57 protein-coding genes and 2 pseudogenes are annotated in these 57671 nt (G+C 42.9%); 16 read left to right on the top strand and 43 right to left on the bottom strand.

Annotated features, from left to right (window positions below; genetic code table 11):
* Nucleotides 1-238 precede the first annotated feature (238 nt).
* From FFM80_RS04690 to FFM80_RS04680, 3 genes are all read right to left on the bottom strand, one after another.
* A complete protein-coding gene (locus tag FFM80_RS04690) occupies nucleotides 239-505 on the bottom strand; it encodes a helix-turn-helix domain-containing protein (RefSeq protein WP_137634449.1) in 267 nt (88 codons plus the stop codon).
* The gene (locus FFM80_RS04685; RefSeq protein WP_137639745.1) at nucleotides 495-854 is read right to left on the bottom strand and encodes a type II toxin-antitoxin system RelE/ParE family toxin; all 360 of its coding nucleotides are present in this window, start codon (nucleotides 852-854) and stop codon (nucleotides 495-497) included. Before FFM80_RS04685 ends, FFM80_RS04690 begins: the two co-directional genes overlap by 11 nt.
* A gap of 325 nt (nucleotides 855-1179) precedes the next feature.
* Nucleotides 1180-1638: a hypothetical protein gene (locus FFM80_RS04680; RefSeq protein WP_137639744.1), complete on the bottom strand. Its 459-nt coding sequence runs from the start codon at nucleotides 1636-1638 to the stop codon at nucleotides 1180-1182.
* A gap of 105 nt (nucleotides 1639-1743) precedes the next feature.
* Between FFM80_RS04680 and FFM80_RS04675 the strand changes: the two genes are divergently transcribed.
* Complete coding sequence (locus FFM80_RS04675) at nucleotides 1744-2178, top strand: MarR family winged helix-turn-helix transcriptional regulator (RefSeq protein ID WP_137639743.1); 435 nt, start codon at nucleotides 1744-1746, stop codon at nucleotides 2176-2178.
* A gap of 86 nt (nucleotides 2179-2264) precedes the next feature.
* Here FFM80_RS04675 and FFM80_RS04670 read toward each other — a convergent pair whose 3' ends face one another.
* The 3 genes from FFM80_RS04670 to FFM80_RS04660 all read right to left on the bottom strand — a co-directional run bounded on the left by FFM80_RS04670 (nucleotide 2265) and on the right by FFM80_RS04660 (nucleotide 4485).
* Nucleotides 2265-3395, bottom strand: coding sequence for a GGDEF domain-containing protein (locus FFM80_RS04670; RefSeq protein WP_137639742.1), 1131 nt, complete (start codon nucleotides 3393-3395; stop codon nucleotides 2265-2267).
* Nucleotides 3396-3796: 401 nt separating this feature from the next.
* The gene (locus tag FFM80_RS04665; RefSeq protein WP_137639741.1) at nucleotides 3797-4018 is read right to left on the bottom strand and encodes a helix-turn-helix domain-containing protein; all 222 of its coding nucleotides are present in this window, start codon (nucleotides 4016-4018) and stop codon (nucleotides 3797-3799) included.
* Complete coding sequence (locus FFM80_RS04660; RefSeq protein ID WP_137639740.1) at nucleotides 4015-4485, bottom strand: DUF2975 domain-containing protein; 471 nt, start codon at nucleotides 4483-4485, stop codon at nucleotides 4015-4017. Before FFM80_RS04660 ends, FFM80_RS04665 begins: the two co-directional genes overlap by 4 nt.
* Nucleotides 4486-4731: 246 nt before the next feature.
* Here FFM80_RS04660 and FFM80_RS04655 point away from each other — a divergent pair, with 246 nt between their 5' ends.
* On the top strand, nucleotides 4732-5274 hold the full coding sequence (locus FFM80_RS04655) for a TetR/AcrR family transcriptional regulator (RefSeq protein ID WP_137639739.1): 543 nt from the start codon (nucleotides 4732-4734) through the stop codon (nucleotides 5272-5274).
* 43 nt (nucleotides 5275-5317) lie between these two features.
* Here the strand turns inward: FFM80_RS04655 and FFM80_RS04650 are convergent, their stop codons facing one another.
* Entirely contained in the window at nucleotides 5318-5713 is a 396-nt protein-coding gene (locus tag FFM80_RS04650; RefSeq protein WP_137639738.1) for an iron-sulfur cluster biosynthesis family protein, read from the bottom strand.
* Between the two features lie 169 nt (nucleotides 5714-5882).
* The gene (locus FFM80_RS04645) at nucleotides 5883-9341 is read right to left on the bottom strand and encodes a MucBP domain-containing protein (protein ID WP_171001035.1); all 3459 of its coding nucleotides are present in this window, start codon (nucleotides 9339-9341) and stop codon (nucleotides 5883-5885) included.
* A 467-nt stretch (nucleotides 9342-9808) separates the two neighbouring features.
* Between FFM80_RS04645 and FFM80_RS04640 the strand changes: the two genes are divergently transcribed.
* Both FFM80_RS04640 and FFM80_RS04635 read left to right on the top strand, forming a co-directional pair.
* Nucleotides 9809-10087 carry a type II toxin-antitoxin system RelB/DinJ family antitoxin gene (locus FFM80_RS04640; protein ID WP_137639736.1) on the top strand — a complete coding sequence of 93 codons (279 nt, stop codon included), beginning with the start codon at nucleotides 9809-9811 and terminating at the stop codon, nucleotides 10085-10087.
* A 3-nt stretch (nucleotides 10088-10090) separates the two neighbouring features.
* A pseudogene (locus tag FFM80_RS04635) lies at nucleotides 10091-10344 on the top strand (Txe/YoeB family addiction module toxin).
* Between the two features lie 179 nt (nucleotides 10345-10523).
* Here FFM80_RS04635 and FFM80_RS04630 read toward each other — a convergent pair.
* The 5 genes from FFM80_RS04630 to FFM80_RS04610 all read right to left on the bottom strand — a co-directional run bounded on the left by FFM80_RS04630 (nucleotide 10524) and on the right by FFM80_RS04610 (nucleotide 14967).
* Entirely contained in the window at nucleotides 10524-11609 is a 1086-nt protein-coding gene (locus FFM80_RS04630) for a hypothetical protein (protein ID WP_137639735.1), read from the bottom strand.
* Between the two features lies 1 nt (nucleotide 11610).
* Nucleotides 11611-12684, bottom strand: coding sequence for a hypothetical protein (locus tag FFM80_RS04625; protein ID WP_137639734.1), 1074 nt, complete (start codon nucleotides 12682-12684; stop codon nucleotides 11611-11613).
* A 1-nt stretch (nucleotide 12685) separates the two neighbouring features.
* Nucleotides 12686-13579 (bottom strand): ATP-binding cassette domain-containing protein, encoded by an 894-nt coding sequence (locus tag FFM80_RS04620; protein ID WP_137639733.1) that lies wholly within the window; start codon nucleotides 13577-13579, stop codon nucleotides 12686-12688.
* Nucleotides 13563-13952 carry a GntR family transcriptional regulator gene (locus FFM80_RS04615; protein ID WP_137639732.1) on the bottom strand — a complete coding sequence of 130 codons (390 nt, stop codon included), beginning with the start codon at nucleotides 13950-13952 and terminating at the stop codon, nucleotides 13563-13565. The genes FFM80_RS04620 and FFM80_RS04615 overlap by 17 nt, the downstream gene beginning before the upstream one ends.
* A 259-nt stretch (nucleotides 13953-14211) precedes the next feature.
* Nucleotides 14212-14967 carry an SDR family NAD(P)-dependent oxidoreductase gene (locus FFM80_RS04610; protein ID WP_137639731.1) on the bottom strand — a complete coding sequence of 252 codons (756 nt, stop codon included), beginning with the start codon at nucleotides 14965-14967 and terminating at the stop codon, nucleotides 14212-14214.
* A gap of 134 nt (nucleotides 14968-15101) precedes the next feature.
* Between FFM80_RS04610 and FFM80_RS04605 the strand changes: the two genes are divergently transcribed.
* Complete coding sequence (locus FFM80_RS04605) at nucleotides 15102-15836, top strand: IclR family transcriptional regulator (protein ID WP_171001034.1); 735 nt, start codon at nucleotides 15102-15104, stop codon at nucleotides 15834-15836.
* Between the two features lie 57 nt (nucleotides 15837-15893).
* Here the strand turns inward: FFM80_RS04605 and rsgA are convergent, their stop codons facing one another.
* The 6 genes from rsgA to FFM80_RS04575 all read right to left on the bottom strand — a co-directional run bounded on the left by rsgA (nucleotide 15894) and on the right by FFM80_RS04575 (nucleotide 22810).
* Entirely contained in the window at nucleotides 15894-16979 is a 1086-nt protein-coding gene (rsgA, locus tag FFM80_RS04600) for a ribosome small subunit-dependent GTPase A (RefSeq protein WP_137639729.1), read from the bottom strand.
* Between the two features lie 257 nt (nucleotides 16980-17236).
* Nucleotides 17237-17785 (bottom strand): energy-coupled thiamine transporter ThiT, encoded by a 549-nt coding sequence (thiT, locus tag FFM80_RS04595; RefSeq protein ID WP_137639728.1) that lies wholly within the window; start codon nucleotides 17783-17785, stop codon nucleotides 17237-17239.
* A 121-nt stretch (nucleotides 17786-17906) separates the two neighbouring features.
* A complete protein-coding gene (locus tag FFM80_RS04590; protein ID WP_137639727.1) occupies nucleotides 17907-20243 on the bottom strand; it encodes a cation-translocating P-type ATPase in 2337 nt (778 codons plus the stop codon).
* Nucleotides 20244-20411: 168 nt separating this feature from the next.
* Nucleotides 20412-20822 (bottom strand): hypothetical protein, encoded by a 411-nt coding sequence (locus FFM80_RS04585; protein WP_137639726.1) that lies wholly within the window; start codon nucleotides 20820-20822, stop codon nucleotides 20412-20414.
* Between the two features lie 512 nt (nucleotides 20823-21334).
* Nucleotides 21335-22009, bottom strand: coding sequence for a Vat family streptogramin A O-acetyltransferase (locus FFM80_RS04580; protein ID WP_137639725.1), 675 nt, complete (start codon nucleotides 22007-22009; stop codon nucleotides 21335-21337).
* A gap of 57 nt (nucleotides 22010-22066) precedes the next feature.
* The gene (locus FFM80_RS04575; protein ID WP_137639724.1) at nucleotides 22067-22810 is read right to left on the bottom strand and encodes an SDR family oxidoreductase; all 744 of its coding nucleotides are present in this window, start codon (nucleotides 22808-22810) and stop codon (nucleotides 22067-22069) included.
* 121 nt (nucleotides 22811-22931) lie between these two features.
* Between FFM80_RS04575 and FFM80_RS04570 the strand changes: the two genes are divergently transcribed.
* Nucleotides 22932-23831 carry a LysR family transcriptional regulator gene (locus tag FFM80_RS04570; RefSeq protein ID WP_137639723.1) on the top strand — a complete coding sequence of 300 codons (900 nt, stop codon included), beginning with the start codon at nucleotides 22932-22934 and terminating at the stop codon, nucleotides 23829-23831.
* A gap of 81 nt (nucleotides 23832-23912) precedes the next feature.
* On the top strand, nucleotides 23913-24215 hold the full coding sequence (locus tag FFM80_RS04565; RefSeq protein WP_137639722.1) for a bacteriocin immunity family protein: 303 nt from the start codon (nucleotides 23913-23915) through the stop codon (nucleotides 24213-24215).
* 53 nt (nucleotides 24216-24268) lie between these two features.
* Here the strand turns inward: FFM80_RS04565 and FFM80_RS04560 are convergent, their stop codons facing one another.
* Nucleotides 24269-24658: a YxeA family protein gene (locus tag FFM80_RS04560; protein ID WP_171001033.1), complete on the bottom strand. Its 390-nt coding sequence runs from the start codon at nucleotides 24656-24658 to the stop codon at nucleotides 24269-24271.
* Between the two features lie 196 nt (nucleotides 24659-24854).
* Here FFM80_RS04560 and FFM80_RS04555 point away from each other — a divergent pair, with 196 nt between their 5' ends.
* The 3 genes from FFM80_RS04555 to FFM80_RS04545 all read left to right on the top strand — a co-directional run bounded on the left by FFM80_RS04555 (nucleotide 24855) and on the right by FFM80_RS04545 (nucleotide 26387).
* Nucleotides 24855-25331 carry a GNAT family N-acetyltransferase gene (locus FFM80_RS04555; RefSeq protein ID WP_137639720.1) on the top strand — a complete coding sequence of 159 codons (477 nt, stop codon included), beginning with the start codon at nucleotides 24855-24857 and terminating at the stop codon, nucleotides 25329-25331.
* 20 nt (nucleotides 25332-25351) lie between these two features.
* Nucleotides 25352-25861: an isochorismatase family protein gene (locus FFM80_RS04550; protein WP_137639719.1), complete on the top strand. Its 510-nt coding sequence runs from the start codon at nucleotides 25352-25354 to the stop codon at nucleotides 25859-25861.
* 97 nt (nucleotides 25862-25958) lie between these two features.
* Nucleotides 25959-26387 carry a flavodoxin family protein gene (locus FFM80_RS04545; protein WP_137639718.1) on the top strand — a complete coding sequence of 143 codons (429 nt, stop codon included), beginning with the start codon at nucleotides 25959-25961 and terminating at the stop codon, nucleotides 26385-26387.
* Between the two features lie 147 nt (nucleotides 26388-26534).
* Here FFM80_RS04545 and FFM80_RS04540 read toward each other — a convergent pair whose 3' ends face one another.
* Both FFM80_RS04540 and FFM80_RS04535 read right to left on the bottom strand, forming a co-directional pair.
* A complete protein-coding gene (locus FFM80_RS04540) occupies nucleotides 26535-29891 on the bottom strand; it encodes a mucin-binding protein (RefSeq protein ID WP_137639717.1) in 3357 nt (1118 codons plus the stop codon).
* 99 nt (nucleotides 29892-29990) lie between these two features.
* On the bottom strand, nucleotides 29991-31151 hold the full coding sequence (locus FFM80_RS04535; protein ID WP_223877295.1) for an MFS transporter: 1161 nt from the start codon (nucleotides 31149-31151) through the stop codon (nucleotides 29991-29993).
* Nucleotides 31152-31323: 172 nt separating this feature from the next.
* On the opposite strand from FFM80_RS04535, the gene FFM80_RS04530 reads away from it, so the two are divergent.
* Nucleotides 31324-31677, top strand: a complete 354-nt coding sequence (locus FFM80_RS04530) for a winged helix-turn-helix transcriptional regulator (RefSeq protein ID WP_137639715.1) — start codon at nucleotides 31324-31326, stop codon at nucleotides 31675-31677.
* Nucleotides 31678-31724: 47 nt separating this feature from the next.
* Here FFM80_RS04530 and FFM80_RS04525 read toward each other — a convergent pair whose 3' ends face one another.
* The 12 genes from FFM80_RS04525 to FFM80_RS04470 all read right to left on the bottom strand — a co-directional run bounded on the left by FFM80_RS04525 (nucleotide 31725) and on the right by FFM80_RS04470 (nucleotide 42019).
* Nucleotides 31725-32153 (bottom strand): GNAT family N-acetyltransferase, encoded by a 429-nt coding sequence (locus FFM80_RS04525; protein ID WP_137639714.1) that lies wholly within the window; start codon nucleotides 32151-32153, stop codon nucleotides 31725-31727.
* A gap of 106 nt (nucleotides 32154-32259) precedes the next feature.
* The gene (locus FFM80_RS04520; RefSeq protein WP_137639713.1) at nucleotides 32260-33630 is read right to left on the bottom strand and encodes an MFS transporter; all 1371 of its coding nucleotides are present in this window, start codon (nucleotides 33628-33630) and stop codon (nucleotides 32260-32262) included.
* 136 nt (nucleotides 33631-33766) lie between these two features.
* Nucleotides 33767-34054: an ArsR/SmtB family transcription factor gene (locus FFM80_RS04515; protein ID WP_137639712.1), complete on the bottom strand. Its 288-nt coding sequence runs from the start codon at nucleotides 34052-34054 to the stop codon at nucleotides 33767-33769.
* A gap of 233 nt (nucleotides 34055-34287) precedes the next feature.
* On the bottom strand, nucleotides 34288-35664 hold the full coding sequence (locus FFM80_RS04510; RefSeq protein WP_137639711.1) for a hypothetical protein: 1377 nt from the start codon (nucleotides 35662-35664) through the stop codon (nucleotides 34288-34290).
* Complete coding sequence (locus FFM80_RS04505; RefSeq protein ID WP_137639710.1) at nucleotides 35661-36383, bottom strand: ABC transporter ATP-binding protein; 723 nt, start codon at nucleotides 36381-36383, stop codon at nucleotides 35661-35663. Before FFM80_RS04505 ends, FFM80_RS04510 begins: the two co-directional genes overlap by 4 nt.
* A gap of 94 nt (nucleotides 36384-36477) precedes the next feature.
* A complete protein-coding gene (locus FFM80_RS04500) occupies nucleotides 36478-37020 on the bottom strand; it encodes a helix-turn-helix transcriptional regulator (RefSeq protein ID WP_137639709.1) in 543 nt (180 codons plus the stop codon).
* 259 nt (nucleotides 37021-37279) lie between these two features.
* Complete coding sequence (locus FFM80_RS04495; protein ID WP_137639708.1) at nucleotides 37280-38071, bottom strand: hypothetical protein; 792 nt, start codon at nucleotides 38069-38071, stop codon at nucleotides 37280-37282.
* 147 nt (nucleotides 38072-38218) lie between these two features.
* Nucleotides 38219-38626 (bottom strand): protein-export chaperone SecB, encoded by a 408-nt coding sequence (locus tag FFM80_RS04490; RefSeq protein ID WP_137639707.1) that lies wholly within the window; start codon nucleotides 38624-38626, stop codon nucleotides 38219-38221.
* Nucleotides 38626-39201: a transcriptional regulator gene (locus tag FFM80_RS04485; RefSeq protein WP_137639706.1), complete on the bottom strand. Its 576-nt coding sequence runs from the start codon at nucleotides 39199-39201 to the stop codon at nucleotides 38626-38628. Before FFM80_RS04485 ends, FFM80_RS04490 begins: the two co-directional genes overlap by 1 nt.
* 23 nt (nucleotides 39202-39224) lie before the next feature.
* The gene (locus FFM80_RS04480) at nucleotides 39225-39581 is read right to left on the bottom strand and encodes a hypothetical protein (RefSeq protein ID WP_137639705.1); all 357 of its coding nucleotides are present in this window, start codon (nucleotides 39579-39581) and stop codon (nucleotides 39225-39227) included.
* A 199-nt stretch (nucleotides 39582-39780) separates the two neighbouring features.
* A complete protein-coding gene (locus FFM80_RS04475; RefSeq protein WP_137639704.1) occupies nucleotides 39781-40305 on the bottom strand; it encodes a hypothetical protein in 525 nt (174 codons plus the stop codon).
* 1 nt (nucleotide 40306) lies between these two features.
* Entirely contained in the window at nucleotides 40307-42019 is a 1713-nt protein-coding gene (locus FFM80_RS04470) for an MFS transporter (RefSeq protein WP_137639703.1), read from the bottom strand.
* A 93-nt stretch (nucleotides 42020-42112) separates the two neighbouring features.
* Here FFM80_RS04470 and FFM80_RS04465 point away from each other — a divergent pair, with 93 nt between their 5' ends.
* The gene (locus tag FFM80_RS04465) at nucleotides 42113-42652 is read left to right on the top strand and encodes a TetR/AcrR family transcriptional regulator (RefSeq protein ID WP_137639702.1); all 540 of its coding nucleotides are present in this window, start codon (nucleotides 42113-42115) and stop codon (nucleotides 42650-42652) included.
* 165 nt (nucleotides 42653-42817) lie between these two features.
* Here FFM80_RS04465 and FFM80_RS04460 read toward each other — a convergent pair whose 3' ends face one another.
* The 3 genes from FFM80_RS04460 to FFM80_RS04450 all read right to left on the bottom strand — a co-directional run bounded on the left by FFM80_RS04460 (nucleotide 42818) and on the right by FFM80_RS04450 (nucleotide 44302).
* Nucleotides 42818-43204, bottom strand: coding sequence for a type II toxin-antitoxin system death-on-curing family toxin (locus tag FFM80_RS04460; protein WP_171001032.1), 387 nt, complete (start codon nucleotides 43202-43204; stop codon nucleotides 42818-42820).
* Between the two features lie 2 nt (nucleotides 43205-43206).
* A complete protein-coding gene (locus tag FFM80_RS04455; RefSeq protein WP_137639700.1) occupies nucleotides 43207-43479 on the bottom strand; it encodes an AbrB/MazE/SpoVT family DNA-binding domain-containing protein in 273 nt (90 codons plus the stop codon).
* 466 nt (nucleotides 43480-43945) lie between these two features.
* On the bottom strand, nucleotides 43946-44302 hold the full coding sequence (locus FFM80_RS04450; protein ID WP_137639699.1) for a bacteriocin immunity protein: 357 nt from the start codon (nucleotides 44300-44302) through the stop codon (nucleotides 43946-43948).
* A gap of 658 nt (nucleotides 44303-44960) precedes the next feature.
* On the opposite strand from FFM80_RS04450, the gene FFM80_RS14460 reads away from it, so the two are divergent.
* The 4 genes from FFM80_RS14460 to FFM80_RS04435 all read left to right on the top strand — a co-directional run bounded on the left by FFM80_RS14460 (nucleotide 44961) and on the right by FFM80_RS04435 (nucleotide 47159).
* The gene (locus tag FFM80_RS14460; RefSeq protein ID WP_171001031.1) at nucleotides 44961-45122 is read left to right on the top strand and encodes a hypothetical protein; all 162 of its coding nucleotides are present in this window, start codon (nucleotides 44961-44963) and stop codon (nucleotides 45120-45122) included.
* A 256-nt stretch (nucleotides 45123-45378) separates the two neighbouring features.
* Complete coding sequence (locus FFM80_RS04445; protein ID WP_223877298.1) at nucleotides 45379-45729, top strand: iron chaperone; 351 nt, start codon at nucleotides 45379-45381, stop codon at nucleotides 45727-45729.
* 97 nt (nucleotides 45730-45826) lie between these two features.
* Nucleotides 45827-46771 carry an NADP-dependent oxidoreductase gene (locus FFM80_RS04440; protein WP_137639697.1) on the top strand — a complete coding sequence of 315 codons (945 nt, stop codon included), beginning with the start codon at nucleotides 45827-45829 and terminating at the stop codon, nucleotides 46769-46771.
* A 139-nt stretch (nucleotides 46772-46910) separates the two neighbouring features.
* The gene (locus tag FFM80_RS04435) at nucleotides 46911-47159 is read left to right on the top strand and encodes a hypothetical protein (protein ID WP_137639696.1); all 249 of its coding nucleotides are present in this window, start codon (nucleotides 46911-46913) and stop codon (nucleotides 47157-47159) included.
* A gap of 58 nt (nucleotides 47160-47217) precedes the next feature.
* On the opposite strand, the gene FFM80_RS04430 is transcribed toward FFM80_RS04435, so the two are convergent.
* From FFM80_RS04430 to FFM80_RS04405, 6 genes and pseudogenes are all read right to left on the bottom strand, one after another.
* Nucleotides 47218-48288, bottom strand: a complete 1071-nt coding sequence (locus tag FFM80_RS04430; RefSeq protein WP_137639695.1) for a GDSL-type esterase/lipase family protein — start codon at nucleotides 48286-48288, stop codon at nucleotides 47218-47220.
* Nucleotides 48289-48405: 117 nt separating this feature from the next.
* On the bottom strand, nucleotides 48406-49248 hold the full coding sequence (locus FFM80_RS04425; RefSeq protein ID WP_137639694.1) for an alpha/beta hydrolase: 843 nt from the start codon (nucleotides 49246-49248) through the stop codon (nucleotides 48406-48408).
* 21 nt (nucleotides 49249-49269) lie between these two features.
* Nucleotides 49270-49842, bottom strand: coding sequence for a sugar O-acetyltransferase (locus FFM80_RS04420; protein WP_137639693.1), 573 nt, complete (start codon nucleotides 49840-49842; stop codon nucleotides 49270-49272).
* A gap of 388 nt (nucleotides 49843-50230) precedes the next feature.
* A complete protein-coding gene (locus tag FFM80_RS04415) occupies nucleotides 50231-54865 on the bottom strand; it encodes a BspA family leucine-rich repeat surface protein (protein ID WP_137639692.1) in 4635 nt (1544 codons plus the stop codon).
* A gap of 433 nt (nucleotides 54866-55298) precedes the next feature.
* Nucleotides 55299-57560 (bottom strand): BspA family leucine-rich repeat surface protein, encoded by a 2262-nt coding sequence (locus tag FFM80_RS04410; protein ID WP_223877294.1) that lies wholly within the window; start codon nucleotides 57558-57560, stop codon nucleotides 55299-55301.
* A 26-nt stretch (nucleotides 57561-57586) separates the two neighbouring features.
* A pseudogene (locus FFM80_RS04405) lies at nucleotides 57587-57671 on the bottom strand (IS5-like element ISLpl3 family transposase); the annotation flags it as partial.

Below are 57671 nucleotides of genomic sequence, written 5' to 3'. Positions count from 1 at the left end.
GGGGCTGTGACATAAGCCCCTTTACTGTACATTATTAACTTTCAACCTTTAGATAAAGTGCACAATTTTTGGAATTTCTAGTTTGAAATCACCTTTCTCAAGTGATACACCAAACCCAACTTTTTCATTTTTTCTCCTATTTCTAAAATCATTCATCGTTCATAGGTTCCACGTGACTATAGTATGGCAGCAATACGAATGCAGGGTCAGCTGTGAGATGGTCCAAAAATAAAGATTTTTATTCAAAGCTAACTTTTACACGCTTGCCTAATGCATGTGCAATTTGTGCGTACTTGCTGAACGACACATTGTCACCACGTTCAATTCTGGCAATAGTAGATTGCGTTGTCGAAGCTCGTTCCGCCAGCTCGGCCTGAGTTAAGCCTGCTAATTCACGAGCGTGATAAAGGGCAATAGCCGTATCAAGCAACTCTCCCTCATCACGGTAGGCTGCAGCAAACTCAGAATTTTTTAGTTCTTCTGTAATCAGACTATCAACTTTCATTGTTATCATGCCATTCCTTTCTGAGTTCCTTTGCATGTTCTATTTCGCGAATGGGCGTCTTCTGCGTTTTCTTCGTAAAACCATGGGTGATCAGATACTCACCCCGCACAATATGGAAATATAAAGCTCGTTGGATATTTGAACCTACCTTACTCCTAACTTCATATAGATTGACATCGATCTTTTTAACCCATTTCAGTCTTTGAGCTACTAATAGACCGTTGCCCTCTATTTTAGAAAGTGTTTGTAATAGCTTAGCTCTATCCTTGACAGGCAAAGATTTTACCCACTCTACAAATTCATCATGTCCGTTAGGTCGCACATATGTCTGAAATTCTATCTTTTCCATAATTGTATTATATCATATATTGACTTTTTAATTCAAAATGGGAATTATTGATCTTTTGGACATATCTGATCAATACTGAATACTGACAGGCATGTTCTGAGATCAGTACAACAAAATAATAAAAACTATTTACCCGGATTAGTCATCAACAATCCGTGGGTAGTATTATATTGTATAGAGTAGACACGGATATGACACGCCTCTGTACGTTTAAGTTTAGGCACTTTAAGTATACAAATATGAAGTGATTCATGTCTATTTTTGTATAGTATTAACTTTCAACTTTTAGTTTTTTTATTATCGTCCAAGTATCCGGCCAGACGACTTAATCTGGCATCACCTGTGCTAAAATTTTCCGGACCAACGGCATGATAAAAATATTCCGGACGAAATAAGCCATCGTCAGAGTACCGAAGAACCCTAAAATAAATTGCGTTATGGTCATATGAAACAGCGTCCCATTCATCATTAAGGCGCGCGTACTCATTGTAAAACACATCACCAGTAGCATCGTCCAACCACGCATGGCATTCGCCTTCAAAAGTATCATCGTTTGATCGACCATGTTGCGAGTTCGCCATTTGATCAATAATTGGGTCAACGTACTGACCACCACAAAATTGAACACAAACGCAAAGCCAATTGTCGGCAGTAGTGCCAAGCCAAATACGCGCCACATGCCTTGATTAATTCCCATCTTAGTTGCCATCCCTAGCCAGCTCATACTGCTGGCCATACCAATACACATTAGTAGGGTAAAAAGCACCCGTTTTTTAAAAGTCATCTTAGCCTCCATATAGTTGATAAAGCAACTATTGTAGTTTAACTAAATATAGTTTATTTGTCAACTATATGCTATGATAGTTTTAACTAAAGGAGGACCGTTATTTTGGACATTACTAAACTCGGCAAATTTATCGGCGCTTTGCATCGGCGCTTTCAAATTGCGATGACGCATGACCTAACACTCCCGGAAATCAACGCTAGTAACGCGAACTTTCTTCTTTTCATCGGTGAATACGCCCCAGTCACAGCTAAACAAATTGCGACTGAACTGGCAATTAATAAAGGCCTGGTTAGTCGTGAGATGACGCGTCTAGAAAAGGCTGGTTATATCACCAGAACCCCTGACGATACCGATCACCGCACCACCTGGATCAAGACGACACCAGCCGGAGACCAAGCGTGTACAACGATTCGGCAGATCAAACAAGCGCTCTGGGACCAAGTCCTCGGTGATACTAGCGAGACCGACCTCGCGACTATCTATACCCACTTAGCCGCTTGGAGTGAGCAAGCCAAACGCTTCGATCAATCTAAATAAGTTGTCACTAAAAAAGTAACCACCGGAAATTAATCCAGCAGTTACTTTTTTTGAAACAATCACTATTTTAACGAACTGACGTCTCCTCAGATACTGGTAATCCGCATCCGGCCATTCCGCTTAGAATTGTACAAGTTATGATCGACCCGATTATAAAAGTCAATTGGCGACCCATCCGCAACCGTTACTGCTGACACACCCACTGAAATTGAAATGGCAATCTGTCGGGCACCGAATTGAATCGTTTGATGATTGATCGCACTAAAAATCTGGGTCACAATCGTTTGCGTTTGGGCGACCATATAACCAGGAAACAGGATGTTGAACTCCTCACCCCCGGTTCGATACAGTTTAACTTTGGTATCGTTAGCGTCCAATACCGTTTGTACGGTCAATGCCACTTGCTGTAAGACCCGATCGCCGGCAAGATGCCCATACGTATCATTGACCAACTTGAAGTGGTCAATATCAAACATCATCATTGATAAGGGCCGTTGATGCTGCGTACTGTCCTTGAACAGGTACTGACTGGCTCCCGTGTAGGCCGCAAAGTTCTCCGTCTGGGTCAACGCATCATGACTAGCAAAATTGGCTAGTCTTAACCGAGTTTGACTATCTTGTGAGAGCATCGTGACGTAAATGTACAGCAAGCCTTCAAAAATAATCAAATAGAGCCACTCTTGACCATAAATGGCCCATGAGAAGTTAAACTTAATTTTCATCCATAACCATAGTATCCCGCCAAACGGTACCCCGACGAGCATATAAATCAGCGGTGCCAATCGATGATCTTGGAACTTTACCCGAATGATGTTTAAAATCGTAAAGAAAACCGCCAACGTCAGCGCATGTCCCCACGATTCCCAATAGCCGATTGAGTGGTCAAATAGCATATAGACCAACAGAATTGGGAAGAAAAAGTAGTATGGAATGTGAATATTCAAAAAATAAGCACAGAAAATAATCGCAATCAGTTCAAAGTTCATAAACTGCCATGAGTAGTTTTTACCCACAATAATCAACTGAATTGAAAAGACAAAGACCACCATATAGATGACACCGTACCACGCATTCAATCGATCTTCATCAAACGAGATATGTCGTGAACGCAACCATGATGTGAGCCAATTAAATGACACCCAATAAAGCGTTAATACCCCTAAAGTAAAGAAAACACTGGTTAAAAATGGCGCAACGTGCCAATTAGACCAAGTCATTGATCAACCTTCTTTATTACTTAGTTTGTTAGTTTTCCAGACCAAACGCCTGGTAATTTAATTTGAATTTACGGTTACTCATTAGCTATTTAAACCGATAAAAAGCCGGATCTTGTTCAAAAACTAACCAGTAATACTCTTATTAGTAAAAGGCTATTGCCCTAAAATGTCAAGGCTGAGTTAGGATTAAATCACCTGAATTGTGTATATGCCTTAATTATTACCCATAAATTAACGAATTACCACAGTTTATCAGGGGTAAAAACAGCTTGGTCAACCCTCATAATTGATCAAAAGTCTGATTCAGCGCTTAAAATGACTGAACCAGACTTTTATCTGACTAGCTGGCAACCGCCTTAAAAGCCTAGTTACCAGTCACTGTTCAATTGCGTTAATTTAGCCTAGCTGGCACTGTTAGTTCGTTTTGCTGTATAAACCAAAATATCCCCCGGCTGACAATCCAACACCTGACAAATAGCTGCTAAGGTTGAAAACCGTACGGCCTTGGCTTTATCATTCTTCAAAATAGACAAATTGGCCATCGTAATGCCAACAGCTTGCGACAACTCAGTCAAACTCATCTTACGCTTCGCTAACATCACATCTAAGTTTACAGTAATCATATCGTCAACTCGTTTTCATGTTTAAGCTGCACGGCATTCGCTAATAACTGGGCTAAGATGCTGGCAAAAATACCAATGATTAACGCGATTCCCGTCAAAATAATGGCCATTAGTAAAATACCCGGCGCATCGGTAGCCTGAGTAATCACATAGAATAGTGGCCAAGTGACCACAAAAATTGCCGTTACACCATACGCACACCTTTTAATCCAAGTTAGGGCTGTGACGGAAGCCACCGAAAAGACCGCTTGTTGTTCAATCAGTCGTAGCAAATGCCAAGACTGCCCAATGGCCACTAAAACTAACCCCAATAAAACATACAAGCCGACCCCAAGTGGATAGCCCCACCCTTGTAAATACTTATTTCCCATCTGAATCATCACGGGAACGACAAAAATTGCCGCCAACAAGATGGCTAGACTAATGACGACTAACGCCAATTTTAAGAGACTTGTTCGTTTTTTCATTTCTTGTGCACCTCACCTTTTGACTTAATTATACGCAATTATTATCGATAAACAATAAATACTTATTAACTTTCGATAAAGATCAAGTTAAAAGATGATTTAGGTTACCAACGAAACCTACCGTCTTCGGACATTAAGTTAAGTGGCTAGAACTTAGCTACTTTCAGTTACAAAAACAATATAAAGTAACTTTCAGTCAAAACTATGTTAAACTAACCTTAACTAAACGAAAGGACGACGACAACGATGACCCAATCTACTCGTGATAGAATTATTCAAACCGCGGCCGACTTGATCGACCAAACTGGTAGCAGCGATATTACTTTGGCCCAGATTGCCAAAGAACTCGGCATGACGCATGCTGCCCTGTATAAACACTTTAAAAACAAGCAAGCCCTCTGGGAAGCCGTCACGATGACTTGGTTTAACCAAACAATTCTGACTCAGGTTCAGCCTAAACCTGCTGCCACCCCGACTGAACAACTACACACTTGGCTCTGGGACTTGGTCAACGCCAAGAAACAAGCCTTTAACACGAACCCACCGATGTTTGCCTTGAACACCCGCTATGTGGATAACAATCCGCTGGTCTTACGGGCTGTCTTGCAACCGGCCTATCAAACGATTAACACTATTATGGGTTATCCCGCAACGGATACTCAGACTGCTGAAGCCATCTTATCGGCGTTTGCGACATTCATGTTACCAAGCTTTAGCACCACTTGGAACTTGCCTGACTATCAGCAACGCTTTGAAGCCATCTGGCAACTGATAGCCGCTAGTGTTTAAAAAAAGACTGACAAACAGGCGTTTGTCAGTCTTTTTTTTGGAATTAACAGGTTAAATTATCGGCTGGAACGCCTTGTTCAAACGCCGCTAGAATTTCAGCGCCGTGGGCTAATTGAACGGCATTATCTAAAATATGCGCATTGTCTTTAAGTGAAATCCGGCCTTGTTGATAATCCATTACCAGCCCATCCGTGAAGAAAATCAAGTCATAAGTTGACGTCCATAACTTCAAGTTGGCCGTATTGGCTAAAGGTACTGAATATTCTGGATCTGGCTGGTCAACTGCGGCAATCGTAAACTTGGTGCCAATTGAGCAAGCGCCACCATGTAGCGAGTATTTACCACCGCCGTCATCAGCGAATAAGATTAGGTTTTGCGTCGTAAATTGCTTCTGTTGTAATAAGGTGACCAGACGATCACTCATTTTAATTGGGGTCATTTAAAAATCTCCTTTGTTGTTTAATTCCATTTATATATCTACGCCTATATAATACACCGATATTAGGTAAGTAGCACTTTTTAGCCTCGCCAATTGCCCTCCCGATGAGCGATTGCAAAAAGCGTGTTAGCTGGTCAAATTGACCATGCTAACACGCTTTTACGATCATTTAGTTATGACGGCGCCGCTTCAAGCCAGCTAAGCCTAGCAAACTACCTAAAATCGCTAAACCCCATGCCGGTGACGTCTTAATTTCATCAGTCTGTGGTAAAGTTGCGGCGGCGTGTGGCGTTGCAGCTGGTGTTTTACCAGTTGACGCCGGTTGCAACTTGACTTTTCCCACCTGAGCCTTAGCCGTTGGCGTAATCCTAGCAGCTAAAGCTTCCGTTGTTGGCTGCCCAGACGTAACCGGCTGCTTAGCAGTTGGCTTAGTTCCAGGTTTGCCTGGCTCTGGTTGCTGAAGATCAACATCATCGCCGTCACCCGGATTAATCTGATCCCCAACTCCCGTATCAGTCGCTGGTTCATAGACATAGGTAACGTCAAAGTCATCAGTGCCTAAAGTCCCACTGGCATTAGTCGGTTGCGCAATCAATTGATAACCACTAATTGTTGCCGCGGCCGTGGTATACGCATCACCCGGCTTACCCGTAAATAGCTTATCGGCCGCCAGTTGTGTCCCATCTTCCGTCACATAATGCACCGTTACCGTTGTCACTTGATCTGGAGTAACGACTGGTGGGGTCACCGCATTCACTCGATAAACAAAGGTCATTTCAATTGGCGTTTCACCGTAGACACCGCTAGTTTGAGCACGCGTTGCCAAGTACGTATAGCCGTCAATATCAGGTACCGTCAATTGATAAGTTGACCCAACTTGACCCGTTAACACGGTGTCAGCTTGTAACGTTTGGCCAGCTTCATCTTGATAATGAACGGTCACGGTTGAGTGCGCTTGGTCATAGATAAAGGTGACTTCGATGGGCGTCTCACCATAAGTGCCAGTCGCATTACCTTGCGTACTTTGATACCGATAGCCTGATAAAGTTGGCGCTGTGACTTGATAGGACGAGCCAACTTGACCGGTTAGTACCGTGTCAGCTTGTAATGATTTACCGGCAGCATCCTGATAGTGCACGGTCACGGTTGACTTAGCCACGGTATAGATAAACGTGACTTCCGCTGGGGTGTCCCCATAAGTGCCGTTAGCGTTACCTTGGGTTGATTGATACTTATAACCAAGTAGCGTTGGCGCCTTAAGTTGATAATCAGTCCCAATCTGACCAGTAATGGTGGCATCCGGCTGAATCGGCTGCCCATCAGTCGTTTGATAATGTACTAAAACTGACGAATAAGCCGCTTGATAGACAAAGGTAACGGTTAACGGCGTCTCACCATACGTCCCAGTCGTCGCACCTTGCGTCGTCTGATACGTGTAACCTAGAATTTCTGGATAATTAACATTAAAGTCAGTACCCACTTGACCCGTTAAGACTTCATCTGCCCGAATCGACCGACCCTGCAAATCAACATAATGCGCCGTTACCGTTGAGTAAGCTTCTTTATAAATAAAGACGATGGTTGTCGGCGTTTCCCAATATGTTCCAGTCGCATTACCTTGTGTGGAATCATAGGTGTAACCGAGAATTGTGGGATAATCAATCGCATAGTCCGTTCCAATCTGGCCGGTAACGGTCGTTGAAGCTTGAATCGTATCACCAGCTGCATTTTGATAATGCACGGTGATAACTGAATAAGCGGCATTGTAAATGAAAGTAACTTCCGTTGGTTGGTCACCATACGTCCCAGTCGCCTCGCCTTGTGTAGACGCATACGTGTAGCCAAGAATACTTGGATGATCAATGGCGAAGTCCGTCCCAATCTGGCCAGTAACGGTGGCATCTGGCTTGATAGTCTGACCACTGGCATTTTGATAATGCACGGTCACGGTTGAATAAGCCATCTTATAAACAAAGTTCACAGTCTGTTCAACATCAGAAAAGGCGCCCGTAATAATCGTGGGTTGGTCACCTAGTTGATAGCCAGTGAACGTTTTAGCCGTGGCCGTGTAATTTTCACCAATCAGACCTGATAACGTCTCGGATGGCGCTAACGCGTTACCTTGTTCATCGACATAATTGACCGTGACGTCTTTGGCGTAGTTTGCAACAATATAGGGAATAAACAACTGAGCCACGTTATTGCCACTTTCATCTAAGAACACTGCCATCATGTAATAAGTGTATGGATTTTGAATAACAGTATAACCAGGCAAACTAGCCGGACCTGGCATAATCTGGTTTTTCATCACTTGAAAAGACAATTGATCACCAGTTAACGTTGCTTCCCCACCATTGTAATAAAGTTTTAACGTTGGATTAGGTTGATTTTCCGGAATAATGTAGACCGCCAAGCCGTTGACTGGAGCATCCAGATGGAAGGTCACACCCTTAGGCGGTTTCACTGGACTCACCAAAGTATATTTCCCGGTAACTGGAATATAAGCTGCTGGCTTCTCAACAACTTGCTTACCATAGTAAAAGTATTTTGTATACTGGGCCGCATTTAGTGATGAAAAATCATCAATCTCATTATTAGAGAGATTTAAATCAACTAATTTAGTTAAATTCGCTAATGGGGTCACGTCCGAAACACGTTGACCGACTAATTGAAGATACGTTAAGTTTTTTAAAGCCGCTAGTGGCGAAATATCCGTGATATCGCCCCGGAATGGCACCGTTGTATTCAGATTATTTAATAAATCTAAATAGGTTAAATTAGTCGCGTATTGTAATCCCGCTAGTGAAAACGAACTTTTACCATCAATGTAAAACGAATAAGCTTGCATATCTAAACGAGTCAATAAGGCTAAATCTGATTGCTGAATATCAGCCACACTAGCCCATGTCTTACCATACTCGCCGTTATTCAGAGCATTCAAGATGGCTGTTTGTAAGGTTTTATTCGGCATCCATTGATCAATTGTCTCAGCGGCTGCTTTAGTTACTGGTTGGGCCAAAGCCCGCATCCGCATTGGTGTGACGGCCTTGATTTGATTAATATTATTGGTAGTCGCTGAATTGTTAGCGCTATCATCTTGTTTAACTGATTCAGGATCAGCCGCCGCTGATGTGACAGTGCTAGCTGTTGACTGATCCGCAGCTGGTTGCGCCGAACCGACCTCACTTGAATCTGATTGTTCGGTTTCTGTTGGGTGTGCAGATGACTGTGATTGATTACTATTGGCTTCGCTCGCGGTATCCGATGACACGGCTGAGGTCGCTGACGTATCCGACTGTGCATTAGTTTCACTGGTAGCCGAAGAAGCGTCACTACCAGCAGTCGATTGCGTCTCAACAGTCGGCGTACTTGTTGAGGCAGGCTGATCCACGCTCGATGTTGCTGCCGTAGTAGATTTTTCTTTAAGCGGGACCGTCTTCGTCGCTGCTGGCGTAGCCGTTACCTGTTCGGCTGATGAATCATTTGTGGCTGGTGTACTCGTTTCAGTATCCGCGTGACCAACTAAGTCATTTCCGGCGCCGAGAACTAAAAATGAAGTTGCAATTCCCGCCACTAGCCACTTTTTACCTTTTTTATACATCTTAAAGTGTTGCTTTATGTTACTCACAATGAATCCCCCTAGCATCTTTTTTAACTATTGAACGTCCAAAAATCTAACTAGCCTGAAATTAATGCGTCCCTCAATCACATTGTTAAAGGTTTAAAAATTACCCATAACCACCAAAAAAGTCTAAATAAACGTATAAAGATCAACTTTCAAAGTACTGCGAATAGTTATCTGACAACTATTTGCAGCAATCGAGCAGGTCCTGTAATAAACGTTATATAAAGAATATCCGTCCATGATTATTAAGCACTTATACTATACTTATATCTTACCATAAATATATTGTTTTAAAAGCATAATATCCTTAATCGCATAAGAATTTAGGGGGGCCATAAGCTAGTTGCCAGCTAATGAATCGTCCTATAAAAAAGTGACTATGACCGCTATTTCTTGGTTATTTAGATGCAGGAGGCTCTGATTAGTATAGGACGTACATGTTTCGTTACTATTCTAATGAGGTGAACATTATGTTAAATTCTGAAAAAAAGAAAGTCTCAATTTCTGTCAAAACTAGCCCTGCGGATAAGGAACAAGCTGCAAAAATATTCGATAACCTTGGCCTTAACCTTTCGACTGCGATTAATATCTTCATTAAAAAGAGTATTGTTGAAGGTGGCTTACCGTTTGAGGTTAAAGATCCATTTTATAGTAAAACCAATCAAACAGAACTTAACCGACGTTTTAAAAAAGTGAATAGCAACCAAGATCTTCATGCTCATCACCTTTTAGAAAACAGTGAGGAATAGCCAATGCCAATTGAATTTCTAGATGAAGCTTGGACTGAATACATCGATTGGCAAAACGAAGATCGCAAGACTTTAAAAAGAATCAACAATTTAATTAAGTCAATCCAACGAGACGGATTAAGAAATGGTATAGGAAAGCCCGAACGATTAAGTATCAAGACGGCTGGTCAAGAAGAATCAATAGTAAAGATCGATTAGTTTATGCAGTTAAGGACAAGCGTTTAATCATGGTTGCCTGCAAAAACCATTATGAATAAAGCGAACGGCTATAGTTTCTTAACCGATCTACCCAGACTCAGATAATCACGTTTCGTTTTTGTCAAATACTTCATCTATAGCTATTTAAGGCAGAAAAAGAGCCCAAGGGATTAAAGTAATTGCACTTCATTCCCTTGGGCTCTCAATTTAGCCTTAATTTTAGTTCACTAATTAACCACTAGCGTAACATCGCAACCATTTGCCAAAGTCGTTGACTCCATTTAGGCCGATAAATCCATGCAATCAGTCCAACAACTCCCAGGATCCAGCTAATGGCAAAGCTAATCAGGCCATGTTCTGCGGCTAGCAACCCATTAATAACTTGACTGACCAGCAAGCCAACCGGCAAGCTCAATAATAAGATTACCGGCAGTCGTAGTGCAGCGACTAAAATGACTTGTTGGCGTTGTTCATTAGAATAACGATGACTCAACCAGCGCGCCACGACCCAAGCAGCCAGACCTAATAGGACCACTAGGCTATCCCCTAAGACCCAGTTTCGTGATAAGAAGTTAGCGCCATAGTGCGTTCCGGATTGCCGATAGACCGCTAACGGTAACCACCAATCCAGATACATTGCAAAGAGAAACGCAAAGACAATCACCCCGTTATTAATCGTTAGGCGGAGCAACCCGGCTACTAACAGTAACATTACCGCCATCAAGACATCATTGGTTAAATCGCGCAACCAAAAAGACCACTTAAAATACGCAAAATAGCGCTGTGGAATACTGCCAGCCAAGATGGCTAAGTTGGCTAAACTCCCGATAATCACCCCTAGGGCTGTGGTGCTCCCATAGAGCAGCGTCTGCTGCTGATAGATCTGGGTACGCCGATAACCGACCCCTTGTAAGAATTCATTTAAATAGCGTCGACGCGTCGACCAGATCATGGCAATACCCGCAATCATGGCAATAACAAAGTAATATGCATTAACACCCGTGCCGAACATGCCACGAATTGAATTGGTCTTTTTAGTCGGTGTTTGACGATATAATTGAAGCAATGATTGCTGATAGTCACGATAAAAAGCTTTTTTTGAAGCATACCGCCGACCATCGCCGTCGATATACTGATGACTCGCACGCTGGTAATGCAATTCATGATCAATCGTCATTTGCCGAAATTCCGGTGAATTTTGGCTATGCCACATTTGAGTCCCACTTAACCCTTGGAACACGCCAGCGCCGACTAAAACCACCAGCAACCCTAGTAAAAGTGGCCAATGTTGACGAAAAACTAATTTTGATAATGATTTAGGCAACTTAGCACACCCCTTTCAAACGTCGAACTTGATTGTAATGCCAGCCCAAAATAACCATTAGTGCTAAAATAATACCCACCAATTCGTACCACGGCGCTGATGAATTGAACAGATTTAATGATTGAATAAAGACGTCACCAATAATTGACCCAACCCCAATGGCAAAGCTAGCACAATATAGGCTCGTTGCTAGTAGTCGCTGCGTCGGTCCTGCCGTCTCATCAGCTGTCCATTGTCGCGACTGCCACCAGATCAAAAGTAGCCCCAATATCGTTGCGAAGCCAACCATTAAACTAGCCAGATAATAATGTTCATAGAACCAGCCACCGGGAATCGGCGCGTCCGGTCCTATCAAGAAACTGAGATAACCAGAATTGACAAACATGCCATTAAAGAAACGCCAATTGAGTAACCCCAGCACACCAGCTAACCAAAATTGTGGCGTTACTTGACCAATCAGCCAGCCCAATACTAAGAGACCAGCGCCAATCATCACAACTGACACGCTATTACCGAATAGGCCGCTAAGCGAGCGATACCGTTGATACTTTTCTGGAATGACGCCGATAATCCAACCCCAATGGATTAATTGGGCCACCGCAACTGTTCCCACCAGCCAAACTAATTGCCGTAATTGGACTAAAAATAACTGCGTCCGGGTCGCGCCAAGGCTGAGTAAAAACTCAGTATAGTGCGTCCGGCGCCCCCAAAAGGCAAAGAATAGGCCAGCCAATATGAGGACACTGTAATAGCCAATCGTAGGGTCTCGATCAAAAGCCTTATCATTCATACCCTTGATCTTAAACTGATTTTTCGAAAAAAATTGATTTTGATAATCGTTATAAGCGGCCAGACTAGACGCTGCTCTACCATGCACCCGATATTCTTTAGGATGTTGACGATAATCCTTGGCTTGAATCAATTGTTCTCTACGCGTCATTATCACGGCTGAATTCTGCCTTTGCGTTGTTTGCATCGCCGTGACCCAGCCGATGAGGATTAACGCAATCATCAGCCAGCGGACCCACGACTTACTTTGCGACCGCCATAATCGATTTACAGTTTGATTACTCATCCTAATCCCCCACCATCACTGACCGCGGATCGCCTAACTTCACTCGAAAGACATCGGTAATTGTCAACGGACATGCTGTCATCATCACCGGGTGCGCCGCTTTCAAAGCGGCATCGATGGCGTCGGTGTAATGATCAAAGTACACTTCTAAGACACGACCATAGACTTTAACCAGTTGACCATCCGTCTTCACCACGGCAGGTACCGTCTTAGATGGAAAGACTAATTGGAACTTACGGGCTTGTTCACGCAAGTCCTCCAAGTCATAATTAGCAACGAGCTGGTGATCTTTTAAGAACAAGACTTGGTCACACAACCCGTCTAATTCGGCTAAATTATGCGATGAAATTAAAAAACTCGTCTGACGTTCAGCCACTTCACTAACAATCCGAGCCACAATTCGTTCCCGAACTAAAATATCAAGCCCATCGAATGGTTCATCTAAAATCACGTAAGGGGTCCCACTAACTAAAGCTAGTAAAATTTGAAATAACATCCGTTGGCCTTTTGACAGCTGCCGATACCGACTCGTCCCGGCTAAGTTTTCAGCCGTTAATAAGTGCTGAAACCGGTCCTGATCAAACGCGGAATAACCCAACGCATAGACGGCGGCAATTTGAGCCAACGTTTGATTGCTGAAAAAGTTATTTTGTGTATCGATATAGAAGAGCTGTTGCCGTTGTTGTGGGGCCTGTTTCACATCTTGACCATCGATTACCAGCGTCCCTGCCGTTGGTAAATAGTGATCCGCCATCGTGCGAAATAACGTCGTTTTCCCCGCGCCATTTCGTCCCACCAAACCGATAATCCGGCCTGGCTGCCAATCAAAGCTAACCTTGTCAATAATCAATTGACGATTAATTTGCTTGCTTAATCCTTTAACTTGAATACTCATCTGATTTTCCCCCTGTTTGATAAGCTTTTTTGACCCAACCTTTGACCTGACTTTCCGTAACCCCCAAGAACTGTGCTTCGGTTAATAAATCTTGTATTTTCGTTTGCACATCATCAATCGCGATGGGATTAACCTGCGTTGTCGTTGGTTGATTCACAAACGTTCCCCGTCCTTTCACCGTATAAACGGCCTGTTGACTTTCTAATAACTGATAAGTTTTACTGACGGTATTCGGATTCAAATGCATTTCCGCCGCCATGGCACGAATCGATGGCAATTTATCTCCCGGTTGTAAACTGCCCTGAACGATCTGTTGCTTAATCTGCATCACTAATTGCTCATAATACGGCGCACCATTCGTTGCAAAAGCCATTTTGTCACCTCGTTTCAGGTTGTGTATCACGTGTACTGGTTCAACTAGTACACTAACATCTTTTTCATCAGCTGACAACCCAGTGACCACAAAAAAGTTGCTTGATTGCCGTCAAGGCTAACCAAACAACTTTTTTCAACCCTCTATTTTTAAGCTTCGACCGTGGCCGTTAACTTCTCAGTCGCGACTCGAACAACAACTTCCTAATTATCAAGACTAAGCTAAAAAAGACGCACATTTTTTAACTCTCAAGCTCTTTTTACTGTACTGGTTGGCCACTATACAGTCCAAAACCAGCTGTGACCGGAATCGTCTGACCCGTAATTGGATCAGACGCTGGGGTTGCTAGAAAATACATCGTCCGTGCAATATCGTCCGGTTTAACCAACTTTTTCAATGGACTCGCCGCAATAAATTGATCAATCACAGTCTGCGGATTAGCTTGGAACATCGGTGTATTCGTTGGCCCGGGCGCCACATTATTTACTCGAATGTGATACTGTGCATAATCCAACGCCATTGATTTGACCAAATTAATCACCGCACCTTTAGCAGCGCTATAAGCTGCCATCTGATAATCTCCCATTAAGCCGGAGATCGATGCCGTATTGACGATTGTCCCGGACTTCTGCGCAATCATCCCCGGCACAAAGGCTTTAGCCATCAAAAAGATTGACTTAACATCAATTGCCATAATGCGGTCCCAATCCTTTTCAGCTACTTCATGCAGCTGACCGCCAGTAAAGATCCCGGCATTATTAATCACGCTATCGACCTGGCCAAACTTGTCGACCACGGCCGCCTGCAACTGATTAACAGAGTCTGCATCCGCAACATTGGTTGGAACAAATAAGAGTCGTTCGGCTGGATAGTCCTTGGCCAAATCAGCTTCAACCTTTTTTCCTAGCTCGGCATTATAGTCAGCCATGGCAACTTGCCAACCATTTTTCAAAAATAATTTAGTGGCACTCAGTCCCATTCCGGACACGCCACCGGTAATAACCACTGTCTTCATTAGTGTGACACCCCTTAAGCTCGTTTTGATACCTGATTCGGTATGCGGCTACCATACTGCCAATCCATGATCAGTGACAAAATAGCTCGAAAAGTTTCATTATTTGAAATATAATGAGGCTTGGAGGAATTTTAATGTCACAATACTTATCGAGCACCTTAGCGAAAGGCCTGCAAATTCTGGACTACTTGACTCAACATGACTCAGCCTCACTCCAGACGATTGCGACCGACTTAAACTTGAATAAGACCACCGCATTTCGGCTATTAGCCAGCTTGGTTGAACTCAATTACGTCAAAAAGGTGGCTAGACGCTATGTTCTAGCCACTCAAAACCAGTTACTAACCCAACTTAATCGGCCAGTACTCAATTGGATTGCCGTCCCAATTGCCCAACAAATCACCCAAAAATATCATGTGACGGCCTATATCGGCATTTTAGATGGCTCCGACGTGGTTATTACTCAAGTCATCGACGATCAGCACTCATTGGCCGAATACCATAAGATTGGCTTGGCGGCCCCAATCAACGAAAGCGCCCTCGGTAAATGTATTGCGGCTTACCTACCGAGTGCTAAGCGGGATCACTTATTGACCCAACTGACGAGTCAGCCAACGAAATATACTTTGCACGACCGAATCGCCCTGGCCCAAAATTTTCAGGTCATTCGAACACAAGGCTATTCATTAGATGATGAAGAAAGCAGCTTCGGCATTCGCTGTCTGGCCGTTCCAATCCGCCAAAATGAGCAAGTCATTGCATCATTAGGTATCGCTGGGCCAATTGCCCAATTACCCCGACATCAGTTAAAACCATTGGCCAACGCGTTAACCCGTTGTAGCCAAACGATTGCCAGTCAGTTAGCTTAACGCAAAAAACGCGCCAGCCAGTCGCATTTACGATTGGTTGGCGCATCTTTTAGTCATTTATTTATTTTTAAACGCTCGCGTTGCAGCTTTCATCGCGGCCTTACTGCCAAACAAGCGGTTAATCTTTTCATTTTCCCGTTGGCGCGCATTCATCCCACTATAGGCCATTTCAGCTTGTAATTTCTGATAACTCTTGAACCGTTTCACATCCAAAGTACCGGCCGCAATTGCGGCTTGCACCGCACAGCCAGGTTCACTCTGATGGGAACAGTTCCGAAACTTACATTGTTGTGCCAAAGCGGTAATGTCTTCAAACGTCTTCGACAGATCACCAGTATACAGTTGTAATTCGCGCATGCCCGGTGTGTCGATGACAACGCCACCAGTGGGCAAAACTAGTAGCTGGCGCGCCGTTGTGGCATGCCGACCTTTGTCATCATCGGCCCGAATCGTCTTTGTTGCTAGCAGCGTCTTACCGAGTAAATGGTTAATCAAGGTCGACTTACCAACCCCCGATGAACCGACAAATGCAATTGTTTTACCCCTGTCGATATAAGTTCGCAGTTCAGCAAAACCCGCTTCGGTCGCTGAAGAACAAGTGATCACGTCGACACCCATGCTAACTTCAGCCAAAGCCGCTAACTTATCAGGAAGATCATCACATAAATCCGCCTTAGTCAGCACAATTACTGGCATGGCGCCACTGTCCCAAGCCATCGTTAGATAACGTTCAATTCGCCGAACGTTGAAGTCCGCGTTTAACGACATGCAGATAAAGATCGTATCTAAGTTAGCGGCAATCAGTTGACCGGTCTGCCCATTACTGGCAGTGGCCCGAGCGAGGACACTTTGACGTGGCAACACGACTTGGATGACGCTCTGTTCATCAGCCGTACTGGTTGGCGTGATTAAGACCCAATCTCCAACCGCCGGAAAGCTCGTCACATCTTCGACGGTATGACTGAACTTACCCGCAACTTGCACCGTGCGTTCACCTTGAGTTGTCACTACCCGGTATTGTTCCCGGTGTTGTGCCGTCACCCGGGCTAAAACTAATTCTGGCTGGGCTTTAGCAGCCGTTTCAAAATGAGGTGTTACCCCATAATCTTTTAAATCAATGGTCAATTTTAATAATCCTTTCATTCATACCGGTACCCTAAATCAGGCGACAAAAAAAGACGCCGTAAGTTAGCTACTCACTGCACCTCAAAAAGACCGTTTACGGGTGGCAGTTTGTCGCGTTAAGTCATCAAGTCATTAGGGTACACGAAAATAAGGTGGGACATATCCCCACTTTTACATCGTTACTCAAAAACTTAACAACTAACCGACATACTGCAACCCTCCTTAAATTAATTGCTATTAGTCTAGCATGATAACCGTTACCTTGTCAATCAGGACTAGCGCAGCAACAAGCGTGGCACCCGGGTAACCAATACCAACACCACGACAATCGCCAAAATGGTATCCGGAATCACATATAAGCTATTATAGGTGAGCGAATACAACCACACTGGCTGCCCTTTAGGCACATACGCCGTGTAGAATACAATCCCAGCTAACGTATGAAATAATAGCCGGCTCACACCAGCTAAACTACCAGCTAAGATCACCGTGCCAACCAGCCGACGTTGGTGGTGTTGGCCAGCCATCGCTAACACCGGTTCAGAGAATAGACCGGCCAGTCCGATTGACCCAAAAGCAAAGACATAGTCAAACAGGACTTGCAGCGGTGCCACAAAAAAACCACCAAACATGAACGTCACCGCGCCCGTAATCAACCCGCAGAGCAGTCCCGCCCACACCCCATTTTTAAGCGCAATCCACAGAATTGGCACCATCACTAATGAAATCGAACCGCCCTGAGGTGCTCGAAAAATAATTAAATAACTTAGAATGATTGCTAAAGCCGCCCCAATCGCGGTTTCAGTCAGCTGTTGCAGTTTCACGTATTGTGCGCCTCCGTTTAAAAGTTAATAGCTCAATTATAGCGGATTATGAAGCGCATTCAAACTCAAAATCGACGGTCACCGTCATCCAATGATGACACCAACCGTCGAATTAAGTTAGTTATTTCCAACGAATCTTACTCAAGACTCGTTTACCTAAGCCATTCTGTAACCCAATAAAGACCGGATAAGCACTCAGCATTAACGGTAAATAAATCATCGCCAAATGCCAATCTAGCAAGTTAACCAATGAGAAAATCTTACCTGCAAACAAGAAGCAGACCACAAATAAGCTGGCCATCGCCGCTACTAACCCAATCTTAAAGCGGTTCAACGGCCGCGCTGCAATCAGCAAGGCATTCAGACTGATAATCCCAGTCATTAGCACATTCAAGGTGGACGTCACTGTGAAGTCTAACTGAAATTCAGTCCCCAGCATGTCAATCACGAGAATATACCCGACCACACAAATCGCCGCCGGAACCGCAATCTCCATCACTTGCTTCATGAAACGCCCGGTAATCCGGGTATAGTCCGGTTGTAATGCCAGAAAGAACGTTGGGATACCCACCATTAATGATGAGATTGGCGTCAACTGAATTGGCTCAAACGGATAACTGTGACTCATAAACACAAAAATCAACGTCAAAGCGACCGAGTACATGGTTTTAATCAAGTATAGTGCCGCCACCCGTTCGATATTATTAATGACGCGCCGGCCTTCATTTAAGACTTGAATCATCGCATCAAAGTTCGATTCTAACAACACAAAGTCAGCTAAACTCTTCGTCGCTTCACTACCAGTCGCCATCGCAATACTGCAATCCGACTGCCGCATCGCTAATAAGTCGTTGACACCATCACCCGTCATCGCCACCGTGTGGCCAGCTGTTTGATAGGCATTAATCAAGCCGGCTTTTTGTTGCGGGGTGACGCGGCCAAAGACCGTATAATCCGCCACTAATTGGTCATAATCCGGGGATGTGCCGACTGTACTCATATCGATTAATTGTTGCGCACCAGCAATTCCCGCTCGATCCGCAATACTAGCCACCGTTACGGGATTATCACCTGAGATCACTTTTAGCGCCACATCTTGATTGGCAAAGTAACCAAACGTATTCTTCACGTGCGGCCGCAATTCATCAGTAATCAAGATTAAACCCAGTGTAGTGGGATCAGTCGGCTTCGGCGTAGTGAGTTGACTCACTCGCGCCATGACTAAGACACGAAATCCCTGTTGCGCTAACTGCTGAATCCGTTGTTTTAAATCTGCTGGCACCGTTTGATAAATAAACTCCGGGGCCCCAATGACAACCGACTGACCATCAAAGCTAGCGCCGCTCCACTTACGTGCTGACGAAAATGGCAAGACTTTTGTGGCCGTTACTTTAGTCGGTCCTAGCGCAGTTCGCAAAGCTTGAGCCGTCTCATTATCATCATTAATAGCGGTCACGACTTGCGCTAACGTCGCTGTGACTTTATCAGCTGAAGCCGTCGCCCATGGTTCAACATGATCAAACTTTAGTTGGCCACTCGTAATCGTCCCGGTTTTATCCAAACACAAGACATCAACGCGTGCTAACGCTTCAATCGCCGGTAACTCTCGAACTAAAACCTGATGCCGGCCCAGCGTAAAGGCTCCAGCAGCCAAAGCCACTGACGTTAACAAGACTAAGCCTTCAGGAATCATGCCGACCATCGCGGCCACGGTGCCTAAAATGGCCCGTGTCTGACTTTCGCCGCGTAGTAACGTCGATATAAACAGGGCCGCACCTAAAGGAATGATCGTAATCGTCAAAATTTTGATAATCCGATTGATAATCGTTAACAATTGACTCGTCGTTCGCCGATTAGACTTTGCCGAACGGGCTAGCTGCTTAATAAAGCTGCCATGACCAACGGCCGTCGCTTGGATCAAGCCGTGACCACCAAGAATCACACTCCCAGAAACAATTGCATCGCCGACCCCTTTAATCACCGGATCGGCTTCACCAGTGATTTGAGATTCATCGACTTCTAACCCGGTCGTTTCCCGAACTAAGCCATCAACAGGTAGTTGGTCGCCCCGCGTCACCTGAATCACCTCATCTTGGACAATATCAGCTTGGTCATGGGCGGTCACTTGGCCATCGCGTAATAGCTGACTTTTGGCCGCCGACAAAATGGCTAATTTATCGACTTGCCGTTTGGACCGCAATTCTTGAAAGATGCCAATCGCGGTGTTCATCACGATGACACCTAAAAACAACAAATTTTTATAGCTCCCGGTGAAAAACACCAAGCCACCTAAAATGACGTTAATTAAATTAAATAGCGTTAATAGATTATCTCGAAAGATTTGTTTGGTCGACCGCGTTAATGGCGGTAACGGTTCGTTTTGTTGGCCCGCGTCAATCCGGGCCTGCACCTCGGCCGCTGTTAACCCTTGTTCAAGTGATGTGGTACGTTCGGTCATCGAAGCGACCCCCTTTTTTCAACTTGGTTCCATTGTAAGCGATTTTAAGGGGAGTTGGCGATAATGATAGCCAAAATAAGTCGCAACTTAAAATTTCTTTAATAAGTTCCGGTACCGCTGAGCTTACAAAAAAAGACTCGTATTCGGCTGGAAATACGAGTCTTTACATTAACGGCCAATTTGATTCATGTACTGACGGCCTTTATATTCATAACTGTAATTGTGCTTTAATTTTTGATGCGTATAAACACTAAAGTAACCCATGTTGAAATACGATTTCATAACACGGTGACCCTTTATTTTTTTAGATGACAACCAAAAAGAACCTAGATATTGGTAATCAGACTTAAATTTACCGTTAAAGATATAATTGGTGCCGCCATATCCCTTTAAGCCATAGCCAGCCCCTTGACCTTTTTTACTACGCTTTACATATAGTTTATGCCACGATTTCTTGTAGGGCGTATACAAAGTCTTACCATTCCGCTTAAACGCATGTTTAGTAATCACAATCTTTTCCCACTTATGGTGACCCTGGTATTGATACCAAGTTCCCCGTAATTCGGTTGGTGTTGGCATACTTAGCACTCGCCGTCATAGTCATGCTAGTGCCAAGTATTAATCCTAAAACACCCAACAACGTCATCCATAATAACTGTCGTCGTTTCATTTTCCCATCTCCAAAGTTAATTAGTTCAACTACATTAACCATAATAGAACACTTGACGATTAACTGAAACCCACGATTCAAAAAAACTTTTATGCTATTAATCAAACAAACTACTGAGCAACCTCCAGATGTCGTCAAGTTCTTATAGATAGTGCTAAGTGAAAAACGCCATGACCTATGAAAAAACTCTCATCAATTGTTCCCTGCTACAACGAACAAGAATCCGTTCCATCGTTTTATCCAGTCGTCAAAAATCTATGACCAACAAACATTACTATCATTTTAATACTTGGTGGCTTACGGCTATTCCACATTGGGATCGTTGACAAACACATCGGTAAACAGTTTCTGGAAGAAGCACGATGAAGCGTAAAAGCCCCGACCGAAGTTTATTTATCGGTCGGGACTTTGTAGGTAACAATTAATTTTCAGATTTCGAATTCGTAACGCTTGTATCAGCCATCAATTGTTCAATCATTGGAACGGTCGGTGTCGTTTGTGTCAACCTTGGAATATGCGTCGTAATCCAATCAAGATCACGCTGCCACCACGCTAATTTCTCAAGGGCCCGAATAACTTCTGGGGCAAAACGTGGTCGAATCACCTGTGCTGGATTACCGCCAACAATCGTATACGGTGCGACATCTTTTGTCACCGTACTGTTCGCACCAATAATCGCTCCATCACCGATCGTGACTCCTGGCAAAACCGTCACATGCTGACCGAACCAGACATCGTTGCCCACAACCGTATTGCCTTTAAACGGTAAATCAGTTAATTCGGGCGTGAAGGCCTGCCAATCACCACCTAAAATATTGAACGGATACGTTGAGATACCATGCATCACATGGTTGGCACCATTCATAATAAACTCAATGCCGCTCGCAATTGAGCAAAACTTACCGATAATCAACTTGTCACCTAGAAATTCATAATGGTGCGTGACATGTGATTCAAAGTCAGTCGGATTAATCGGATCATCATAATAAGTATAATCGCCAACTTCGATATTCGGTCGCTTAATCACGTTCTTGACGAAGACCACTTCTTTAATTGCTGAGTTCGGATAGATTGCGTTTACTGCTGGTATTGTCATTTGACCACCCCTTTTTAAGCTATTATAACTTAAAGGTGTACTTGTCGGACACTCAGTTTACCAAGGCTGATTCGTCGGTCCAACCGTCAATTCACTAACTGTGGTATCGGCTGGCTGATCAATCACAAAAGCCACCAAGTTTGCCACCCGTTCAGGCGCAATCTGATAGTGATCATACAAATCAGCGGTTCCTTTTGCCACATCTTGATCGGTAATGGTTTCTAATAGTTCCGACTTAATTGCTGCCGGATAAATGGTGGTCGTCCGAATGTTGCTGGTCTCTTGTGCAGCTTCCATGCGCAGCACTTCCATCAAGTCGCGGACCGCCCATTTGGTTGCACCGTACACGGCACCGCCAGGATAAGCTTTTAAGCCTGCCACCGAAGACGTCGTAATTATTTGGCCAACCTTTTGGGCTTTAAAGGTCGGTAAACTAGCCGCAATCCCATTTAAAACACCTTTTAAGTTCACATCGACCATACGATTCCATTCATCCGTTTTTAAAGCGGATAAAGGCGAATTCGGCATCAAGCCAGCATTAAAAAATAACACATCAACTCGACCATACGTTGCCTTAGCAAATTCAATCAAACGCTGATTGTCAGTTGGTGAGACCACATCAGTTACTTGATAGACTGCTTGGCCGCCAAGTCGTTCAATCCGTTCGACTAATCGCTTTAGCTTATCAGCACGACGAGCAGCTAACACAACTTTAGCCCCTTGACTCGCTAATTGGATGGCGGTTGCCGCCCCAATTCCACTGGAAGCGCCGGTAATAACAACGACTTTATCTTTAATCATTTTAATAACCTCTTTAATTTAGACTTAATGACAAGACCAAGTATAGTAACTGGCTTGTATCATGTCTAATGCTTATGTAAAATAGCAATATATACAGTTTAACTATATTGGAGGCTACATCATGGAACTGCGAGTCTTATCTTATTTTTTAGCGGTGGTTCAAGCAAAGAACATTAGCCGAGCCGCTCGCCAGTTACATGTCTCCCAACCGACCGTTTCACGGCAGTTACAAGATTTGGAAGATGAATTAGGGGTTAGCTTATTCGAGCGTGGTAGTCGTGAGATTATCTTAACACCAGATGGTCAATACTTAACCCACCAAGCAGAACAGATCACCGACTTAGTTGACAAGACATTATCCAACATTCACCGCGCCAAAACTATTAGTGGCACCGTTGTCATTGGCAGTGGCGAAGCTCAAATGATGCGGACCGTGGCCCGTACGATCAACACGTTAAAACACGATCATCCTGGCGTCCAAGTCAACTTATATAGTACCAATGGCGATACCGTCACCGAACGGCTTCAAACCGGTGTCTTTGACTTTGGCATTGTGATGTCACCTTTAATGTCCGACCGTTACGACTTCATCCGCCTACCTGGTGTGAGTCGCTGGGGCGTCTTAGTCCCCCGCAGTTCAACGATAGCCAGTCATTCCACAATTGACGCCGCGACTCTAACTAAGCTGGACTTAATCGTGCCCCAACAAAAGGGTGTGAACACCTTATTTGAGGATTGGCTCGGACACAGTACCGCTAACTTTAAAGTCGTGTCCACCTACAATTTGCTTTATAATGCTTCGATGTTAGTTTCAGCCGGCGTTGGCGCCGCTTTGTGTCTGGATGGTATCATTAATACCGATCACACTGCTTTAACCTTTGTCCCATTGGCCCCTGGTCTGGTATCAACTGCCAGCTTAGTTTGGCTGAAAGGCCGCCCTTTATCGGCTGCGGCCAACGCCTTTTTAAAACAACTAACTACTGATATTTCATTAGTGACTAGTGAAAGCGATACAAAATAATTGTTGTTAAACATAATTAATCAATTTGTAACCTCTAATAGGAACGCCTATAATAAGGCTATCTATGAGGGGGGAGTTATCATGTTAAAAGATCCAAAAGCTGAAACATTATTAACACAACTTAGTGCCGTCTATGGGGATTCTGAAGTACAACAATATCCAGACTTACAGGCACAAATTCTGAGTTATGCCACGCAACTACAAAAAGATGAAAATTATCAGCTGGTTGCTACGCAGGTTAACCGCTACTTATCACGATTTACACTCGCTCACAAATTAGCGGTACCCGCTACAGTAACTAAGTTATTCCAAGCAACGACCAATACTGCCAAAGCTTATGAAGGGGTTGCTACAGCAACGTTCCTATCACAAGTTTGGTTCTAAACTAATTTAAGACCGGTCAATCCAACAAAATGGACTGACCGGTCTTTTTGATATTAGCTTGTATAACTGGCGGCTTTAACCGGCACCTGGCTCGACCGAACAACTTGATAGTCCGTGACCCCATAATGTGGATTAACCGTAACTTTTACAAACTCCCCACGCCGAAGTGGTCCCGGGTTATCTGGGAACGTTTTAAACGCCACTGCCCGCACTTGTCCTTGCGCATTGGCGGCTTGCCCCTGATAACGGTGCCCGGTAATCGTCATGCCAACCGGTTTCGTTAACGCAACGGTTCCCGCTGAACGCTTAATCCGTAAATAATAAGCTTCGCCGCCATAACGATAGACCTCCCAACTAGCATCAACCGCAATGACCAAGACCAAGGTAAGTAACAAACACACTCCTAAATGCTGAATAACGAAATTTAAAGCTCGCTTTGCCATACCCGACATCTCCCAACTAATCTAATACTTAAAGTTTACCTTTCGATTGTTGAGACCCAGTCGTATTCTTGTAAAGTCTTGATAAATAGTTTGTAAATTGTCTTGTTAATCGCCTAATAAAATTAGAAAGCAATTAAAAATCCATACTAAACTTGTTGTATAATAAATGCTATCTTAACAAAAAGAGGCCTTGCTGATGATTACCATGAGACGTTTTCAACCAACTGATGCAGCACAGGTGGCCCAATTAGTTGCCACAACCCTTAGGCAGTCAAACCGCCAAGATTATTCAGCCACTTACTTACAAACAGAGATTGATCGCATGTCACCCACCTTCTTTATTGAAAAAGCCCAACAAACCCACTTCTATGTGGCTTGTGACCAAACCAAACTAGTTGGTACCGGAGCCATTGGATCTTATTGGGGTAGCACCACCGAATATTCTTTATTCACTATTTTTGTGTTACCTACTTACCAAGGTCGTGGGATTGGGCGACAAATTATCGAAACCTTGGAACAAGACGCCTACTTCAAAAAAGCCCAACGCGTTGAAATTCCAGCATCAATCACCGCCGTTAATTTTTATCAACACCTTGGCTACCACTTTAAAGATCAGAACCAACAAGTGGACGATGAGCAACTCTATCGCCTAGAAAAGTTTCCACAAAATTAAATGACACTGGAGATATTAACATGGCCCAAGCTTTAATCATCATTGATATGCAACAAGCCTTAGCTGACCTTGATCATCGAGATCAGGTTGTAGCTACTATCAATCAACGAATTGACCAATATCGAGCCGCCCAACAACCAATTATTTTCATTCAACATACTGAACCAGGCATGGCCGTGGGTAGTCCAAACTGGCAGTTATTTACTGACCTACATTATGATGATAACGATACTTACTACATCAAGACCCAGCCAGATGCTTTCTATCAGACTGGTTTAGCCGCTTACCTTAAAATGAATCATCTAAACCATATCGAAATTTGCGGCGCTCAAGTTGAATATTGTGTAGACACGACCGTTCGTGTGGCCTTTCATCTTGGCTTTCAGATTGATCTCTTAATGGATGGGATTACGACGACGGCTAGTGCGACGTTATCCGCGGCGCAGATCAAGCAACATCATGCCCAGATTTGGCATCATCGTTTTGGTGAATTCGTTACCGTCAAAACACCTTTAGTTAACGAGCCATAGCTTATGGATGGCCAGCTTTTGCAATCGTTTTCAAATCCGTCTATACTAAAAATGATGAAACGATTTATTTGTATCTAACCAATTGGGAGGCTTTACTATGACAGTCGCAATTCGTTATCAAACTCGTAATGGCAATACTAAGGCGTTCGCCGAACAAATTTCCGCCGTCGCTGGCGTGCCAGCCGAGCAAGTACCAGCTGACCTTGAACCAGTCGATCTACTCTTTATGGGTGGTGGGACCTACTTCATGCGTCCGGACAAGGCCGCTTCTAAGTTTATGGAAACTTTAGATAGCAATAAAGTTAAAAAGATTGCCCTTTTCACAACTTCTGGTGGTCCTGAGACCCCGACCGACAAAGCTTTAACTAAAATTGCCGAGTCAAAAGGAATCCAAGTTATTGGCCACTTCCATCAATTAATGGGTGGTAAAGGGATGAAGTTGTTAGGTTCCAGTGGTGGCAATTTAAAACCAGCCCAAATTGATGAAGTTAAGCAATTTGCTACCGAGATGTTGACTAAACAATAGCCGTACTCAAAAGTCTGGATGGATTGTCCTGCTTTTTTGATTAGTTAGACTAATCACCACAAGTGACCACTATATGAAGAGACTAAAAAGATAGGCTTAACCAATTAACCGTTAAGCCTATCTTTTCGATTCTTTATCAAGTCAACTTTAATCTTTTTTCCGAGTTTTCCCTAGACCAAACAATCCAATCAAAACTGCCCCCAGAACACCTAAATCTAATGGCCAACGATTCTGTTGATCATTCGTTACAGGTAACTTTGACGCACTTGTAGCCACTTTGTTTGGCGTAACACGATCGGATAATTGTGTCTTATTTTCACGCAATCGAACCGTCTCTTTGGCGTAAGTCGCTGCTTGTGACACGCTCGCAATAGACCGGTTTTGCCGTTTAACTGGCTGAACAGAAGTTGGTGTTACTGAACGTTTCACTGTCCCCGATGGCCGTTGTGGCTTATTTATTATTGGGGAACTTGGCTCACTTGGAGTCACCGGTACAATTGGAACTACTATCGGCGCTTCACCAGACGCTGCGGGTGCGACTGTAGCTAGATATGTCACCTGCACCACGATGGGGTTAGTACCTTGATAGTGACTATCAATCAGCTGAGCATCGACTTGGGGACGACTGGGCTGCTGATAGCCCGCAATAACTGGACTAGTAACGGTTGCCAAAGTCTGATTGCCGACTGCCACCCAAGCTTGGGCGGCCACCGTCGTATCCACTTGCCCATCTCCAGTCAAATCATAGCCTAAAAGCTGACCGTTAACTTGATCAATCAGTGCCATTCGTTTATAGGTTACCGTTTGAACAACTGGACTAGTCAGCGACTGGCCAGTTAACTGATCAATGTAATTAATCGTTCTAGTCACGGTCCGTTGTGTTGGCACTGACTTCGTCAAATGACCATAAGTGACAATTACCTTACTTGACTTATTCGTTGTCGTGACAGCTTGTTGTGCAACTTGAGACAATGACGGCATCCGATACCCATGAGCAGTTAAGTTAGGACTTGTCACGGTTTCAAAATACGGTCTTCCTTGAACTACCCACGCGGTTGCGGCATCGGTCGTATCGACCTTGCCATCACCAGTTGTATCATAACCAGTGACGGTGCCAGTAACCAAATCAATTAACTTAGTCCGTTGATAGGTCACTGTTTGGGTCACTGCCGGCGCCAAGGTTACGCCAGTTTGTTGATCAACGTAAACAATCACACGCTTAACTGCCTGCGTCTCAGCTAATGATTGACTAGCATGCGCATAAGTCACCGCAACCGTTTGATTGGCAGCTGTTCCCGTTAAAATTTCGGCTGGAACTTTCGTTTGTGACGCTGATAAATAGCCTTGCTGACTCAAATCAGGACTTACCACGGCCGGGACCTTAGTATTGCCCTGTGGCACCCAAGCCGCATCGGCATCAGTTGTATCAACTTTGCCATCACCGTCCGTATCATAGCCTAAAAGCTGGCCACTAACGTCATCAATCACTTTAGTTTGTGTATAAGTAATGATTTGCGTCACACTTGGGGCTAGCACTGCCCCCGACTGCGCATCTAAATAGTTAATCACCCGCTGAACCGGATGCGTCGCAGAACTGGCTGTAGAAGCATGCGCATAAGTCACGGTTACACTAGTGTCCGTTGCAGTCCCAGTTACGTCAGCCGCATCAACAGTTGCTTGTGAAGGTGCTAAATAACCTCTAGCACTTAAATCCGGACTAGTTACTGCTGAAATCGTTGAACTAGCTGTCGGAACCCAAGCCTCATCCGCAACTGTCGTATCTGGCTGACCATCACCAGTCGTATCATAACCAACGAATTGATCATCAGTGGTATCGGTATCGAATAACTTCGTCCGTGTAAACGTGACTGCCTGTGTAACCGTTGGAATGACACTAGCATTCGTTTGCGCATCGACATAATTAATCATCCGTGTAACCGTTTTAGATTCTGGTTCAGAGCGCGTATTCAACTTCCAAACGTACGTATCAGCCATAGTTGAACCATCATAGTTAGCCATTAAATCAGCTGAATTGTACTTATACTGCCCCGCTGGCTTCGCAATCGTCCCCGTACCAACGTTTTGCCAATAGTGACCTGGTACTGTAGGATCTGCTAACTGTGCTTGGGTCAATCCCTTCGCCTTAGATCCTAAAACTAAAACCTGCAAATTGGGCATATCACTAAGCATGCCACCAAGATAACCACCAAATTGGGGTACATTCGTCGTATCAAGGCTAGAAATATTTAACGTTGTCAATGCTTCATCTTCATCAAACATCCCCGCGTAAGCTTGACCACTACTCATGTCAAAGGTTGATAAATCAAGCGAAACTAACGCCGAATCATCCTCAAACATCGCACTAAAAACCGTCACTTTACTCGTATCAAATCCTGAAATGTCGAATGATTGCATGGCAACGTCAGCAATAAAGAGATTTTCCATATCGGTGACATTACTAGTGTTAAAATTTGATAAATCAAGATCAGTAATTAAATAATCCCAACCAAATAGTGAATTCATGCTCGTCACTTGACTGGTATCTAGATTTGGAAGGCCTTCAATTTGTGTCATATTAACTAGCCCAGCAAATAAATAGTCCAACTTCTGTTTAGCAACAATTGGCCCCGTCAATTTAACTAGCTTAACTTTTTCTAAATCTGCATTCCATGGAATATCCGGTATACCGGCATAATCCATGCGCCAGCCAGTTGGACTATCGATTGTCCCCGCACTCAACGATAACGTGCCCACATCATCAAGTGACCAAGTCACATCACTATTGTCAATCGTCCCAGAGTCAACCACTTGAGGTAACGCCGCCAATCTCGACATTCGCCGTGTCGCTGCTGTTTTAATGCCCATTAACAGCGCATCAGTAGCGATTGTGGCTGGGGATTTTACGCTTAACTGACTCGACAAAACAGTTGACTGCTTAACGTTAAGCGTTGTTAGTTGACTGGTTTGAAGACTTGTCGTATCCGCAAGCTGGTCCTGATTAGAGACACGATTATTTTGGGAGGCAACCACAGCCGACTGATGATTAGTGTCCGTGGTAGTGACGCCCTTAGGCTGTGGCTCGCTCACGATTGCTGATGACTTAATGGTTGTCGTCTTACTTGATTGGCTCGCCGCCGATATTCCAGACTGGCTAGCTTGATTGATCGTTTCACCGGGACTACTACTTACTACCGATGAGGCGCTCGACTGTGTTTGACTATCAGCTGAAGTTCCTTGGCTACCGGTCGAACTATTAGCAACTGATTTAGCACTACTTGCTGATGTGGCTGATGTCGTCTTTGGACTGTTCGATGGCAATACGACTTGTTTTGTCGAACTAACTGATACAGTCGTCGGTTTAACTTCTGAATCAGTCTCAGAACCACTTTGATCAGTAGCCGCTTGTGCTTTAACCTGACCGATTTGAAGCGCCAATAATGCCAAACTCGCAAAGACCCAAAAACGCCCCTTTTTATACATCTTATAATGTTGTTCCGATCGCACCCTAATCGCTCTCCCCAAATCAATGTCAATTTTGTTAGACTTTTCATAATTAATTATAGGCTTCCCAAATCACTGACACAATGTTAGGTGTTGAACAATCTAATTAGTATGTGCTACTACATAGACGACAACCACCGCTAATAGCAGCGCGATACTAGCAACCACGCAAATCCCGCTAAATCCAATAGTTGTATATAACAACCCACCTAATACTGAGCTTAAAGTTAATCCTAAATATAAAAACGAACTATTGAACGCCATTACGGTTGATCGTTGTGATGGGATTAAGTTCACCACCGCCGTATTTAGTGCCGTTACACCAAAACCTTGAACAAATGCTAACAAAACTAAACAAATTGCCAGCAAGACCATCCTTTGGTGATTGAACCCCAAACTAACAATGAATAGTGCCGAAAGACCACCATTAAGTTGAACGGCACGCAGAGCTCCAAGCTTCACTGATACATAGCCGCTTAAAAAGCTCGCTACAAAATTACTGAAACCATAAATACTGAACAAACTACCAACTTGAAACGAACTAAGCCCAAACTGATGAGCCGCGTAAATACCTAAAAATGTATATACCAAATAAAATCCTAACATCCAAACTAAAGTCGTTGTTAAGATCAAACTAGTCCGTCGCACTTTAAAAATCAGTTTAAATGAGTGCAAATATGTTAATCGTTGCGGTTTAACTATCAGTTGACTAGTCGGCACGACGAACCACAAACCGATTAAGGTGCCAATCGCTAAAACAGCTGATATCCAAAATACTAAATGCCAATTAGCCAATTGAGCCAACCCTGCACCCAATGGCACTCCGATGGCAATCGACAACGACAAGGCTGACATCGTTATGCCCATAATTAAGTTTAGCTGTTGCCCATGGAACGTTTGACCAATTAAGGCCCAGATATTTGGTAGCGTCAGCGCGGCACCAATCCCAGCAAAGGCGCGAAAAACATAAAAGCTCATGATATTAACAGCTAGCGCGCAACCTAAACTACCGATTAAGAAGGATCCAATACCAATCAACAACAAGCGTTTGCGTGAATAACGATCACCAAACGGGCCTAATAATGGTGCCCCAATAGCATAACAACACGCATAGATTGACACTGAAAACACCGCTTGGCTGACCGTGATTTGAAAACTACGTTCAATAGCCGGTAACAATGGCGCAATAATAAACGAATCTGCCCCAATCACGAAAACAATTAAAAATAATCCACTCACTAATAACTTGACCTTTAAGCCCATAATCAACCCCCCCATTAATGCCAATCTTAACGGAAGCTGCCACAAACACAATACGGGAATTTAATGATACTTGGTACTAGCAATTACCCTTACTAACCAATCGTCCTAAGCAGTCAAAATAAACTGAATCAGTTATAATTTGGGCTAAATTCAATCGAAGAAGGTTTTAATGATGGATGCAGTGACTCAGCAAACCCGCCACGGCGAAGTTTGTCCTTTAGACACTACCTTGCAACTCTTAGCCGGTAAATGGAAGTCGATTATTCTCTGCCGCTTGATGCAACACGAATTAAGATATACACAACTCTTAAAGACGTTACCCGGCTGTACTCGTCGCATGTTGTCATTGCAATTGGCTCAATTAGAGGCGGATCAGATTATTCAAAAGCAAATTGATGCCAGTTATGTGCCAATTAAGACTAGCTACCGCTTGACCCCATTAGGTAAAAGTCTGGTACCAATTATCAAACTAATGGACCAATGGGGTGAACACTATATTCAGACCGTAACGATGCCCGAAAATTAGCAACAGCCCTAATGCCAATTATTGGCATTAGGGCTGTTTTGGTATGCTCAATCAATTAAACGTTTCACGAAGTAAACGGTGGTGACCCCTTTAAACGGCAGGTCGGCCACTTTACCGTAAATTTGAAACCCACATTTCAAGTAGAAATCGACCGCTTGATAATCACGCGTCGACAGCGTAATGGTTAACACCTGTTGCTCACGCGCCCAAGCTTCTGCAGCCTGAACGAGTTGCGTTCCTAACCGATGCCCGCGATAAGTCGGGGAAACAGCCAAGCGACTAATATAGACATGGTCGTATCGCCGATTCATCAATAAACCGCCGACTAACTGACCCTCATCATCATAAGCTCCAATGGCGACATCCTCACTAATTTGTCGCTGGTAATCAATCTGATGATCTGCAAGTTGCTGCTTAAACAGTTTAGATAGATACGTGTCGAGTTCTGTTGGTGCTAGTCTTGCTAATTTAGTCATAGGCTTACCTCCCGTTGAATTACTGATTTGTTATGATTATTATATCGATAACATTCACAACTGAAAAGGGTTACAACTCATCAATTAACTCAACCAGAAATTTATCTTAATCCAAATTCACGACACGTTCAGCTGCCAAGTGCCATGACCAAATGACGCCCAAGAATGACAAGACCGCAGTTCCCAGCATCGTTGCCTGAAAACCATTACTAAAAGTCGTGCCCTGACATTGGTAAAAAATCATCACTGCTACCGTCGTACCCAATGCCCCGCCTAATAAGCGAAAGACATTATAAACACCCGCAGCTTTGCCAATCATCACTCGCGGTACTGCTCCCAGCACTGCTTTTTGCAACGCTGGCCCCGCCATCGACAAACCGACGCCCGCAATCATTAAGGGTAAGACGAGCCAAAGATAACTTTGATGGACTAACAACGCAATCGACAGGTAGCCGACGCCTTGTAATACCAAGCCTAAAGTTGCCACCCAACGATCTCCAAAACGATCAACCGCGCGCCCAGCAAACGGTGCCACGACCACTAATGTTCCAGTCCAAGGTAACAGCGCTAATCCGGCCGTTAATGCGGTGGCTCGTTGACTAACCTGCAAATATTGTGGCAAAAAGAAGACGACACCATACATCGATCCATACAGACAGGCCGTCGCTAGATTTCCCCCGGTAAACGTTGGATTATGAAAAAGGGTCAGTGGCAACATCGGTAAAGGGTCAACTGACTGCCGATAAATAAACCCAATCCCACAGCCCACACTAATGAGTCCAATTACTGCCACCAGGCCAAGTTGGCTCGTACCGGTAACACTTGTCGAGGCCGACAATGCCCAAACTAGTCCGGCCATCGCCATAATAAGTAACAAATTATCAATCAACTTGATTGGCTCGTTTTGCCCATGACTTTCCGGTAACCGGTGTTGTGATAACCCAATTGCCATGATTCCGACGGGCACATTCAGCCAAAAGATCCACTGCCAAGTCAGTTGGGCCACAATCAAGCCGCCAAGTGATGGCCCAACAATTAACGCTAACCCACCAATACCACTCCATATGCCCAATGCGCGGCCTCGCTGGTTAGCTGGCACGGCATTGGTCAAAATTGCCATTGACATCGGCGTCATGACTGAAGCACCCAGCCCTTCGACAATTCGGGCCGCAATTAACCACTCGATGTTATTGGCCAGCGCACAGAGTACTGACCCAATCGTAAAAATGAAGATCCCCCAATTGTAGATTTTCCGGCGACCCCAACGTTCACCTAAAGCCACGCCAACTAATAAAACAGCAGCGATAGTAATATTGTACGCATTCAATGCCCATTGCAACAGTCCAACCGAAATTTGGAACTCCGTGCGAATCGCGGTTGAAGCAGTGGTCACTATCATCGCATCCATCATTGCCATAAAAAAGCCCAATGATGTTAAACCTAGTACCCACCTATCTTTAACGGTTTCCTCGGTCATGCTTACATCCCCCTAGTGGTTTAAATAGTTCAAATGTTTTTGAACTATTTAAACATAGCATTGCCTTTAGCCACTGACAAGGACTAAAACAAAAAAGAGCCAATCTTGATGATTGCCTCCTCATTGGTCTAATGCCCTATAAGTTTTGCCAGAAATGTATTAAATAGTGATCAAAAGTTACACGGTCTAATTTCACAAATTTTTCACGGCCTACCTTACGTACCGTAATCAAACCGGCCTCCTGCAAAATCTTAAAATGATAAGACCCCGACGTCTTACTAATCTGCATCGCTTGCCCAATCTCGCCACAAGAAAGCGCCTGGTCATGTTGCCTCAAATACCGGATAATCGCTAAACGAATTGGATCGGCCAGCGCTTTGAATACGTTAATACTAGCTTCAGTTGCCTGTGTTTGTTTTTTCATATCTCTTATCCTACTAGAAATAAACTTTTACGCAAGTATCTGACCTAAGCTTTGCCAACCGGCGTCCGATCAATAATTGGTATCGATATCAACCCAATTGGTCGTAAACTCCACTCGAATCACCACCCGTAATAATAGCGCGCTCCCTTGCTTGCCTCATCATAATTACTTAAAAGCTGGTTGTAAGCCGACTGCGACCATTTTTTCCTCCCCACAGATTAGTAGGCTGCAGTTTATTGAGAATTCGATACACTGATCTTGTAAATATAAGAACCATCCACTATCAAAATAAATAGAAACACCATAATACCTGTAGCAGCAGGCCATTCGACAATTGACCACCAGCTATCGTACATCTGCGTCTGGGTATAATCTGACGCTTTCAGAATTGGTATAAACAGTAATGCGTTCCCGATGACGCCCTGAATAAAGACTATTAAGCCATAAATTCCCGCCTCAACACCCTTTTCATGCAACAAGTCTTTCAAAGACAACCCAATAATCTGTAATTGACGGCTACTAGCCGTTCGCTCAGGTCTTGAAATAATCGTCAACGAAATGGTATTGGCTAAGATAATCAAAAATGGCGCACCGAGAAAGAGAATGAGCGTCCCTATAATTTCAGACAAATTCCGCTTGTTAGCAACATTAGCTAAATCAACAATCATATACATAAAGTATGAAGATACCAGCGAGAAAATAAATAGCGGCATGGTCACCGATCGTAAAAAATCTGTTTTGCGCAATACATGCCAATAGGCAATTTTGAACGTTTTAATAATTGTCGCTGGAAAAACGACAGCCAGGGCTTTAACTAACACCGGTAATATTAACCTTTCGGAAGCATGAGTTGCAATAATCATCGTGATAATCAAGCCTAATAAAGCCTGTGAATACGTATCTTCCAACGATTGACTACCAAACAGCATTAACAGATACTTTGGTTTTTGATAAAAAAGTGAATAGACGTAGCTTAAGCTCCCACAGGTTATCACACACCAAAACCAACCAATTAGAGACAGACCAAATTTTCGCTTTTTAGTTAAGCAACGCCGTTGATGTCCATTAGTAAAGGTTCGCTTTCCATTGATGAACCCAATAACACCAGTAAAGGTACCCAGAAGTAAGATTGTTAAAATTAATGAACTTAATTGTAGTTTCATATTAATCGCTGGAAATTCACGCATTCCGCGAGTAGTTATGACCCAAGCATAGTACTTATCAACCATTGGAAGTGACAAAAAATAGCCTAGGCAACCACCTACCATGCCAGCTAAACTCATTTGACCCCCAATCAGTAAGGCCAATTGGTTCGGCTTAGCACCTAGTATCGCCCACAATCTATAGTCATCTTTGAACTTGTCGATCAAAAGCCTAATCACACCACTTATGACTAATACTAAAGTGATTAGGCCAAAAACAGCTGGCATGGCAAAAAAGTCGACGGGATTAAAGTTACCATGATCTAAATGCACACTAATCGTAGAGACGGCACCAATTAACGTAAATCCTAAAACAAGACCCGCCGCAGTCAAAACAACTAACGAACCGACCCATGCTTTCCAAGTATAGCGAAGCTGCCAAACTACTAGCGCTAACATTTTGCTCACCCTTTCCCTATCGCTGCAAGAATTTCGGTAGCGTCGGGGTTAGTAAGCGTCTTTATAAGTTGACCATCCTTTAATACAAGCGCTCTATCTGTCCTAGCTGCCAAGTCTACGTCATGAGTAACCATGATTACACAGGCACCGTTATCAGCGAGCTTCCGCAGACGGTCAAAGATTATCTCCTTAGCCTTCGCATCTACCGCACCAGTAGGTTCATCCGCAAAAATAATTCTTGCTCGCGTTACCAAGACGCGAGCAATCGCCACCTTCTGCTGCTCACCACCAGACAAAGTTCCCACAAAACTAGTCAATTTAGCAGTAAAATTCAAACTTTTTAATAATCGTTCGACGCTTGGTCTATCAATCTTAATACCAGACAAACGTAACGGGAGTACGACATTTTCAAACACTGGTAAAGCGGGTACAAGATTGTATGACTGAAAAATAAAGCCAAGCTTTGTTCGACGCATCTTGGCAGTCTTTGATGGTGACAATTGATAGGGATCGATAGCATCAAGTTTTACTGAACCTTGGGTCGGATTCAAAAGTCCTGACATACATCGAAGCAAGGTCGATTTACCACTACCTGACGGACCAACAATACTGATAAACTCATTTGAACAGGCCAAAAATGAAATGTTTTTCAAGACACTAATCGATTTTCCTTTGCCTAAGTTAAAATTCTTTGAGAGTTCTTGTACAGCTATCACGTTTTCATTCATCACACTAATCCTCCAACACGCTCAACTCACTTTTACATCTAAGTATTGCCCATCTTTCAAAAAACATGCCAAGTTTACCCACACTTTAAGCCGCTTATCTTGGCACCACCTCATACACAATTTCGTTTAAGTTGTAACGATAGTATGTCCGCAAAAGATGCCCAGCATAAATAATCAATTGCTTGATAATAGGCAATGCCACTAACGCCACAGTTAACATCACCAGACTAGCTAATAAGCGGCTAATGGTGAACGGTTCAACTTGTTGTATACTTTGCCAAAGAACCACGATTGGCGCAATTAGACCTGAAACTGCTAATCCCAAAATTCCCAGTTGTAACGGAATCAGTACCACTAATGCGACAACAAAGAATAAAAAATTAACAATTAAACTACCAATTAGAGCCAGTACATTAAATTTGTGCGCAACGAGGCGCTCTTCTCCGAAAAAAAACGCCGCGTTAACACCAAAAAGGTCGGAAAGATCCTGAATAGCCTTAACTGGTGGCACATGTTTATCGCTTTCCCAACGAGCGATGGTTTGCTGCGTGACATACAATCTTTCGGCAACTTGCTTTTGTGTTAATGCTAACTTTTCACGTTGCTGTTTAATTCTTTTGCCAATTGTGTCAGCCATCTTTACTTCCTCCTTAATTTCCACTTTAAGTAAACCACCGGACTGGTTATTTGGCTAACAATTTATTTGATGATTCCCGTTATACCAAGGATTCTCCCGTAAGACGTCTTACTGAGCTCCTCACAAGAAAAATCCTGGTCACATTGACTCAAATAACGAATAATCGTTAACCGACTATGATTGGCCTCGACAGATAAACTTTTAGCAGCATTTCGAACAAATCAAAAAGAACGATGAGATTAGTCACCGTTCCTTAACTTTAATTAGGCATATTATAAATAGTGTAGTAATTCTTACCGCCAACCTTGAAATGCGTATACTGCACTAATGATGTCCCCTTGCCATATGACGACAGCTTCTTTTGCCGAACAAGTTTCAACCGATATTGTGCCCGACCACGCTTAGCAACGCGTTTGTCAGGGACCCCTTTAACGTGATGCCGGTAATAGACTTTCTCAGTTCGACCGGTCCACTTTGTCTTGGTAATCTTCGCGGAACTATTTGGCTTTGGTTGCGTGCGGCTATTCCACTTCTTAAGGGCCGCAAAATGGGCCACATAGCCGTCCGTCGTGATGGTGAACCATGGGTCTTTACCCCAAGCTTGAGTCATTTTGCGTGTGAGCACACTGCCGGTTTCACGTGAGCCAATCGCCGTTTGTACTGGCATATACACTGGTGCCGCTATCGGTTTCAAATGAACCCTAGCGGTCGCACTAAAACTAGCTGTACCACCCGCATGTGCTTTCGGCCAAGTTCGTCGCAATTTATAATTTAAGTTCAAAAAGTTAATGTCGCCCGATTGAACTTGAACAGTCTGACCGGCCTGATTCGTTACTGGAATATAATTGGCCTCCGCCTGAACGACCGTGTTTTTTAGAATCGTCACTTTTTGATTGGTCCCATAAATATTGATTTTAAATGTTTTAGTCGCCCGAAAGTAACCTACCGTTACGCCATGAATAACCGTGGCTGACGCTGACTGAGTTATCCCGAATCCAACGGTCCCTAATGCTAAGGCAACTGTCCCTAAAATAACACCCTTTAATTTCATATTGATCCCCCTCAATTTACTGGTCAATCTTAATTAAAGTATACCATGATTTAACTAGACTACGATAAGCTCAACGCGGTCTAAAGGCACAAAACAAAGGCCCCTCCGTACCAGTTATTTTACTGAATTGAACATTTGCCCCAAAATTTATTTCTGCTTTTTTAATTCTTCACTCACATTAATTGTAGGCAATAAGAATCCTGGGTACTCGTTAGAAGCCATAGTCACATTTGAAATGATCGACCGCACGTACGGATATAGAATAGCCACTGCATTTTGCTTAATAAAGGTAGTAAGCCCAAAATCATCTTTATCATCCTCTGGAACATATTCAAATTTTCCTTGTAATGCTACAGTAGCTTCAAAAGGTAGCTTTGTACTTTCTAATGATCCTATAGATACTTTCAAATCAACTAAAATAAAGCCGTCCTGGATTTCATCGCTTTCATAAAAACTCGGTTTCAACGTGACTTGTTTATTAGCCTTGTTAAATTTTGAATTTTTCTGGTAACTAATTTCTTTGACAATATAATTTTTAAATTTTAAAACACTCATTAGGCTGCCTCACTTATTGACAATTTATTTGACTTCAAAGGCAAACTATAACCATCATCTGTCTCATTACTGTAACTCAATCCCGTATTCCAAGTCAGTTCAGTTTCCAGTGAGATTTCGCTCGCTATTTTCTTTATTTCATCAGGTTTATGCAAATCAGGTAGTTTTTTATGAATATTAAAATAATCTCTCAACATTTTCAAAATATTTTCTTGTTGGGGAGTTTGTACCCGTAGGTTATTTGTCAGCTGTGATAAGGTCGAAAGACCAAGATTTGTATAATCTGAAAAACTACGTAAAGTATGCCCCGATAAATCTATCAATTCTTTTATTTGCTCTGGAGATAGATAGCCTTTAACTTGTCTGTATGCAATAAAATCTCGTCTGTTATTAGCGGTAGGGTCATCAAAGTCCGACCATAATTCGCCGTCCTCATCTTGCCAATAATAATGCATCACATACAAGTCATCGCAGTCTTTTACTCGAACCTTTTTCAGTTTGCTCACACCGGTATACCATTCTTCACTTTCGTACTCCTCATTATAGAATTGCTTTCTTTCATTAACTTTAATCAAAAAAACACCTCCATTAGATCAAATCACTGAAACGGAAAATTCAATGGTCTTTCAGCCTCATGAATTGAAATCCACATCACCCTGCCACTGGGTCTATCTTGAAACTTTAAATAACATTCGATTTCAAAAATTTTCAGACCGAAAATCCATATGTTCCCGGGAATATGACGGCGGCTTGCATCTGGGAATGGTCCTGAACTGTAGTCTATCCATGTCAAATTATTGAAAATTTCGTCGAAAATTTTCTCATAGATTCCTTCACCAGCATTACCTATAGTTGATGCAAATTCTTCGTTCTTCTCTCGATGACTGACACGCCATGTCCGTCGTCTATCTTTGATCGTATTTACAATATCACGTGCGTCATCCTCACTAATCATTACCCCACAAACCACCTTAATATGATTTTCAACTATAATTATAGCATGCTTGTTTTCCACAGAAAACACTTTAGTCTCAATTCAAGCAAACAAGCTTTTTAAAAAGTTCCGAAGCTCTGCAATATATTGAAAATAGTAGTAACTTAAAGCAACTAGCACCAAGTGTGTAGACTATATTAGTTACATCGTCATTACTATTTTAATCATCACATGAATGTCGTCGCTGGTGTCGTTCTGTTTGCAACTGTTGATTAGCTTTAAGTGCTGCGGGATACGTGCGCCGAGCTAACCACCGGACCCAACCGCGTTGAACACCGAGGGTCACGCCAACGTACAATAATAACGTGACACTACTCCCCGTCCACAACTGGTCAACTGCAAGATGCCCCGCCAAGCTCAAGGCCCACCACAATAATGTCAGCCAATTGCCTTGCCGCATCACTAATCCGGCATCATTGACCCAGAAATGGTAGGACCAAGCCCGTAATAAGGCAAAGCCAACCGCACTAATTAGACTGAGACACCCAAAGATGACCGCTTGACTGCTTGTAATGGTAACTTGCTGCTTGGTCAAAGCATCACCAATCGAGGCTATTCCCATTAGCATAATTAAAATAAAGAAATTCGCTTTGAACCGAATCACCCGTGGTGCCAGTTGCCGGCGAATAATCACGATAACTAGCCATCCTGCGAGTACCCAATTCGTTAGATCTAAATTTTGCAAATTAGTTACCTCCGTTAATTTCAGTCACATAGTCCCGCCGCTTTTTAAAGCAACCAATCAATAAGAGCATCACAAATGTTGGCGGCATCGCCACGCGATATGGCTGTATAAAAGCCCGGGTTAAAGCTGACTTCGAAGTTGTTTTAACGACGGTGACGGCGCCGACCAATTGCCGATTTTCAGCGGTGACTTTGTGGGTCACTTGTTGCTTAACTTGGCGATGAAGCTGAGTTTTGACTTTGTTGGGCGCTGCTTGTAAATGTTGCTGCTTTAAAAGGGATCGATAGGTGGTTTGTACGAGCTTGTTTTCCTTGGCCACCGTAATGAAACGGTGCGGTGTAGTTGTCGATACCGTTTCAGTTGCGAGTTGCGTCTTGATTGCTTGCAACGTATCGCGCTTGGTCTTGGCCGAGACAGTCAACGTTGCCACCTCCGTTTTGGCAGCATGCCAAATCTCATGTTTGGCAGTTACTAAGTTAGTTGACAGAGCCGACACAAAGATGGCGACGGCCAACGAAGTTCCAATCTGCCGGAAAACGCCAATGACACTTTGCGATGCAGTTAAGAGTTTGCCGGTAAAATCACCCGCTGCTAAAACGGTGATTGGCCCAATAATAATGCCATAACCAGCCCCAACTAGCAGTAACGCCACTAGAACTTGCCAATAGTGATTCGGGTTCATCACACTGAGCCCGACGTAACCGGCAATAATGGCTAACGAGCCTGTCAGAATGACGAATCGTGGCCCAATTTTTGCCAAAATAAAGCCACTGAGCGGTGAAAACAAGAAAATCATCAGCGAGGCTGGTGTAATCATCAAAGCCGCCATCAATTCATGATTGCCCTGAACTTTTGTAAAGAAACTCGGCATTAAGACCAGCACGGCCACCATAAACAGACCAGAAGCAACCGTTACTAAGGCCGCGCCAGTAAATTGGCGATCCTTAAATAACGTTAATGGCACCATCGGCTGAGCAACATGCGCTTCCAGCCACACAAAGCACCCTAGCGCTAAGACGCTAATACCAATCAAGCTTAAACAAGCTGGGCTAGTCCAACCCCAATCGTTCCCCTTCACTAACACAAGTGTCAGACTAAATAACATCAGCATTGAACTTAAACTCCCACCAATATCTAACCGTTCCTTGTTCGACCGAGTTTGCTGCCAATCAAGCAACCATGCGCATAGTCCTAACGATAGGATGACAAACGGCACGTTAATTAAAAAGATGCCACGCCAACCAAATAGTTGCGTTACCGCACCACCGATTGTTGGTCCTAAAACTGCGGCCAAACCTTGTGTCACCCCTAAAAATGCGATAGCGCCAGTCCGTTTTGCAATCGGTACACTTTGAATACCGATCGTCATGCTAGCTGGAAAAACAATTGCGGCCCCCAGACTTTGAATTCCCCGGCCAATAATTAGCCAACCAACATTAGCCGCAAAACCAGAACTAAGTGAGCCAATCAAAAACAAACTTAAACCTAGTAAATAAAGCCGACTACGGCCATAAATATCGGCTAACCGTCCCAATGGAATCGTTAACGTGGCAAATAAAATTGTATATAGATTAAGTGCCCACGAAAGTTGTGACAAGCTAGTCGACAACCCCGTTTGCATCGCTGGCAAGGCAATATTCATGACGGTCGTATCAAGCATACATAGAAAAATACCAATGGCCATCGTCCCAACTAACTGTGTTGATTTTTTCATCACGGTCATCCCCCTTTAAGTGTTATCGCTAGTTTAGGTGACCCGATGACGATAAACTAGGTTTAGGTTACAGAAAAGGAGATGTTGTTACCTATGAATCCACAAACCCGCAAACAACAGAACTTAAAAGCCATCTACCGAGCATTACTAGAATTGATGATGCAAAAACCCATGGCCGCCATCTCCATTACGGAGCTTTGCCAACGTGCCCAGGTCTCAAGGACTTACTTCTACCGCCATTATCAAAATTTCAATCAGATTATTTTAGCTTATCAAACCCAAAGTATGTTGTCCTATCTCCGCCGATTGCCGAAGGATTCAAAAGTTAATCTCGCTGATCTCATGACCCATTACTTCGAGCTCACCAAGTCGGAAGCTAACACTTACCGCCTCTTAATTCGCAATGACAAGCTAGACGTGCTGCTGCAAACGTTTCAGACCGTATTCCAGCTACTAATCAAACAGGACCGCATCGGCGGACATAGTTCGCGCTTAAACGAGCCTTATTATTTAGAATTCTTTTCAGGTGCCGTTATCAATATGGCCGTCAACTGGGTGAACCGCGGTTTAGTCGAATCACCGCGCTACTTAGGCCAGACGGTCGCTCGGTTTGCGACCCATCAACATCACTAAATTGGTTTAACCAAATTGCCTTCCGCCCGCCGTGCAGATGCTTTTTTGTTTCACACGCTTTGCGGCCTAAAGGTACAAAAAAGTGGTGTCAATCGCCACAGACCGGCAACTGACACCACTTACTTAGATTTTAGCGTTTTTATCTATCCCGGACGCTTCACAAATTTAGACCAGATGATCACGAATTGATCGATACACAGCATTGTAATCAAGATCAGCATCATCCGTTGCGGCCACCTTTAGGGCTAGCTCATACATTTCCTCAGATGTATATGTGAGGTCATGATCATTAAGATCCGCCAACGTTTGAAGTGCTAATACTGCCGTTCGCTTATTTGCATCTTCAAAGCAGTGGAGGTTAATCAATTTAATGAATACAATCCCAAGTTTCTCCTCAATTTTCGGATATGCTTCTCGTCCAAAAAAGTTTTGTTTTGATAAATGTTCAATAGCGTCAAGGCCATGCGGATTTCGAACAAAAGAGGCCTCATCAGTATCAATTAAAGCTAGTGTGTTCAAATCGATGAATTGATACGCATTTAAGTAATACACGTCTATTCATCACTTTCTTTAAGCATCTTCAACGTTTCAGCATACTTGTCTTTAGCGCGTTGTGCCGCAGCTAAAAACTTTGGATCAGTCGTTGTCAGTGCACTAGGTTCTGCCTTCACAATCGTTAGTTTATCATCACTTAGCATCTCAATCTTTACCTTGCTTTCCTTCGTCAGCTTTAGTTGTTCAGCCATTTTACTTGGAATCGTGACAACTAACGATCCACCCATAGCAACAACCTTTCGTTCTTCGATATTTTTACTGTTCTTTTTCATGTTAGCTTACCTCAACTTTTGAAGTATCCTAACACGAACAGGGCTAAAACATCAAACATTTAGATTTATTAGATATCTGACAAATTAAAAAGTCTTACCTTTAGGATTTACGATGATCACAGGACTGGTAACCCGTATACTATCTATAACTCTAGTAACAGCTAACCCTAACAAACATTAAGCTCTTCATAATTTCTATTCTTAACTATACCCCTTGATCGCCGGTTTCAGCTAACAAGCAGACGATCACAATTTGAGCAGTCACACCGTGCACACCAACGATTAAGATTTTTTCATTTCTAGTCACTCCGATTTATAAATCATTTAATTTGCAATGGCCTTCTCATACAACCGGTCTACAGAGATAGATAATGTCTAGTTTAACTAACGTGTTATCGAAAATCTGTATACTAAAAAATACGAGTTCAGTCTGGATTGACTAAACTCGTATTGTTACTAACCGCTATCAATGTCTGGGAATGGCCTCAAAACAACCATAGAATTGGGCCTTATCCGCTGAATCCGTACGATCTTGATTCACTTGACTGGCCAAATGACCAAACTCACTTAATTGTGTAATCAAGCTCAACTCATCACGGTTGAAGACTACCTGACCACCCGACGCGGTACACCGAATATAAGCGACTAAGTGTGTGACTATGACCGCTGGTTCATTGGTGGTATCGATTTTTTGATTAATTTCAGTCAAGACATCAATAATATCTAAAAGCTCAACTGACGGTGCGGGGCGCCGCAATAATCGTTGCAGCAACTCCTGAATCGTATTCTTCGCAGCCAAGCGTGTTTTTAACGTTGCACTCATGCTGCCTGCCCCCTTCAAATTCGTTTTTGGAACACCTTATATTTTAGGCAGTTCGTAACTAAAGGGGTATTTAAAGGTTCGTAACCTAACTAATTTAACCTACATCAATACTGACTGTTTACCACAGAAAAGCCGTTATAGCTAAACAAGCTTTAATGAGTCGCTTGTTCAGCAGTCGTTTGATTATTAATTAATTGCATATATTCTCCTTTATTAGCTCAAATAACGTGCATATTTATGTCTAAAAGCATGTACTGCTTCATCTACTTGATAATTACGATCACCTTTAGCCTTATCTAAGTGGAAGAAGTAATCTCGATAATAACCATTTAAAGTGCCAAACTCCAACTTAAACATCTGCTGATCTAGTAAAAATAATAACCGGCCCGCAATTGGTTCTCGTTTAAAAAAAGGAATTGACCGTCCCTCCATATCACGCGTAAGCGCATTCCATGTAATCCTAAGTTCAAAAAAACCAATATTTCGACGCAAAGGTATAATCGGCCTCACTGGTATTAAGTACACGCTTGAATCAATGAATCCATTAAATAAATTACTTTCTAAGAAATTCTTATTTAACACTTATCAAAACTAAGTAGTGCCAACGCCACTTTCCAAGTAAACTAAAGTCATTCAATTACGAAAGGAACTGATACCAATGTTTAAACCTAATTCGACTGTAATAACCACTTTACCACAACGTTATCCCGTTACGAGCCCAACCGCCTCACAATCGACCCACATTTATTCGACACCGATTGCCTATACGACCACGGCCGAACAACCGACTGCTTGGCAATATCAGTTGGCACTAAATTAATTAGTCGTGCACCCCTGTCAGCTAGCAACTTATATAACAACTAAGGCACTGACAAAAACTGAAGGATTAGCTAAAGCATTATCTCGAACCGTCACGATTGGGCCCCTCCCCAATTGCGGCGGCTTTTTATTCAGCTTTAATTGACACTCGTAAGCGGTTTCGCTACACTAACGACATCAACTTAAAAGCGAGGTCCTGAACTATGTCTGTCATGCTACAACCCAAGTTAGAACCCTTTAGTGAATTTACCGATGCAATGACTGATGAACATCAACGCGACCAATTGATCACTGTGCTAAATTGGGTCACTGAGACCTTTCCTAATTTAACCCCACGCTTCGCTTGGAATCAGCCGATGTTCACCGACCATGGTTCTTTTGTGGTTGGGTTCAGTGTTGCTAAGCCCCATTTCAACATTGCCTTAGAACTTGTCACCCTAGATCAGTTCAGAGACCAGATTGAAGTTGCCGGCGATCACTGTACCAAAATGTTGTGGCAAGTTAAGTACGACCACCCGGTAAATTATGACCTGCTACGCCTGGCAATTCAGTACAACCTCACCACGAAACAAGACATAACCACCTTTTGGCGACCCAAAACCAACTAATTATCACTAATCTCTAGACGGCAAGGTCAAATTCTTGGCACTGATTAGTATCAATGATATGCTTACTAAATGTTAGTAAATTGGAGGATTCAACGCGATGCAAGCAGTAATCATTAACCAATATGGTGGCCCCAAGGAACTACAAATGGCGACCATTGCCAAGCCAGATATTTCAGCCGACGAAGTCTTAGTTGCCGTGCAAGCAACCAGTATCAATCCGATTGACTGGAAAGCACGCCAAGGCCTCTTAAAAGGGATGTACGATTGGCAAATGCCCGTTGTATTAGGTTGGGACGTTGCCGGGACGATTGTCGCCACTGGCGCTCAAGTGACCCAATTTAAAGTCGGTGATGCCGTCTTTGCCCGCCCAGACATTTACAAGGATGGTCGTCGCGGGACTTACGCGCAATACGCAGCTGTCAAAGAAGACAAGCTGGCATTAAAACCAGCAGAACTCTCATTCGAACAAGCGGCAGCCTTACCGTTAGCGGGCTTAACCGCCTATCAAGTCATTTATGACCGGTTAAACATCCAAACTGGTGAAAAGATCTTGATTCAGGCTGGCGCAGGTGGCGTTGGTTTAATTGCCATTCAACTGGCCAAACATCTGGGTGCCGAAGTCGCTACGACGGCCAGTGCCAATCATGCCGACTTACTCAAACAGCTTGGTGCCGATCACATTATTGACTATCACACGACTGCTATCAAAGACGTGTTGCATGATTACGATGCGGTCTTCGATACGATCAACGCGATTGATGACGGACTGGCAATTTTAAAACCCAGCGGTCGCCTCGTGACCATTGACGGTCAACCAACCGAAGCCCAACAACAGCAAGGTCCCACCGTGTCAACTTGGTGGTTACAACCTAATGGCCGAGAGTTAGCGATTCTTGGTGACTTAGTTGTTCAAGGCCATCTCAAAGTGGTCATTGACCAGGTCTTTCCGTTCACGACGGCTGGATTACAAGCTGCGCACCATCACAGTGAAAATAGTCATAGTGCCGGAAAATTGATTATCAATGTTCATCAAAAGGCTTAATTAACCTCATAAAAATGGCTGCAGAAGTTAATTTCTGCGGCCATTTTTATTGGAATTAAACTTCTTGACGACCGTCAATTCAAACCTACTGCCGAGCTAGTAAACTAAGATTATAGAAATGACATAAGGAGTGAACAACATGCTACTAGATACTGATCCTAAAATTAAAACGATTAACCCCGTTAGATTGATCAAAGTTTTATACCCACTCATCATTGCCGAAACTGAGACTGGCGATGATGTTAAAGTCAATCTCAGCCCCGAGCAATTGGCCGATCCATTGTTTTGGGAAACGGCTCGTCATATTGCTAAGTCCCAATTGTGGGTACCACTAGGTAAAAAATTTCATCAACTTTTAGCTAATGACTGGCTACTGCCAACTGACTAACCAAACGCAAATTGGCAGTTACAACTAGCTTGTTTCACTCAGCGAATTCAATCTTGGTTTAACTTGTTAATGCCAATTTGTGCCATAACCACTGACCAATCTGATGGCCACCAGCGGCTGAAAAGTGCGTTGCATCCCCACAGTCAAATTGGGCCGCTAATCGACAGCTATCCATCGAATCCGCCACATAACTAGCCAAGTCAATTGTCGCTGGTTGGGTCCTTAAATAAGCATTCACTGCTTGGCGAATCTGCTCCTTGGCTGGTGACCAAGCTGGCAATTGGTCAACGAGCGCCCCTTTAAACGGTGTAATGGTCAGTAACGTTAGCTTAATCGCTTGTTGCGCCGCTAAACGCTGAATTCGTTGAAGCCCAGCAATTAAAGCGGCCGCTGTTGGTAACTCACCCAGCGGTGTACCGACGCCTGGTTGTAATAAATCATTGAGTCCAGCCATAGCGACTAACCTATCAACCGATTGTTGCGCTAAAAGTTGCGGCAAGCGTTCAATCCCCGCTGCGCCAAAGCTAGCAACCCATTTAGATGTCGAATTACCGGCCCGCAATAACCGATTGCCAGAAATACCACCATTAATTAGGCCCCACTGATCAGGTTGAGCGAGGGCTAATGCCTGCATTAAACTGCCAGCGTAATAACCTTGATTCGTTAATGAATCACCAAAGCACATGATGGTCTTCGTCGCAGCTGAACGCTCAACTTGGAGTGCATCGACACCCCAGAAGTACTGCTGCGACGAATTGATACCTTTAAAAAGGGTGTGATCTAAAGTTTGAATTAGAGTCACCGGCTGCTTTTCTGGTGACTCAAGCTTAATTGTTAACCATTCGCCGGTCGTGACCGGATAATCTAGCCAATCCGTCCAACAGCGTTGGTGTGCCGGTACCGAAAAAGATGTTTGTCCATGCCAAGTTATTGGTATCAGGGTATTGTTACCCACCTGAATACCAGTGATTGATAACGGTTGCTGCCCGAAATCATTGGCGAGTTCTAACCGGATTCGAGGTGCTGACAATGGTTGCCAGATTTGCATCGTCTGTGACCCCATTGGATTTTGCAAAGTCAAATTTGGAAAATGAGCAACCATTTGCCGCCAAGCCGTTGTTACTGTCATCACACGCACCTCCAGAATTTTTGCATCACTGATTACCCACTCAGTCTAGCATGGCTCGCCACCACCGTTCAAAAAAAGCCGGCGTAATGATTTAATTTACGCCAGCTTTTTACAAACTTATTGCCACAAAAACCGATTAATCACGCGATCAACTTTAGGATTTTCATATAGTTGACTATGTTGTGCCGACCGTCCATGAAATTCACGTTCACGATAATTCCGCGCGCGACCAGCCACTAAATACCGTAATGACTGTGACGAGGCGTTACTAACACGACCATCCGAATGACTACCGTTATCCAAATTGCCATATACATTTAAGATACTAACTTGATGTTTAGCCAATTTTTGTCGCAAAGTCAGTAACGGCCGATAACTCGCGTTTATCGGCTTAGGCCGGCCATTTTTCGCTAACTTAATCTGGTTAGGCTCATCATCCATCCCAATAATCCCATCAAAATGTCCAGCAATATCCACAACCCGATTCACTCTCGGTAACCCGCGTTGGCCGTCATATCTCAAAATTGCCGTCCATAACGTGAGATTCCCCATTGAATGGGCCACGGCATTATACCGTGTAAACGTGTGCCGCTGCTTAACTGCCAGTAAGACTTGCTTAAACCAGTGGCTCGTCGTCTGATAGTTGCTATTCTGGTTTGCTTTGAAAACAACTTGCACGATTGGCCGTTTAACTTTAGCTGGCCAATGCCCGCGCAACGTTACCTGACCAGTCTTACTGACAGTTGCCGTATACACTTTAGTTGCTCGCTTCTGACGTTGGGCGGCGGCAATCATACTTTGACTAGAACGACCACTAGCGCCATAACCGTGCAAGTAAAAAGTTGGGACGGCCCGACGACTACCTTTAGTATCGTGATTTTGTATGCCCCAATAGGCACCGCCACCAATTAACACCACTACTACTAACAAACCTAACCAAAATCCTAACTTACGACCCATGTCAATCCCCCTTATCTGAACCTAATCTGTTGGTAATTGCTTAATTATTTTAGCTGGTACACCCGCAACGACCGTATTGTCAGGCACATCTTTCGTGACCACGGCGCCCGCACCAACGACGGCATTCTCACCAATCGTGACTCCCGGTAACACGGTCACGCCAGCGCCTAACCACGCATTGCGTTTAATCACGACGCGGCGACCATAAAACCGATGCCGTAATGCCGGTTGCCGGTCTAACGGATGATTGACCGATACAAGTTGTACATTGGGTCCAATCAGCACGTCATCTTGAATCTCAATGCCACCGACATCAACAAAGGTACAATTCATATTAATAAAGACCCGCTCGCCAATCCAAATATGATGACCAAAGTCACTATGAATCGGTAGTAAAATCGTTGATGAGCTCGGAATCGGTCGATCAATGATCTGACTGAAGGTGGTGCGAATTGTGTCAGCATCAGCGACACCTTGATTCAGTTTAGCCAAAGCCCGACTAGTCTGAACCTGGATTGCATCAATCTTCACTACTTCGGGGTCTACCCGGCGATCTAACATCTCACCAGCCAACGCTTTTTCAAAAATCGTCATTCTTTTTCCTCCCATTATCCAACTGAACTTCTTCAGTATACGGGGCGGGCAATCGAATGTTAAATGCTTATTTCACATCATTAGTCATACTTTCCAGGTATGATAGTCACACTGAAAGACAACATTCCGTCACAATTTAATGATAATTCGAACACGTTTCTTTGTCATATTATTAACTCATTCCCACAATTTGCTCGGCAATAACCGACCAGACTTTGTTTTAATGATGTGTGGCTGGAGCTTCGTTATTTTAGCCTTGATTATGGATTATGGCCGGTTATACGACTACCGATAGTCGTAAAAAGTCAGATATAATGTCGACTTTAATCAAGCCTATCAAAAATGCTCAGCGCCGAATTTGGGTACTAAGCATTTTTTGACACAGACATTATTTAATTCTTCGACGTAATCCTATTAAACTTAATAGTCCAAGTAAATCAATCCCTAAGACGGTCAACCAAGTTGTAGTATGAGTGTCGCTCGTTTTGGGCAAAGTTGTTGTCGCCGTTTGATGATTAGGTGCCAATGAAATCTTGGCATTAGCGGGACTTAACTGATTCTGTTCCCGTCGACTAGTCACCATTGCGTTTGAACTTGACTCAGTCCCTTTCTTCACATCAATCGTAGTCTTGGTCATGATCGGTTTCATCTTCGATTTGACCTCAGTAGTCTTCTTCACTGGTTTACTAGTGTCAACATTAATAGTCGAGACTGGAGATGGGACTGGCTGATGATTTTCAGCCGGCTGATCTGGTACAACTACTGGTTGCGACGGTTCAGGCGCCGGACTTGGCTCTGGCTGCACATCCCCATTACCGGGATCAGTCGGATTAACTGGTGCAATAGCAGCGACCACAGTAATCAACGCTGTTTTGATAATTGGCGTTAACTCTGGGTGCTTATCATACGTATAGCGGACCAAATATTGACCTGGTTGCTGCCAGTTAACAGTCCCATCAATCTTTAAATCATTGATTGTGAGTGGGTTGCCAGCATAATCCGTCGCACCCACTAAATTATCTTTAGCGTGCCACTGCTCACCAACTGTCAGCTGACTAGAACGAGTATCAATTGCAGCTAAATTAGCTAAGATAGTCAACTTAACCGTTTTAAAAATTTTTGTCGAAGTACCATCTACAAAACTAAAGGTTATTTGATAATTACCAGCTTGACTAGTATCCGGAGACTTAACTACTCTATGCGTCTTTAAATCCAAAACCTGAGTACTAATCTTTGAAACTAACCGGCCAGTCTCATCAATTGCCGTTACTTGATGCAGATCACTAGTCCACTGCTGTCGCTTATCAGCAATTAGGGTAACATTTTGAGCCGTGACTTTCGAATCTGATTGTAACAGTGTGAGATACGCCGTCGCTAAAACCTGGCGATTACCGTTATTATCAGTATAAATATAGTTAATCTGATAATAGCCGGGTTGTTGTAAATTTAATTGCCGATTAAGTGAGCGAGCAACGCTAGTAATCGTATAGCTCAACCGAGTATTACTAATCGGCTGGCCCTGTTCATCACTAGTTGAAAGAATATTATCAATTGGCTGCCACTTAGCCGTTTCAGGGCCAATATACATTGTGACATCAGTTGACTTCAACTTAATATTAACTGGGTAAACAACTTTGACCACCGTTTGATTCAATTTAGTATAGGCACCATCTTTAGTCTTATAAGCATAAATGACCGTATAGGTACCTGGCTGCTGTAAATTTAATGGTTGATTCCAAGTTATACCAATTCTATTAACATCAATCGGCTGACCAAGTTCATCCGTACCACCTTGATAATTGTTGGTTGCTGACCAAGTTACAGGCGTAACGCCAATTGTATGGGTCACACGCTGCGCTTTCAAAGAAAGAGTTGGCTCAACCGTTCGTTGATACGTGATCAAGCTATCGGGTTGACTATTTACCTTGTATAATTGCATTAAATCACCACTAGTCATCGCAGTAGGATTAGTTGAACTGAGCCAATAACCAGCATAACTATTCGGTTTTACACTATTCACCATGGCTGCACCACTTAATACCGTATTTTTTCCCACTATTAATGTTGATAATGCTGTTGTGCCTTTCAATAAGTCTTGTACGCCAGAAAATTTACCGTCTATAGCCAGTCCTGAAGGATTTTGATAAAGTGCCAATAAATCATCAGGGCTAGTAAGCTCTGTTAACTTCTCAGTAAACATTCTAGTCACTTCCTGAGCTGATTGCATATTAAGATTGCTTAAATCCAAGCTAGTTAATGATGAATCATTTAGGAAAACCCACCAAAAATAATTAATTTGCTTAGCATTAAAGTCTTTCAAATTTACTGATTTTAAACTTGAACAATTAGCGAAAGTCCCAACAAAGTACGTAAGCGCCGGTACATCTAATGAACTCAAATCTATTGCTGATAGTTGTTTACAGTTATTAAAAGTCAACATCAAACTCACTAATGATGGCGCATTAAGATGTTCTAAATCTACATCTCTAAGCTGAACATCATCATAAAAGGTATAGTCCAATCCTAAAAGCTCCGGCAGAACTGTGTTGGATAAATCTACTTGTTGCAAACTAGGACAAAACGAAAAAGTACCCATCATATTACTTAACATTGGTGCATTTAGCGCGGTTAATGAAACTGTTTGTAACGACTGACATGACGTCAACATAAAGCCCATATTAGTTACGTTAGGTAAACTCAATGATGAAAGGTCCAAGTCTTTCAAACTATCACAATGAGCAAGCATATAGCTCATATCTGTGACATTATTTAGGTTTAGCTTTTTAATATCGATGCTTTGCAGATTAGAACAACCACTAAACATATAACTCATGTTCGTTACTCTTTCTGTCGCCAAATGCGCTAAATCTAAAGTAGTTAATACCTTGCAGTCATTGAACATATGACTCATATCGGTCACATTATTAGTATTAATCGACTTTAAATCAATCGTCTTTAGATTAATACAATCTTTAAACATTGCTTCCATTGTCGTTACTTCGGCAGTATCAAAAGAAGTCAAGTCCAAGTTGGTCAAAGTTTCGCAACCACTAAACATCCCGTGCATATCTGTAACTGCAGTAGTATTCAAAACGCTTAAATCAATTGACTTAAGAGCCGTACAATCTTTAAACATCCCCTGCATATTTGTAACCGTAGCGGTCTCCAGCCCACCAAGATTAATTGACTTAAGATTAGTGCAGCCGCTAAACATCTCGGCCGTACTTGTCATAATCTGACTCACCTTTAATCCAGTTAAATCCAAATTAACGAGACCAGTACAGTCTTTAAACATCTCGGCTGTTTCAAGATTATATGGCGCGGTAAAGGTACTGAAATTCAATGATGTTAACTTCGAACAACCACTGAGAAAGCCATACAAATGATCCACATTTTCAGCATCGATAGTTGTCAAATCAAGACTAGTTAACGACGTACAATTCATAAACGTTTGAGCCATATATTCAGGCTTTACACCTTTAAACATCGTCATATCCACACTAGTCAATGCCTCACAATCATAAAATGTTCTGTAAAAAAGGACTGCTTTCGTAAAATCGAATGCATTAACGTCAATCTGTTTAAGTGATGCACAACCCTCAAATAGGCTCGTAGCCTCATCTATTACGAACTTCACTTTATTCGTGAAATTAAGTGTTTTAAGGCTCTTACAATCCTGGAACATCTCTTTAGTGTTCTGATAGTCAGCACTCGTATCATCTGAATTATTTCCATTAATTAAATTCAAAGTTAAGTTTTCAAGACTCGAACACTTGGCAAACATTCGCACCATTTGTCCGCGGACCGATAACTCATCAACACCAAGGCTTGTCAACTTCACACAATAGAAAAACATTTGCATTGCATTCGTGGCATTTTCGAGAGTCACCCCATTCAGTGCAAGAGAGTCAAGACTTCCACAAAACATAAACATAGCTGAAGCATTGGATAGTTTCTTTGTTTCAACTTTAGACATAACAGCTGATTGTAATTTAGAACAGCTTATAAAAAGTTGGCTTGCGTTAACTAGATTTGATACATTCCAACCACTAAAATCAATATTTAATAATGAAGAATTATTGTCAAACATATTGTACATACTGTTAACATTAGTAACATCCAAATTGCTTAAGCCTTGGTATTTAGTTACCGCTGTAAAAGCGTCAAACATAAAAGCAGTGGAAGTCGGTGCAACTACCTTGCCGTCGAAGTCCACTTCAACAACTGAAGTGGCGTCTTTTTTCCATGGCCATGAGTATCTAATCGTTCCCATATCGTCCACAGACGGTGCCTCATCTAATATTCCTGCTTCTATATGTAAAATTTTATTATCAACATACCAATCCGAAGTTCCTAACGTCCCCCAATCAGTTGCCGTCGCTGGAATAATAGCTGGACGATTCTGACTATCAGCATTGTCAGCCGACACCGTCGTTAAGCTTGCGTCCCGCTGTAGTGCTGCTCGCGAAACTACATCTTGTTGTTTTAATCTTGCTGAAACAATTGCCGAATCAGCATACGACGGTGCAGACTGATTTCGAGTAATGTTAAAGTTCGTTTGTAGATTTGTCTTACTAACAGATGATGAATTAGATTGTAGACTAGACTCGGTGGCACCGGAGCTAGTACTAACCGCTGACTGACCACTTTGAGCACTAACAGCTGACACTGCACTAGTTTGACTCACTGACCCACTTGGCTGACTAGCAGATTCAGATACTGCAGGCTGCGAGCTTTTTACTGCTTGTGTATTCGCCACTGTATTTTGCTGCGAAGCTGCTACACTATTTTTAGTTTTAGCAGCGCTTGTCGTCAGACTTACTTGTTTAGTATCAGTTGCCGTTTGCATGACTTGAGGGGCTACGTTTGTAGTAGACTGGCTCGAACTGGACTCCTCGGTCGTATCTGCATATACCGATTGTGAATTTAAAACACCACTAATGGCCAAGATACCCATAAATACCCAAAATCGACCCTGTTTATACATCTTATAATGTAATTTAACATCCTGCCGCATCAACATGATACTCCCCTCAAATCCTAACGACCCTTATAATCTATCTATTAGAAAGCACTTACACGTTAAGTATAGTGCTTTATTAACCTGATTAACAGTTAATGGTTATATAAATTGTTAGAAATTTTTATCAAAAACTGTTATCTCAATGCTTATGTCAAATTAGAATAACATTTTCAACAATACCGTCATCATCAAATCTCCAAAATTGTTGGCGGCTAATAGTTGTCATAATCTTAGCACCGAAAATAAGTCTGTTGACCCTTATACAAGATAACAATTCCATTAGAAGTCGCTTGTAGATTTAAAATCTAAAAAGCTTTAGTAACCATTTCCGATTACTAAAGCCTATAAGATTCAACTCATTTTTAAAACTTGTAACAGAGCTAAACACAATATCTTTTCGTTAAGCTGGTATGACTATGTGCTTAAACAACATTTACTTGACCTTTCTTCGGAAGTTTAAAAGACCGATCAACCCCAGTAAATTAACTCCTAACAAACTCAGCCAACTTGATGGTCGCGCATCATTAGTTTTGGGCAATGTCTTTGCTGACTTCTGACTATCATTTAGTACTTGTTTTTGACCATCAGCATTCAATTTAGCTGGTCCTTGCTGTTTAACAGTCCCCACATTTGAATCTGATTCAGTTTCTTGTTGAAAATCAGCTTTGCGGACATTTGTTTCAGGCTTCAACTTGGATTTAATTTCAGTGGTTGGTTTGACTGGCTTACCAGTATCAACATCAACGACCGGCGCTGGATTAGGTTGTTGATCCCTAATTGTTTGATCTGGTACCGCTTCCGGATATTCAGGTTCTGGCTGTACATTCCCATTACCGGACTCATTCGGGTCAACTGGCACAACGGCCGCAACCACAGTAATCAACGCCGTCTTAGTGATTGGCGTTAACTCTGGGTTCTTATCATACGTATAGCGGACTAAATATTGTCCCGGTTGTTGCCAGTTAACGATACCATCAACTTTTAAATCATCAATAGCGAGTGGTTTGCCAGTATAATCCGTTGCACTAATGAAATTATCTTTAGCATGCCACTGCTCACCAACTGTCAACTGACTATCCTTGGTTTTAATTCTCGCTTGATTAGCCAAGATTTTTAAATTAACAACTTTGTAAACCCGATTTTCAACCCCATCAAGAAAACTGAACGTAATTTGGTAATTACCAGCTTGATGAGTGTTGACAACGTTTACATTTTTACCACTGGCTTGATCAACTATTGATGTCTTGATAGTGGTTACTGCTTGACCGTCTTCATCAATTGCAGTTGGGTGGTGCATCAGACTGTTCCACGTTGTTTTCGGATCAGCAATAATGACTTTATCTACCGCATCAACAGTGGCTTTTGATTTCAATAGAGTTAAAAAGGCGCTGCCCAAAATATCGCCGTCATACAAATAATCGATTCGATAACGACCGGGCTGAGTCATATCTAGTCGACTGCTACGTGAACGCGCCAAGATTGGTGTAATTTGATAATCCAGCTTTTCTTTAATGTCTTTTCCAAGTTCATCGGTTGCCGTTAAAACATTATTAGCCGGACGCCATGTCGCCGTCTTAGGTCCGATATACATTGAAATATCCGTAGACTTCAACCCAACTTTAACTGGATAAACAACTGTAATTATAGTCTGGCTTACTTTTGCGTAAATACCATCCTCGGTCAGATAACGATATGATACTGTATAAATACCCGGGGTATTAAGATTTAAGTTTCTATCCCACGTAACCTCAACCTCTTTAATTGGTATTGGATCACCAAATTCATTACTACCACCAATATAATTATCATTTGCTGACCATTCTGTATCTAGATTGAGCCCAATCGTATGTTTTATTTTAGTTTGTTTCAATTGAATTTCTGGTTCGGAAGAACGCACGAAAGTCCTTTTTTCTGCTGGCGCCGTTCCTAAATAATAAGTCGCCATAAGATCATGGACAGTTATACTGTGCTTCATGTCAGTCGTATTAAACCATCGCCCAGCATATGAATCTACGGTCGTTGTATCCGGTAATTTAACATCCCCTAAATCATCACTCAGCACCACTTGATTGCTCAATACTAATTTCTTAAGTGAATGAGTATTGGCTAAAAACTGATCAACTCCTGAGTAACCTCCCATAAGGGAATAATCACTATTTGTAGTCAGTTTAATAATATCCGAATAATTAGTCATTTCTAAAATACTCTGTTGAAAACTACCTAATTCGTCATTGACCTGCCGCATATCAAAATGACTTAAATCCAAGGTTTGTAACGCATAATTATTTAGAAACATCCAGCTGAAATTAGTCGCTTGACTAGTCTGAAAGGACGATAGATCAATACTTTCTAACCGATTACAATTAGCAAACATACCGAGAAATAGCGTAATATTTGATGTATCAAAAGAAGATAGATTTAATGTCGTTAAACTTCGACAATTTGCAAACATGAGAGCTAATATTTCTACTTGCGACGTATTGAATTTTGCTAAGTCTAACGTTTTTAAACTCTCATCCCCATAAAACATACACATCATATTATTAACTTGATTAGTTTCTACATCAGCTAGATTTAAATCTTCTAATTTCGGACAAACTGCGAACATAAACGACATATCAGATACTTGTCGAGTATCAAATCCCGATAAATCCAATTTAGTTAACTCTGTACAACCACACACCAATCCTTGCATTGTTTCAACTAGGGTCCGTTTGAAAACTACTTAAGTAAAATACAAATTGAGGCAACGTATACTGCTGACAGAAAGACGTGCGCTAGCTTATCGTAACGAGTAGCTATTCGG

Origin of the sequence: Lactiplantibacillus dongliensis (genome assembly GCF_005405105.1) — a bacterium.
GTDB lineage: Bacteria > Bacillota > Bacilli > Lactobacillales > Lactobacillaceae > Lactiplantibacillus > Lactiplantibacillus dongliensis.
This window is presented reverse-complemented; position numbering and strand designations above follow the sequence as displayed.

Coding starts and splice junctions, on each gene's coding strand:
- FFM80_RS04465 (WP_137639702.1), top strand. CDS start 42,113: ATGAATCCACAAACCCGCAAACAACAGAACTTAAAAGCCATCTACCGA.
- FFM80_RS04500 (WP_137639709.1), bottom strand. CDS start 37,020: ATGGCTGACACAATTGGCAAAAGAATTAAACAGCAACGTGAAAAGTTA.
- FFM80_RS04590 (WP_137639727.1), bottom strand. CDS start 20,243: ATGACCGAACGTACCACATCACTTGAACAAGGGTTAACAGCGGCCGAG.
- FFM80_RS04520 (WP_137639713.1), bottom strand. CDS start 33,630: ATGACCGAGGAAACCGTTAAAGATAGGTGGGTACTAGGTTTAACATCA.
- FFM80_RS04660 (WP_137639740.1), bottom strand. CDS start 4,485: ATGAAAAAACGAACAAGTCTCTTAAAATTGGCGTTAGTCGTCATTAGT.
- FFM80_RS04605 (WP_171001034.1), top strand. CDS start 15,102: ATGTCACAATACTTATCGAGCACCTTAGCGAAAGGCCTGCAAATTCTG.
- FFM80_RS04555 (WP_137639720.1), top strand. CDS start 24,855: ATGATTACCATGAGACGTTTTCAACCAACTGATGCAGCACAGGTGGCC.
- FFM80_RS14460 (WP_171001031.1), top strand. CDS start 44,961: ATGTTTAAACCTAATTCGACTGTAATAACCACTTTACCACAACGTTAT.
- FFM80_RS04615 (WP_137639732.1), bottom strand. CDS start 13,952: ATGGCTTTTGCAACGAATGGTGCGCCGTATTATGAGCAATTAGTGATG.
- FFM80_RS04545 (WP_137639718.1), top strand. CDS start 25,959: ATGACAGTCGCAATTCGTTATCAAACTCGTAATGGCAATACTAAGGCG.
- FFM80_RS04470 (WP_137639703.1), bottom strand. CDS start 42,019: ATGAAAAAATCAACACAGTTAGTTGGGACGATGGCCATTGGTATTTTT.
- FFM80_RS04565 (WP_137639722.1), top strand. CDS start 23,913: ATGTTAAAAGATCCAAAAGCTGAAACATTATTAACACAACTTAGTGCC.
- FFM80_RS04665 (WP_137639741.1), bottom strand. CDS start 4,018: ATGATTACTGTAAACTTAGATGTGATGTTAGCGAAGCGTAAGATGAGT.
- FFM80_RS04420 (WP_137639693.1), bottom strand. CDS start 49,842: ATGACGATTTTTGAAAAAGCGTTGGCTGGTGAGATGTTAGATCGCCGG.
- FFM80_RS04670 (WP_137639742.1), bottom strand. CDS start 3,395: ATGACTTGGTCTAATTGGCACGTTGCGCCATTTTTAACCAGTGTTTTC.
- FFM80_RS04640 (WP_137639736.1), top strand. CDS start 9,809: ATGTTAAATTCTGAAAAAAAGAAAGTCTCAATTTCTGTCAAAACTAGC.
- FFM80_RS04435 (WP_137639696.1), top strand. CDS start 46,911: ATGCTACTAGATACTGATCCTAAAATTAAAACGATTAACCCCGTTAGA.
- FFM80_RS04620 (WP_137639733.1), bottom strand. CDS start 13,579: ATGAGTATTCAAGTTAAAGGATTAAGCAAGCAAATTAATCGTCAATTG.
- FFM80_RS04445 (WP_223877298.1), top strand. CDS start 45,379: ATGACTGATGAACATCAACGCGACCAATTGATCACTGTGCTAAATTGG.
- FFM80_RS04505 (WP_137639710.1), bottom strand. CDS start 36,383: ATGAATGAAAACGTGATAGCTGTACAAGAACTCTCAAAGAATTTTAAC.
- FFM80_RS04625 (WP_137639734.1), bottom strand. CDS start 12,684: ATGAGTAATCAAACTGTAAATCGATTATGGCGGTCGCAAAGTAAGTCG.
- rsgA (WP_137639729.1), bottom strand. CDS start 16,979: ATGAAAGGATTATTAAAATTGACCATTGATTTAAAAGATTATGGGGTA.
- FFM80_RS04655 (WP_137639739.1), top strand. CDS start 4,732: ATGACCCAATCTACTCGTGATAGAATTATTCAAACCGCGGCCGACTTG.
- FFM80_RS04585 (WP_137639726.1), bottom strand. CDS start 20,822: ATGCCAACACCAACCGAATTACGGGGAACTTGGTATCAATACCAGGGT.
- FFM80_RS04410 (WP_223877294.1), bottom strand. CDS start 57,560: ATGCAAGGATTGGTGTGTGGTTGTACAGAGTTAACTAAATTGGATTTA.
- FFM80_RS04525 (WP_137639714.1), bottom strand. CDS start 32,153: ATGACTAAATTAGCAAGACTAGCACCAACAGAACTCGACACGTATCTA.
- FFM80_RS04495 (WP_137639708.1), bottom strand. CDS start 38,071: ATGAAATTAAAGGGTGTTATTTTAGGGACAGTTGCCTTAGCATTAGGG.
- FFM80_RS04650 (WP_137639738.1), bottom strand. CDS start 5,713: ATGACCCCAATTAAAATGAGTGATCGTCTGGTCACCTTATTACAACAG.
- FFM80_RS04450 (WP_137639699.1), bottom strand. CDS start 44,302: ATGAGTGCAACGTTAAAAACACGCTTGGCTGCGAAGAATACGATTCAG.
- FFM80_RS04535 (WP_223877295.1), bottom strand. CDS start 31,151: ATGGGCTTAAAGGTCAAGTTATTAGTGAGTGGATTATTTTTAATTGTT.
- FFM80_RS04430 (WP_137639695.1), bottom strand. CDS start 48,288: ATGACAGTAACAACGGCTTGGCGGCAAATGGTTGCTCATTTTCCAAAT.
- FFM80_RS04415 (WP_137639692.1), bottom strand. CDS start 54,865: ATGTTGATGCGGCAGGATGTTAAATTACATTATAAGATGTATAAACAG.
- FFM80_RS04455 (WP_137639700.1), bottom strand. CDS start 43,479: ATGAAAAAGAACAGTAAAAATATCGAAGAACGAAAGGTTGTTGCTATG.
- FFM80_RS04560 (WP_171001033.1), bottom strand. CDS start 24,658: ATGGCAAAGCGAGCTTTAAATTTCGTTATTCAGCATTTAGGAGTGTGT.
- FFM80_RS04440 (WP_137639697.1), top strand. CDS start 45,827: ATGCAAGCAGTAATCATTAACCAATATGGTGGCCCCAAGGAACTACAA.
- FFM80_RS04550 (WP_137639719.1), top strand. CDS start 25,352: ATGGCCCAAGCTTTAATCATCATTGATATGCAACAAGCCTTAGCTGAC.
- FFM80_RS04515 (WP_137639712.1), bottom strand. CDS start 34,054: ATGAAAAAACAAACACAGGCAACTGAAGCTAGTATTAACGTATTCAAA.
- FFM80_RS04490 (WP_137639707.1), bottom strand. CDS start 38,626: ATGAGTGTTTTAAAATTTAAAAATTATATTGTCAAAGAAATTAGTTAC.
- FFM80_RS04425 (WP_137639694.1), bottom strand. CDS start 49,248: ATGGGTCGTAAGTTAGGATTTTGGTTAGGTTTGTTAGTAGTAGTGGTG.
- FFM80_RS04575 (WP_137639724.1), bottom strand. CDS start 22,810: ATGATTAAAGATAAAGTCGTTGTTATTACCGGCGCTTCCAGTGGAATT.
- FFM80_RS04570 (WP_137639723.1), top strand. CDS start 22,932: ATGGAACTGCGAGTCTTATCTTATTTTTTAGCGGTGGTTCAAGCAAAG.
- FFM80_RS04690 (WP_137634449.1), bottom strand. CDS start 505: ATGAAAGTTGATAGTCTGATTACAGAAGAACTAAAAAATTCTGAGTTT.
- FFM80_RS04610 (WP_137639731.1), bottom strand. CDS start 14,967: ATGAAGACAGTGGTTATTACCGGTGGCGTGTCCGGAATGGGACTGAGT.
- FFM80_RS04685 (WP_137639745.1), bottom strand. CDS start 854: ATGGAAAAGATAGAATTTCAGACATATGTGCGACCTAACGGACATGAT.
- FFM80_RS04680 (WP_137639744.1), bottom strand. CDS start 1,638: ATGACTTTTAAAAAACGGGTGCTTTTTACCCTACTAATGTGTATTGGT.
- FFM80_RS04530 (WP_137639715.1), top strand. CDS start 31,324: ATGGATGCAGTGACTCAGCAAACCCGCCACGGCGAAGTTTGTCCTTTA.
- FFM80_RS04480 (WP_137639705.1), bottom strand. CDS start 39,581: ATGATTAGTGAGGATGACGCACGTGATATTGTAAATACGATCAAAGAT.
- FFM80_RS04580 (WP_137639725.1), bottom strand. CDS start 22,009: ATGACAATACCAGCAGTAAACGCAATCTATCCGAACTCAGCAATTAAA.